Consider the following 54773-nt stretch of genomic DNA (forward strand, 5'->3'; position numbering starts at 1 on the left):
TGACTCGTTGGTCCTTGAGTAGGTCACACCGGGGGGGCGGGGGCCCCCCCCCGCCGCGCCCCCTCTCGGTGTGGGGACGGATTAGGCGGCGGCTTCCTCACACCCGGACAACCACGCGTCCAGGTCCGAACGGCGCACGCGAAGCTGTCCGTTGGGGAGCTTGATCAGACGGGGGCCCTGAGCGCGGGCGCGCATCCGGTAGAAGGCGGCTCGACTCATGCCGAGTTCGGTCAGCACCTCGGGGAGCTTGAGCATCTGCGGGCGTGCCATGGCGGTGCACTCCTTGAGTGAAGTGGCTTGGGGCCTCTTGGCCCCCTTCTGGAGAGTCCGCTACATCCGCTACGCCGCTACATCGCAGGTCAGCGGCGGGTTTTGTGTAGCGGGAAGGTTGGGTGTAGCGGCTACGGCCCGCTCGCGGTGGCCCCGGGTGGGACTTCCGGGGCGTGGCGGCGTAGCCGCTACACCGGGAGGTGCCGCTACGGGAAGAGGGGGTCTGAGCTGGGCTGTAGCGGCGTAGCGGATGTAGCGCCGTCCTGGGGCGGGGCCTGGGGCGGGCAGTAGCGCGTCCACGCGTCGTGGAGGTCGTCGGCGAAGAAGCCCTTGAGGATGCCGCCGGCCGTGCGGATGTTGCGGGAGACGATGCGGGTGTTGTCGCCGGTCATGTACTCGCCAAGCATCTTGGACAGGCGCCGGTTGTCCAGCGGCTTGCCGTGAAGGTCCGCCCACGGGGCGTCTTCGAGGGCGTTGAGCCGGTCGAGGATGGCGACGGTGGGGAGCTTGTCCACGCCGATCAGGACGTGGTCCCGCAGGTCGGTGAGCAGCCGGATGCCGAGCGAGCCCTTGTCGTCGGTCTGCGACGCCTTGACCAGTTCCGCGCAGGCGGCGCGGGCGCGCTCGGGCCAGTCGCCCCCGGCGGCGTCGGCGATGGCGAGCAGGGGTTCCCACACGTCGGCCGGCCGGTCGGTGACCCCGTCGGGCATGACCGGGCGGGCGCCGCCGACGCGGTCGCGGACCTGGTCGGCCCACTTGGCGAGCCGGTCGCGGATGGCGTGGCCCTGCTTCTCGTGGTCGCCGATCCGGTAGGGCTCGACCTTCTCGTTCCTGGCCCGGCGGCGCATCCGGATGATGACGGAGCGGGTCAGGATCGTGTCCGGGAGTGAGCCGAGACCGGCGACGGCGACGGCGCAGTACGAGGGGAAGCCGACCACGGTCTGGTTGGAGCCGTCCCCCACGCACCGGTACATGAGCCGTCCCCGGCGGTGTCCGGCGTTCAGGAAGCCCCGGAGCTGCTCGTTGTCCCCGGCCTTCGGCCCGAACACGGTGTCGATCTCATCGAAGATGATCGTGGGCCGCTCTCCGTCCACCCCGGACACGGCCCGGAACAGGGCGGAGGGTGAGGCGTCGACGGCGGCCATGCTGTTGGGCACCAGGGTCTCGATGACCTCCAGCGCGCGGGACTTGCCCGAGCCGGGTTCCGGGGAGAGGAACGCGATGCGGGGCGTGGAGTCGAACGCGTCGATCAGGTGGGCGTGCGCGTCCCACAGGGCGACGGCGACATACCCGGCCTCGCGGGGGAAGACGTTGAACCGGCGGTGGAACTGCTCGACTTCGGCGAGCAGGGCGGCGCCGTCGATGGGCTGCACGCTCATGCGGCAGTCCTCCCTTCGGTGAGCGGGACCACGGCCCCGTTGCAGGCGGTCTTGTGGGCGGTGTACTCGGGGACCAGAGCCGCCACGGAGTTCGCCCCGGTGGCGGTGCCGGTCTGGCCGCAGGCGCAGGCGTACGCGGCCGTGGGGGTGCCGTCGGTGCGGGTGGACCAGCGGGCGCCGTCGTAGTGCGAGCGGTAGACCGGAGCCGCGTGGATGCGGATGCCGGGCTGGTCCGGTGTCGGGTCGCTGGGGTTCGGGAGAAGGGCAGAAGGGACGCCTTCGGCGACGACCTTCGAGGCGCCCACGGCCCGCAGGTGCCGGGGCTGCTCGGCGACGGCGGGGCGGTCGGTGGTCGGGGTGTTGCTTTTCAGAGGGGGGTTGGGGTGGTCGCTCATGCCGTCTCCCGGGGTCGGGCGTTACGGATGGACCAGTTCAGAGCGCTGCGCAGGGTCGAGCGGCACTCGTAGGGCTTCAGGCCGGCCGCCTCTCCAGCGCTCTGAAAAGCGTCCTCAACCGTGTGCCGGTCGAGGTCGCCCCATGCGACGAAGCGCCCGACGGCGCGGGCGGCCCGGAACAACTCGGCCTCCCTGCCGCCCTCCACGGCCGTGGCGACGGCGGCGGTCTCGCGCTCCAGCACCACGTCGGCGTACCGGCTCGTCCGGCTCGGCATGGACAGCAGTACCGGCCGTGCGGGCTTCTGAGGGGGCGTCAGAGCCTCCAGGAGCCACGCGGGCAGCTCAGCAACCGGGAGAGCGTCCACGACGTCGTACGAGCCGCTGGGGACGATGGAGCCGGGGGCGACGACGTAGCCGCCCCACGCCCGGGTGTCGACCTTCCGGGCGAGCGTGCCCGCCGTCGACCGCAGCCGAACACCGTCCGGGGCGGTGAAGTACAGGTGCCCTCCCCCGCTCGCGGTCCGCACCCGGTAGGTCGCCGGGACGGCCTGCCCGGCGCGCTCGCAGAGCGCCTGCAAGGAAGTCACGCCGTCAGGCGTTCCTTTCACGTCCTTCGGCTTGAGCGTGTCGAGGTCCACCACGAGCAGCCCGGCAGGGCCGGTCGCGACGCCGACGTTGTACGGCCGCATCGTCCACGCGGCGCGGATCAGGTCAGGGTCGAGGGTGGCGCGCTGCTCGGGCACGAGGTGCCCGCCCGCGCACCGCCCGGTGCCGGGGCAGGACGCCTCGGGGTGTCCGGCGGGCCGCTTGTCGCCGGGGCGTAACGGGAACACGGGCCAGCCGCGTTCGGCGGCGTCCAGTGCTGCGCGGAGCAGCGCGGGACGGTGGTCATGCGTCATGCTGGTGTTCTCCAGTCCTCTCGAAGTGGTGCTGGATAGCGAGAGCGGCCCCGGTCTTGGCGGACTTGCGGGGGCCGCTCTCGGCGTTCATGGCGACCGCAACCGGAATAACTGGTTGCGGTCGGTCAGGGAGGCGCGGGTACCCCCTGCCGGATGCCTTGTGGAGGGGGTTTTCGCAGGTGGAGGCGGGGTGCCTCCCTGCCTCCCTGAGAGATCGTTTGTGCAGGTCAGGGCCAGGGATGCGGGTCAGGGAGGGGTTCAGGGAGTTCTCCCTGCCTCCCTGAGGGTTCGGGGGTTGGTTCCCTGTCACATCTGGGCGGAAGTGGAACCGTCGGTGGGGCGGTTGGCGAGGGCGCGGGCGACACGTTCGCGGCCCACGACCATGCGGCCGTCCGACTTGTACGGCTCCGCGCCAGCGTCCTCCAACACCCGCTTGAGGTCCCCGGGCGTCCACGTGCCGTAAGCCTTGTCGCTGAGCGCGGAGAGCCGCTTGAGGACGTCGGCCGTCAGCACCCGGGAGGTGTCGCCGAGGACGCTGTAGATGTCGGCGAGCGCGTCGCGCTCCTCGCCCGGGTCGACGATGTGCAGGGTGGTGACCCCGTCGCGCAGGGCCTTGGCCCGCTCGGCGATGACGCCGGCGGTGTCGGTGTCGATGTAGTGGGTGCGGACCGTGATGGAGGCCTGTCCGGCGGGGATCTTGATGCCGTCCGAGGCGACCACGACGGTGCCTTTGTCGAGCCCGGGGCGGAGCAGGTTCGGCGCGGCGCCGCCGTCGACGGCCTTGTCTCCCAGTGCCATGCGGGCCTGGGAGTCGGTGCCGAGCGCGAGGGACGCGCGGGTGTGGGCGCCCTCGCGGACCAGCTTGGGAAGGTTCTGGTCGGTCGGGTCCTGCGTCCCCTGCCACAGAGTCACGTTCACCGCCCGGCCCTGGTTGTGAATCTTCCGGGCGGCCATGAAGTACCGGGACGTGGCCTTGGACCCGCCGTACTGGCGCTTCTCGCCGTCGACGGCCGGGCACATGAACGCGACCTGCGCCTCATCCACCAGCACGACCAGCGGCGGGAACGTCGTTCCGGGCGGGGCCTGAAGACGACGCTCCATCTCCGTGACCCCACCTTCGAGCATCTCGGTGGCCTCGATGACATGCTCGTCGGTCGGGCCCTGGATCAGGACCGTGGCGAGCCCGTCGAACATGGCCCAGTCCCCGGCGCCCTTCAGGTCCGCCACCCGGAACTCCACCATGCGGTCCAGCGCCAGCCACAACGCCAGCGCACGCAGCGCGGCGGTCTTGCCCTGGTTCGACAGGCCGGTGATGAGCAGGTGGCGCTGATACAGGCTCAGGGTCGCCGCGTCGCCGCGCAGGTCCTGGCCCCACGGGGCGCGGCCCTTGGTGTAGTCGGCGGTCATCGTCTCGTCCGTGACCAACGGCGACGGGCCGATGGGCTCGTCCAGCGCCCCGGAGTCCGCGATCCACAGGCGGACGGTGCGGGCGGCGGTCGGCAGGGTGATGAACACCTCGTGCTCGTGCCGCGCGAGGTTCTCCGCGAGCTTCCGGCGGCGGCCCTGCACTTCCGCCGTCGACACTCCGGACGGGAGCGTGACGTCGACCTCGACACCGCATCCCGCGATCCGGATCGGCCCGAGCATCGCAGCACCCGCGTCGCCCATCTCCTTGATGGCGTTCCGCAACGGCGCCACCCCCAGGTCTCGCAGCGCGGTCACGACGATGGACGGGGTGATCGGCGCCCCCGCGTCATCCGCGCGGGCGCTCGTGGGGAGGGCCCACTGCGGTGCGGCGCCCCGGTGCCGACCGACCGCCCACACCCCCGCCAGCGCCAGCCACGGACCGACCGCGACCAGCGGCCCCCACAGGATCGTCACGAGGGTGACAAGCAGCCGGATCAGTTCCACCAGCGCCATGAGCGGGGTGAAGACGTCGCCCGCGTCCTTGTTCGCTATGGCCAGCGCGACCCCGATCGCGATCAGCGCGCCGAGTCCGCCGCCGACACCGTAGGCGGCGCCCTTCACGAGCTTCTCCGGGGCCATGAGGAGATCCATGCGCCGCCGGTGGCGCTGCTCGCGGAAGCGGCTCAGCCGCTCCTCCCAGTCGCCCGCGGCTTCGTAGTTGCCCGCCGCTTCGGCCGCGCGGAGCAGCCGTTCGTAGCGGGCACCCGTGCGGCCGTCCCACGCCCGGCGGGTGACGATCCTCGTCCCGCCGACGACGTACGAGCCGTGCCGGACCACGGCCCGGCCGGTGCCCTTGGTGCGGTCGTGGGTCGCCACGCGGACGACTGCGCGGCCGGTGCGCTTCCACACCCGGACCGGCTTCACCGGTACGGGCATCACCGCGACGGGCGCGGCCGGGGTGGTGGTCGGGGTGGTGGGGTCTTCGGTCTGGGGGTCTTTGAACAGGGGGATGACGTTCTCGGTCATGCTGGTCTTCTCCTGCTGCTCGAATGGGTGGCGGTGCAGGGCCCGGGGCGGCCCGATTCCTTGGCCGGGACGGCCGCCCCGGGACACAGCTACTTCTTGCGCTTGTCCTCTTCGCGCTCGGCGCGCTTGCGGGCCCGGTCGAGGATCCGGTCGACCTTGCGTTCCAGGTCGCTGCGGTCGACGGTCTCGCTCGCGAGGCAGCGCTTCGCCATCCGGGCGACCAGGAGCGCGACCCGGGCGTGCTCGCCTGCGGTGAGCTTGGGGTAGTTGGGGTCGGGCGCCGCCATCAGTTGGCCTCGTCGTTCCGCTCGGTGGCCTCGATGATCGCGGCGTGGTCGAACGCGAGCGGCGGCAGGTCGCACAGGGGCCACCACTCGGCGCGGGTCGCGTCGTCGCCGGCCTCGACGATCGTTCCGGGGATGACGGTCAGGTGGTAGGCGACGGTGATGTACCGGCCGCGCGGGTCACGGCCGGGTTCGTCGAACACGCCGACCTGGGTCAGCTCCTGCGGCGCCGCGTACACGCCGGCCTCTTCGGCGAGCTCACGGGCAGCGGCGGCCCGGCTCGTCTCGCCGGGGTCGACGTGGCCACCGGGCAGCGCCCACTGCCCCTTGAAGGGGTCCCAGCCACGCTCGATCAGCAGGACGTACCCGTCGGTCCTGGTGACGACGACATCTGCGGTGTAGCGAATGGTCTCGAACGTCTCGGTCATGTTCTCTGTCCTTCGTTGGATGGGGGACGCCAGAGGCGCATTCAGCTCGGCGGCCTCGACGATCGCGGCGGCGGTGGCGAGCTGCGCCCACACGGCCGCCTGCTCGACGACGGTGGGGTCGAGGTCGAGCGGGTGCTGACTGGTCAGGAGGTGTTCGGCGCGGGCGCGGTAGTCGTTGCTGGTCACAGCGGCGGGGTCCCTTCCGGGCCGGTCTGTCCGGCTCCCCTCACCGCCCGAGCCGGTCGGGCGGATCGGGCAGCCGTCAGGCGGGCCGCAGTTCGTGGCTGTGGCACAGGACCGGGGCGATCCAGGGGCTGATCCGGTCGACGGTCCACCGCCCGTCCGTGAGTGGCCCCGGGGGCACCTCGTCGAGGATGCGGCCGGTCTTGCCGACCGCGCGCGGGTCGTCCTCACAGGCGACGATCAGAACGGTCTGTCCAGCGCGGAACATGGTCACCGCCCCTTCCGGCGGGCCTTGCGCACCGTCTCGGCCGCAGCCTTGCCATCCGGGCCACCGACCGACTTCACGACGGTGACGACGCCCCAGGCGAGGCAGACGGCAAGGAACGCGAGGATCGCGAGGTTGGCCGCGATGGCTGTCAGCGCACCGACGAGCAGCGGGCCGAAGTAGACCCCGGCCGCGACCGCGCCGGCACCCACCCCGGAACCCAGCGCGATCCGCTGGACGGTCCGGTCGGGCGGCGCGTGGTGAATGTGCTGGTGGACCACCTGGGGTGCGGCGGTCGGCTTGTGGATGGCGGGCAGTTGGTCGGCGTAGGCGTAGGTGCCGTCCGCCAGCCGCACCAAGGGTGCGGGCTCGGGCAGGTTGCTCACGGCTGTGTCCTCTCTGACTGCGGCTCGGGGTAGGCGCAAGGGGTGCACATGCCGAGCGAGACCGGGATGCGGTACCCGGCATCCCGGCGGCAGTTCGGGCAGATGCGGCGGGCCGCGTTCGCCCTCGCCAGCGCGGCTCGCTTCGGTTCGGTCATGGGGCGTACGGGCTTGGCCTGGTCGATCCGGTACAGGTAGGCGACCAGCGGGCCGCGCCGGCGGCGGGGGCGTTCGAGCTGTGCCACGACCGGCTGACCCCCGGGGCGGAGGCCACGGGCCCGAAGTTGCCGGAACGTGGCCAACCCCACGGGGGCGAGGCGCCACGGGTACACGGGGAGGGTGCCCATCAGCCGACCGCGACCGGCTCAGGCGCCGGTACGGCGGTCCGCTCGGCCCGCAGGGTCTCGCGCAGCATCCGCGCCTTGTCCGGGGACGTACGCAGAGCCTTGCGGATACCCTCGGCCGTCAACTGCTCGACCGACCACGACTCCGTCAACTGCCGCGCCTCAGCCAGCAGTTCATCGACCGTGCGGCGCGGGCGGGTCGATCGCGCGACGTCCGGAACCCGACCGGTCGCCCGACGCGGAACCGACTGCTCAGCCGCGACCGCACGAACACCGACCCGATCGGTCGACTCCCCATCGAGCGGAGAATCGACCTCCTCGTGCCCGTCGACGGGGACCGGTCCGGCCAGCGCGGGTACCGGCTCCGGGGCGGGTTCGGCCAGGCCAGAGGTAGACCGTTCCGTGTCGATCTGAGTCGATTTCTCCGTATTCGCGGGGTCGATCGGTCGATGGTGCAGGACCTTGGCGACCAGATCGGAGCCGAAGTAGATCGACCCGACCGGCAGGCTCGTGGCGAGCAGGACGAGCAGCCAGTTGACCGGGTCCCAGTCGGCCAGCCGGGTCCAGTCGACCGACTCGCCGTGGAGCTCCGGCACGAGACCGTGCACGAAGTTGAGGACGAGCGAGGCGGCGGTGTAGGCGGCCAGGACCCGCAGCGCGAACCGCTTGTCCGCCCGATCGGTCAGGACCAGGGTGGCGACCAGGGCCAGGGCCATCAGGCCGTCGACCACGAACGGGTAGAGCCTCGCGCCCGTCTCGTCCGCGCCGACCGCAGTGGCCACGTCCCGCAGCGCGTTCCAAGAGACGCGGAACGCCATACCGACCACGGCGACCAGAGCGAGGACTAGCAGCGTCTTACCGGCCCGGTTCACGCCGCCTCACCCGAACCGAGGCGGTTCGTGAGGTCACGGCGAGCCGCCATGACCCGGTTACGGGCCCGGCGGATACGCCGCTCGTCCAGCACGGTGGCCGGCCGGTCGATCGTCATGATCTCCGCGTCGAGCAGGTCGACCTCCGCCCGGATCAGCGGCATCTCCTGCTCGATCGCGTCCAACTCCGCGTCCGACGGCTCACCGTCGAACGGGGTGGCCGTAACAACGGCCTGAAGTGCAGCGATGGACTTCATTGGGTGTGTTCCTCTCAGACAGGAACGGCCCGGAACGACCCCCCGGTGCTCCAACACCGGGGGGTCTCGCCGTTGGAACCATCCGGCTCCCCTCGGCCCCGCCCGTACGAGACGGGCGGAGGAGGCAACCGGCCGCAGCGATGCACTGCGAGTAGTTGGGTGCGCGGACCTGTGCCGCGCCGGCCGCCTTGTTGTGCCTAAGGACAGGCGGCGAACCCTCATCACGCTGTTCAGTTCTCAAGGAACGACCGCTTCCTTCAAAGCCGTTTCACGGACTCCTCCAGGCGGCACATGCCCTGACCTGCGTCGATGAGGACGCAGCTCACCCGTTCAGCCTGACTTACTTGGCTAGCCCGGTGGGCACGAGAACAACGTAGCCAGCTTGGCTAGTCACGTCAACACTTGGCTATCCAAGCTGTCCAGATAGTCAGGTTGGCCGTAGCATCGAGGCATGAACTTCGTGCTTGAGCCTCTGGACCCGGACGACGACCGACCGCCGTACGAGCAGGTGGCCCGCAGCCTGGGCGCGGCAATCCGCACCAGGAAGTTGGGGCCCGGGGAGAAGCTGCCGTCGCACGCGAAGCTGACGGAGCACTACGGATTCGCCCGCGCCACGATTCAGCGCGCGATCCGCGACCTGGAGGACGAAGGGCTCGTCGTCTCACGCAAGGGCAGCGGCGTCTTCGTTCGGAATCGGACAGAGCGGCCGGCGGGCCTCCGGCCCTACGTCGAGCAGGCATTCGCCAGTCGACACGTGACGATCGACTTCGCCGGGTTCTCCAGCGAGACCCTTCACGGGGCTCTGCAAGAGCCGCTCGACAAGATTCGTGTCGGACGGCTCACCCCCACGAGTATCCGAATCCGGATCCTCGTACCTGACATGGCCGTCCCTCAGGCAGCGCCTGTACGTCGAGAGGACTGCGCCGATGACCCGCGTCTACGAGCGCGAATGCACGACATCATGGCCAGCTACACCCGCAGCATCTCGGACTCGATAAGCGAGCTTGAACACCTGGGCCTTGTCCAGGAGAGCAGCGTCAGCGTCCGGGTCCACAGCGGCACGCAGTTCTTCAAGCTCTACGTGATCAACAAGGAAGACGCGTTTTTCGGCTACTACCCGATCCGGCCGAACAAGGTGGTCGCGCAAGGTGAAGTCATCGAGATTTTCGACCTCGTGGGCAAGGACACGATCCTGTTCCACCACTCCGTCAACGAGGGCGACTCGTCTAGCGGGGCGCAGCAGGTAGAGCAGGCACAGATGTGGTTCGACAGTGTGTGGGAGACGATCGGAAGGGACCGCAAGCCGGATGCGCTCTGACTCTCTGACGGGCCTGCTCGAACGATGCGATGCCGTGTTGTTCGACTTTGACGGTCCCATCTGCAACGTATTCCGGGGGGTCCCGGCCCCGGGCGTCGCCCGAGAGCTTTCGGACCTCCTCGCCGAACTCGCCCCGGGGTTTGAGCGTCAGGCGCGCGCCACGGACGATCCGATGGAAGTCCACCAGCTCTCGGCGCAGGCAGGGAAGAGCGTCCTGGCGGCCGTCGAGGCTGCGCTCACTGCGGCAGAGGTGAGGGCTGTTGCTGTCGCCGGGCTACCCACCGAGGGTGCCGTCGAAGCGATGAAGGCCGCAGGCGAGTCGGGAAGGCGCGTGGCGGTCGTGAGCAACAACTCGGCTGAGTGCGTGCGCGCCTACCTCGCGTCGAACGGCCTCCTTGGCGTCGTTGACGAGGTGGTCGGCCGCCCAGTCCTGAGGCCGGACCTCATGAAGCCGTCGCCTCATCCCCTGCTCGAAGCCGCCGCGCTCCTCGGCTCCACCCCAGAGCGGACCGTCCTCATCGGAGACTCCGTGTCCGATATCGAGGCGGCCCGAGCAGCGGCGGCGACGAGTATCGGCTTCGCCAACAAACCGGCGAAGGAGGCGGCTCTCGACGAGGCCGGCGCGGACGCGATTGTTCTCGACATGAGCGCCGTCGCGCGGGCACTCGCCGAACCGAGGCCCTGATGCCCTATGGGCCATGTGTGGGCCAGGAGCGGCGTGCGGCGCCACGGATTTAAGGAAGGCCCAGGTCAGAAGGGGAGTTGTCGCTGCACGCCAGTCGGTCTTGAAAACCGTCGTGGCAGCGATGTCACCGTGGGTTCAAATCCCACACCCACCGCATGTGAACGGCCCCTGACCAGGTAAATCGGTCAGGGGCCGTTCTCGTGCTCGCTGCCCGTACATCACCGCGGTTCCCTGCCGGTTCCCGCTAGATCGGGCACGGGAGGGGCACGGTCACCTTCTGATCCGTAGCTCTAGCGGGATCGGTCAGTGAGGCTCATACCGGCCGCGTCGAAGCCCCGGACGGACGCTATCGGGCGGGGTCGGTTGCTGTGGTCGCGGTACGCCGCTGCTGTACGCGATAGCCGAGAACCGCTGTCGCCAACGCGATGACGTTCGTCCAGACCGTGACCAGATCAACGGGCATGAACACGGAGATCACGACAATCACAAGCACCGTGACACCCCAGGGCAGGGGGGTGCGGTTTGACAGGCCCCGAGGGGCAAGGGTGAAACTCATAGTTGAGCCTCCAAGGTTCAGCGCCCACCCCTACCGCCAGGCCGGCAAGCTGCAGCGGTTCGGGTGGGCTTCTTTTTCGGCTGGGCACCGCCAAGGTGCCCTGCCCGCCACGGCGTGGCAGTGGCACTACTTCGTTACCGTCCGTAGTGCTGGGCAGATGGTTGCACGCGCCGTGACAGCATCCAAGCTGACTTTCCACAGCCCCTGTGCATAAGTGCCCATAAACCTGTGGGTAGTTGTCGGATTCCTGTGTACGAATCAGGGGACGCGACTGTGGACTCGTCAGCGACTGCGGCCGTTGACCTGCGACGACGCTTTTCACGTTCTGTGGATTAGAAAAAGATCTGTGGATGAACCAAGATCAGAACAATCAGCGCGGCCAGAGATCCCGGTTCGCGCTCTGCTCTGGCGGCCTGGTAGCCCTCAGTTGGCCACGAAAGGCCGAATGCGCCCCTTCCATCCATGGCCAGAACTGCCCTCTGCTGAGGGATGGAGGAGGTTTCGCGTAGAGCGGGTCCACTCGACGATGCGTGGGGCATGAGGCACGACAGCCCATGTGTCGCCGCCGAAGCTACTCCGACTGGGCCGTACCCCGACGCGACACGACCTTGTGAAACCGATCAAGGGGGTTGATCACGTGGCCTCGACGGCGTCGAATGCATCGCCGGCGAGTCTCCTGGGCGTCCTGGGTGCCGCGAGCCTCGTATTCGTCCTCGTCAAGGTTCGGGGTCAGCTCGGCGCTCTTCACGAACTCCGCCATCCTTACGTACTGATCCTCCAGCGTCAGGGATCGCTCCTGGGTCGGCCACCGGCCGAATCGCTTCTGAACCGCCGTCCTGCCAACACCGAATGCCGCTGCGATGCGACCCCACGAATAGCGCTGCGTGCGGGCCTCGGCTACCACGTCGCCAGCTACCCGCTTGGCCGCACCTTCTACGAGGGCCGCTGCCTCACACACGTTCATGCCCTCGGTTGAAACGCTGAGCAACCGGATCGCGAAGCGAACTGCTGCATCAGCAAGATCCTCGTGATCCATCACATCCCAAGGCTCGTGATGCCAAGCGGGATCTTCATAGGACACCCACGGCCATGGCCGAGTGGGGTCGAAGGTGGTGTTGGGCGGATTTCTGACCGATGGATTTTCCCCAGCTTCTGGGCTCATGCGTCCACTCTACGTGGACGCTTCATAGACAGAAAGCGCTTACCTGTCGGTGTGGTACGTCAACATGGAAACCGACGGCGGAGCTGGCCTCAACGAGTGACGGCTCCCTGCGCCAACAGGAAGCCGTCGATGGTGAAGAGCTTCAGACCAAGGAGGTCCTATGCCCGTACCCAGCATACGGCGGTGGTGCGCCGGGCTGCTTGATCGTCCCGCACGCCTCGCTCGACGCAATGCCAGGCATCTGCCAATGGCGGGCGTTGCTGTGGTGATCTTTGTTCTCGTACTTCTCTGGCCGACGATGGGCACACCTGCCGCCCTTGCATTGACGGTGATCACGCTTCGGCGTCGCGTCTAGGGCCTCGCCTCAACCCCTACCTTCCCCAACTCCCATCCCGTCTGCCGTCGACCCACACGTCAGTGGAGCGGGCGCGGTGCCGGGCGTCCAGGTGGAGCGCGCCACTGTACGAACGACCTGGACGCCCGGTGCCGTGTCTGCTCGGCTTGTCCTGGGTCGATGGCAGACGGGATGGGAGTTCCCCGCCTCAGCACCTCACCGGCCGGCACCTGCGTACGGTGCCCCCGCCATCCCGGAGCCTGAGGCCCCCGCCGGAGGCATGTCGGTGACCTTGGAATCGGCGGCCGTTGGGGCTCGACTCATGCCCTTGGGCCTATCCCGTCTTGCAGGGGCGGGCGTCGGCGCAGCGGGGGCGGAGCGGGCCGAAGGCAGGAGCGTCGCCCCGAGCGGAGCCGGGAAGCCCGCCCGGCGGAGCGGCAGCGCAGCCGGGTGCTTGATGAGGTAGAGAAACCTGTAACAGCTCCCCTATGGGCGGATGTACGCGATCGACGCGTCGTCGTGCTGCTTGCTTCGGGGCCATCGGCTGAGATCGGGGTCGGATCGCTCCGCTTCGCGGACTCGCCGGATCACGTCGTCGGGGCCGCTGCGGGTGAGTTGATCCAGACAGCCCCGCCAGTCCGTCGCGTGGAACGTGGCCACGAGTCGCGCCGCGCCGTCGGTCAGCAGTGCTGCGGCCTGGACATCGGATGAGCTCTCGACGCCGGTGAGAGCCTGGCTTGCTGCTGCCGGGTCGGCCGCTGCCACCCAGTACCCGCCGGGAGTGTTGCGCAGACTGCGTTCCTCACTGACGAGGGCCTGATGTGCCGCTCTCTGCGCTGCTGATCCAGGAGCCGTGGCTGCGAGAGCTTCGCGGGCTTGCGATGCCACGAGGGCAAGACGGTTGTCTGTCGCGGCCGTGACGATGCCGTTGCTGTCCACCAGGATCGTGCAGTCTCCCAGGACCAGCCATTCGAAGAGATCACGTCGCACCCGTGCCACGGCTACCGTCGCGGATGGCGAGAGTGGATCATCGACAGCGCAGGTGTCGCGGTGCAGATCAGCCGTGGACTCGATGGCATGGGAAAGGCAGTCCACGAGTGGAGCCTCCTGTCGGGCAGCCTCGGTGTGGAGGCGGGTGCCCAGCTCCTGTACGTACCAAGCGACTCCGTGCTTGCACCCGGACTCCATGCCCGGCGCCATGCCGGCACCGTCCACGACCACCATGGCGGCGGGGCTGGACAGGACGAAGTCCTCGTTAGCCCCATGGGGTCGCGCGCAACTGGCCTGGCGTACGAGCACGTTAGGTCGATTCGTGGATCAGGACATCGCTCAGGGCCCGGCTGCCGGTGATCGCCTTGGTGCCCGGCTCGTAGTCGGCGGCGACCACCATGGAGAACGGGGCGGTACCCGCCTCCTTGTAGACGCTGGCGATGTTCTCGGTCAGGAAGTGGGCAACACCCAACGAGCCCACGGCGTGAACGCCCGCGATCAGGAGGAATGTCCCCTGCCCGTCGGGCTTCGGCAGCCGACCGAGATAGGCGATGTCCGTCGGCGTCGGGTCTTCTGGGCTGTCGGTGGGCGAGGTGTGGACGGTGCCGCTGGCCCGCTCGATCAGAGCCCAACGCCCGTCCGGCAGAGTCTCGAAAGCCAAGTGCGGATCGTTGCCGAGGGCTTCAGCGGTGACAGGAGACGTCTTGGGTCCGCAGACGACGATGAGGTCGTCGCGGTTGAGGTCGATCTCGCCTGAGGTTGGGATGTAGCCCAGGTCTCCTTCGAGCTGGAGCTGATGTGCCAGTGCGAGCAGCTTCTGACCCGTGGAGCTGTCTTCGAGCGCCACGTAGTCCCGCTCTCCCGGACGCATCGGGACGAGTACCTGTACGTCCTGCGTGCCGAGGAACGCTCGCTCCGGCGGCGGGCCGGCGTCTCGGAGCTGGGCCACGCGTGCGCGGCTGACGCCCATCAGCTTCGCCACGTCCGCCATCGAGTGCCCGTGATCGCGAAGCCAAGCGATGCTCTCCTTGCGCATGCGTGAGGTCTCGACAACGGCGGCCTGGAGTTCCCCCATCAGGTCCACGGCGGCCTTCACGCGAAGCGCGTGATCTTGCATGGCGGCGACGCGTCGCACTTCGTCAATCACGGCGCACACCTCGCGGATACGGACGGGGAACTGTCTTCATACCCAACATGCTAAGGGGGGCTTGACACCTCGCACCAGTCGCGTGCATCTTAGGTGGTAACCCCCCCTTAGCGGAGCGGGGGTTCGACGCTCGGGCTGTTAAGCCCCCCTTACCGGGAGAGTGGAAATGCCGTCCTTCAAGATCGACCTTTCGACCGCCGTGGTGTTCGTCGCGACCGCCCCGACTCCGAAGCTCGTGAGCAAGCAGACCGGTGAGCGTGCCGTCGACCGGGAGACCGGTGCGGGTCTGTCCACGGTGGGCCTGCTGATCTCGGACGAGGGGGAGGGCAACCTCTACCAGGTCACGGTTCCGGAGACCGGTCTCCCGGCGGGCCTGACGCCCGGCATGCCGGTGTCGGTGATCGGCCTCAAGGCCCGGGACTGGGAGAACACGTTCAACGGCCAGGCCCGTCACGGCATCTCGTTCCGTGCGGTCGCCCTGACGGCCGGGGTCTGACCATGGTGGATGTGTCGACGTTATGGGAGGTCGGTCTCCCTCTGGCTGGTGCTGCCGGTGGACTCGGTTACGCGAAGGCTCGTGCGCCGCGTGTGTTCTGGTCGCTGGTCGGACTGCCGGTCGCGCAGGTGCGGTTCACGATGACGTATCACTCCACGATGGATGTGTGCGGGCTGACGGTTCAGCCGTCTCGCCTGCGGGCGTTCATGGTCCGCAGCGTTGCCCGCCGCAGTGACGTGCAGCCGGTTCCGCCGAAGGTCCGGCGGGTGCGGGGTTCGTCGACCGGGATGCGGGTCACGCTCCGCCTCCCTGCCGGTCTTGAGCCCGCCGACGTGGTCGCGGCCTCCGAGCGGCTGCGGCACGCCTGGGGTGTCCACTCGGTCAACGTGGTGGAGACCAAGCCGGGGTTCGTCGAGCTGCGGATGACCGGCTACGACGTTCTGCGGCGGGTGAAGATGCCGCGCCGCATTCCGTCGGGCCCGATGACGGTTCCGGTCGCGCTGCGGGAGGACGGCACTGCATTCGTACGGGACTACCTGAAGGTCCCGCACGCGCTGACGCTCGGCGCGAACCAGTCGGGGAAGTCCATGTACCAGCGCAATCTGATCGCCGGGCTCGCCCGGCTGCCGGTCGCTCTGGTCGGGATCGACTGCAAGCGTGGTGTTGAGCAGCGCGGATACGCGCCCCGGCTGTCGGCCTTCGCGACCACACCCGAGGAAGCCTCAGGGCTCCTGGATGCGCTGGTCGGCGAGATGGAGGCCCGCTTCGACCTGCTCAGCGAGTTCGGCGTCGCCGATGTGTGGGCTCTGCCCGAGCAGGTGCGGCCCGCGCCGGTCGTGCTCCTGGTGGACGAGGTCGCGGAGCTGTTCCTCATCGCAGCGAAGAAGGACGAGGACCGCCGGGACCGGATGGTGACGCAGATGATCCGTCTCGGGCAGCTGGCCCGTGTGGCCGGCATCTTCCTGGAGGTCTGCGGGCAGCGGTTCGGCTCCGACCTCGGCAAGGGCGCCACCACGCTTCGCGCGCAGCTCACCGGCCGCGTGGTCCACCGGGTCAACGACAAGCAGACCGCTGAAATGGGCCTGGCCGACATCGCCCCGGACGCTGTGGTGGCGGTGACGGCGATCCCTCCGGACCGGCCCGGTGTCGCGGTGGCCGGTGACTCCTCCGGCGGCTGGTCCCGCATCCGTACACCTGAGTTGAGCGCGGCCGACGCTGCCGCGACCTGTGCCCAGTACGCGCACCTGACGCCGGACCTTCCGGCCCTCGCCGCGTACCGGCCGTTGGCCCCCGCCCCCGCCGAGTCCGTCGAGCCGCCCGTGCCGCTCGTGAAGCCGATTCCGGCGACGGACTGACACCCCTTTCCCTCCCGGTCGGCGTGACCGTCTCGCGCCAGGTCCCTACCCCACCCATGCCTGAAACCGGAAAGGAGCACGCCCTGTGCAACGCGCCAATCAGGCGGCGATCCGCAAGGTCCAGCGAGCCGTTGATGCCGGCGACTTCACGAAGGCGCTCAGCATCGCTCGCGCCGCCTACCGCGCAGCACCGGATGACGCCGCACGTGAGGAACTTCTGCTCTTCCTCGGCCCCCGCGCCGCCAGCACGCCCGATGACCAATGACCGCCCGGAGGTGAAGACCATGGCGCGCTCTATCCGCCTCGACGCCGTGCTCATCCAGGCCGTCATCGCCGGGGCCCTGTCCTTCTCCCACCTGCACGACCTGGCACAGGCCGCCGGACAGGACGGCTGGAAGGCGTGGGCCTACCCGGTCAGTGTCGACCTGCTGCTGGTCGCCGCCTGGCGCCGGATGCGTACGGACGGGGGCAACCGCGATGCCTGGCTCTGGTTCGCCATCGCCCTCGTCGCTTCACTCGGCGCCAACGTCGCCACCGCCGGAATGCTCGACATGAACGACGTTCCCCCGTGGCTGCGCATCCTCGTCGCCGGGTGGCCCGCGCTCGCGTTCCTCGGCGGCACGCTCCTCGCCCACGCACACGCCCCCGTGCCAATGCGGGAACCGGAGCCCGTGGAGGAATCCGCGCCGGATCTGAGCGTGGGGCGCGCTCCGGAACCGGCGCCCGAGCTGCCGCCGGCCGATCCGTCCCCGCAGGAAGTAGGCCCGGATCCTGCCCCGTTGGCGCCCGCCGTCCCGGTTCCGCCCGCGCTGCTCGACCACGCCCGGAAGATCGCGGACGCCCACCACGCCCAGACCGGCGCTCCGATCGACGCGGCAACCCTCCGCGCCCGCCTCGGCCTGTCCGCCGCGCTGGCGGACTCGATCGCCCTCCAACTCGCCTGACACGAAAGGAGAAAGACCCATGCGCCCGAACCGCTTCCACAACGTGATCCGCATCGGCCCGGTGCAGGTCGGCACCCACCACGACGGCCGGGGCCGAACCAAGCACACCGCCGTGTGCACCGCCCCCGGCTGCGACTTCTCGGCCGACTACAACACCCGCGCCTCCGCCGAGCTCGCCGCCCGCACCCACCGCTGCAACCCGCGCTGACCCAAGGAGACCCTCTCGTGGACGTCCCGCTCTGGCTCGCCCTGATCGTCGTCGGCGCCCTCGGTATCAAGCTCATCCGCCCGCCCTGGTGGCTCGTCGTCGTGATCCTCCTCGGCGGCTTCCTCCTCGCCGACAGCTTCCTCGCCCCCGCCATCGACACCGCGATCACCAAGTAGGGAGACCCGCCATGTTCCGACCGCACGTCCCGGTCAACCCGCTCCCGACCGGCCTCGTCACCCCGCTCCCGACCGGCCTCGTCACCCCGCTCATCCAGCCCACCGCCCCCGCGACCGCCGTCGAGCCACTGGCCTGCCACCACGACCACACCCCGGCCCCGGTGCCGGTCGCCCAGGCCCGCTCCACGGTCCAGCTCACCCCCGGTAGCGCGGTCGCCCTCGCCGCCGGCGGTGGCGCGGTGGTCCTGGTCGTCGGCGCCGTCCTCGTCTCGATGCTCCTCGCGGTCGCCATCACCGCCGTCTCGGTCGCCGTGTGCGCCGTCGTCCTCAAGTCCCTGCTCAACCAGGAAAGGAACCGCTGACATGGGCTTCTTCAGTCGCAAGTCCGAGAGCACGCCGTCGAACCCGCAGATGGCCGAGCTGGGCCGCCAGTACGCCATCGCCAAGCGCCACGGAGACCGCAAGGCCATCGGCCGCATCAACCGCCAGCTCGGCACCAGCGGCATGAGCGATAGCGACCGGGCCTCCTTCGACCAGGGGCGCAACGCCTACGACGCCATCCCGCCCATCAAGCCGGTCCGCAACCGGCGCCGGGGCCGGTGACTGGCATGGACACCTACACGATCGCCGCCGCCGGGTTACCGGCCCTCGGCTGGGCCCTGCACGGCAGCATGCTCGCCCGCCGCCTGGCCACCGCCCGCCGAGACCCCCTGACCGGCCTGCACACCCGCGCCGGATGGACCGCCCGCGCCGAGCACCTCATGACCCGGCACGCCAACGCGCTCGTGGTCCTGGTCGACCTGGACGACTTCAAGGCCATCAACGACACCCACGGCCACGCCGCCGGGGACACCGTGCTCACCGAGACGGCAGACCGCCTCGCCGCCTGGTGCGGACGCCACGGCATCGCCGCCCGGCTCGGTGGGGACGAGTTCGCCGCCATCGTCACCGACCCCGACCACACCGCCGGCCTCGGTGCCCTCCAGGCCGTTCTGGATGAACCGGTCACTCGCCAGGGCCACACTCTGCGCGTCTCGGCCTCGGTCGGGCACTGCCACCGCGAACACCTGCCGGTCCCGGTCCTCACCGACGCCCTCTCGGCCGCCGACGCGTCGATGTACGCGGCCAAGGGCCACGGCAGGCGCAACACACGCTAAGCGGCCCCCGGAGCGGCCTCGGTCGCCAAACTTCCGCCGCCCCGGGCGCCTCAACCCCCTCCAGATCCAACGGACCCGAAAGGGAAAACCATGATGCCCCAGGCCCCGACCCCGCGCGTCTGCTCCCACTGCGACGGCTTCCCCGTCGTCCACATCACCACCGGCACCACCACCCCGGGCGGGAGCCGCCGCACGCTTCCCGCCAACTGCCCGGTCTGCAAGGGCACCGGCATCCGCACCACGTCGGCCGCGCTCGTGTCGGCAGGGCGGTGACCGGCATGAACCATCTGTCTATCTCTGGACACCTGACGCCGGAGACCCGCTGCCGTGTCACCCGCTTCCCCGACAGCTCCCGCCCCTTCGTCAGCCTCCGGGTCGAGGGCGAAGCGATCGAAGTCGCATTCCTCGCCTCTCCGGGCTCTGCCGAGTCCCTGCGTGCACTCGCAGCTGCCGCGACCGAAGCCGCCGTTGCTCTCGACACTCTCACCACGCACGGGAAGTGACCACGTTGACCGACGCCGCCACCGTGGCGGGCCTGGACCCGGCCACCCTGAGCGATCTGCTCCGGGTGGCCGGGTCTCCCGGCTTCGACCGCCTCACGGACCAACTCCGCCGCACCGGGGGATGCGCCGCACCCATCCGCCTCTCCGGTGGTACCAAGCTCCTCGACCCCGCCACGAAGACCGTGCTCCACGCGTACACCACCGACACCGAACCTGGCGGGGTCCTGCGGGTCGCCTGCGGCAACCGGCGTGCCTCCCGCTGCCCCGCCTGCGCCTGGACCTACGCAGGTGACACCTACCACCTGATCCGTGCCGGACTCGTCGGCAACCCCGACAAGGGCACCCCCGACACCATCCGCGACCACCCCCGCGTCTTCGCCACGCTGACCGCCCCGTCGTTCGGTCCGGTCCACAACCGGCCCGGCACGCGCCCGTGCCGCTGCGGGACGCACCACCAGGAGGACGCGCCCGAACTCGGAACCCCGCTCGACCCCGAGTCGTACGACTACGCGGGCGCGGTGCTGTGGAACAACCACGCCTCCGAGCTGTGGCGGTACTTCACGATCTACCTCCGCCGCGAGATCGCTCGTCGCGCCGGCCTCACGCAGAAGGCTGCTCGCGAGCAGTCCCGCGTCTCCTTCGGCAAGGTCGCCGAGTACCAGAAGCGCGGCGCCGTCCACTTTCACGCCGTCATTCGCTTCGACGGCCCCGACGGCCCCGACACCCCGCCCCCGGCCTGGGCCACCCTCGACCTCCTCACCGATGCCATCGGGGCCGCTGCCGCCCGCGTCCAAGTCACCGTGCCCGCCGCCCCCGAGTACGGCGTGGACCAGGACGTGGAGTTGGCATGGGGGAGTCAGCTCGATGTCCAGCCCATCGGTGCCTTCGGCCAGGGCGAGGAACTGACCGAGCAGGCCGTTGCCGCGTACGTCGCCAAGTACGCCACGAAGTCCGCCGAGACCACCGGGTCCGTCGACCACCGGGTGGGCAACAAGGAGGCCCTGATTCTTCTCGGCGTCCCGGACCACCCCCGGCGCCTCATGGAAGCCTGCATGGACCTCGATGCGGCGTACCCCGGCCGGCGCCTTCGAGCCTGGGCTCACATGCTCGGCTTCCGCGGCCACTTCTCCACCAAGTCCCGCCGTTACTCCACCACTCTCGGCGCCTTACGCCAGGTCCGTGCCGACTACCGCGCCACCCAGCAACGCGCATCCCTCGGCCTGCCCGACCCCGACGACAACCCCGAAGCCACCGTCCTCGTCGTCGCCCACTGGACCTACGCCGGCCACGGCTCCACCCCGGGTGAGTCCTGGCTCGCCGCCAACATCCGCCGCGACATCCAGCACCAACGCGAGCACGCCCGCGAGATCCGGGCCGAAATCGAAGCCAACGACATTCCGGGGGAGTGGTGACCATGGACCGACTGCTGAGCGTTAACCAAGTGGCCGAACTCCTTGGTACCACCGCCCGGTTCCCCCGGCGGCTCATCGAAGAGCGCCGGATCACCTTCGTCAAGGTCGGCCGACACGTCCGCATCCCTGAGAGCGCCGTCACGGCCTTCGTCATGGCCAACACCGTGGAGCCGATGACGCTTAGGCCTCTCGCCTTGAGGAGGGCTGCGTAGTGGCTCGTAAGCGGAAGGCCCGCCGTAGCTTCGGGCGCGTGCGCAAGCTGCCCTCGGGGCGCTACCAGGCTCGCTACCCCGGGCCGGACGGGCTCCTGAGGCCTGCTGACCGGACTTTCGCCACCTCGACCGACGCGGATCTGTGGCTCGCGAAGAAGCGCGTGGAGATCGAAGACGGCCGATGGATCGACCCGGCAGAGGGGGCGACCACTGTTCGGGACTGGTCGGCTCGTTGGCTTGCCGCTGTCGCTCCTCAGCTCAAGCACAAGACCCAGGCGACGTACCGGTCACTGATCAACTCCCGGATCAACCCGGCGCTCGGCGACCGGGAGCTGTCCAGCCTGCGGCCGATCACTGTGACTGAGTGGGTCGCGGACATGAAGGGCGCTGGACTCAGTTCCTCACGCATCCGGCAGGCGTACCGGGTGCTGTCGCAGGTCATGGCCTCGGCGGTCGACAACGACCTGATCGCGCAGACCCCCTGCCGTGGTGTGCGCCTTCCCCGGATGCCGCAGACCGAGCCGCACATCCTCACGCAGGTGGAGGCGTCGAGGATCGTCCGCTCGGCCGAGAAGCCGCATGACCTCCTGATCGCCCTTCTCGCGTTCGCGGGGCTCCGAGTCGGGGAGGCGTTCGCGCTCCGGCGCATGGACGTCGACGTCGCCGCCCGCCTCCTGGTCGTGGACGAGAACCTCGCGGAGGCGAACGGCACCTTGGTCTTCGACACCCCCAAGTCCCATCAGAAGCGTGTCCTGACGCTGGCACCCTCGCTCGCGAAGCGGCTCGGCGTCTACCTCGATGTGCTCCCGGGCGGTGACGAAGCGCTGCTGTTCACGAACCGGTCCGGCCGGCCACTGCGCTACAACCAGTGGCGCAAGGCGCACTTCGACCCTGCGGTCACTGCGGCTGGTCTGACCGACGTGACTCCGCATGACCTTCGGGCCTCGCACGGGACGTGGGTCGCTGATCGGTACGGCGTCATGACTGCCGCGCACCGCCTCGGCCACTCGAACGCCAGCGTGACCACCCGGCACTACGCCCGTCCTGTCGCCGGACGGGACGCCGAAGTGGCAACCGCCTCCGATGCCTGGTTGGAGGGGCACACGGATGCCGATAGGGCACGTAGAGGGCACGACGACGATGACGACGGCTCCGCTAGCGTCCCTGCACGCGTCTGACCTGCGACGGAGCGCTGACCGGCCTTGATCGCCGAAAGGTCTTGAAAACCGTCGTGGCGCGAGTCACCGTGGGTTCAAATCCCACACCCACCGCATGTGAACGGCCCCTGACCAGGATCGATGGTCGGGGGCCGTCGGCTTGTCCGGGCGGTCGGGGACCTAGGTTGTGGGCCGTGGTTCGGTCAGGCCGTCTTCTTGGCGGCCCGCTTGGTGGTCCTGGTCTTGGCGGTGCCGGTGCTCCGCGCCGACTTGGCGGGCGTGCTCCTCGGCTTTCGGGCGGCCGTCTTCTTCGTGGGGGCGCTCTTGGGTGTCCTGGCCGCCTCGGCCTTGGCGGGCGCCCCCTGCGACCGGGACCGGGCGGTCGACCACTTGAGTTCGATCTCCAGCTCGATCTCCCCGTCCTCGACCTCGATCTCCACCTCGCTCCGGAGGTCGTCGGGGATCCGCAGGCTCAGGCTCCCGAAGCCGAGTTCCAGTTCGGCCTCCCCGCCCTTCCGCAGCGCGTCCGCGAGCGCGGTGAGCTGGTCAGCCGCTTCGAGGCGCGACAGTGAGCGCTTCTGCTCCAGCTTGAGGTCCGTCATGGTGACTCCGGTCGGCAGAAACAGTGGGTCGAACCAAGTCTGCTGCCAGACATCGAGGCGGACATCTCGGCGGGCCCGTCCGATGCGCCATCCGAAGGGCCGGAAGGGACGACGGCCGCCCCGCGAAGGAGCGGCCGGTTCCGTGTCGGTGGGCCGGTTCCGTCGGCCTTGGGTCGGTGGTCGAAACCGGGGCCTCGCGCCGGTGGGTCGGTTCCGTCGGCCCGGGTCAGCGGCCGGGATCCGTCGGCCCGGGTCAGCGGCCGGTTCCGTCCGCCTCGGGTCAGTGGGCCGTCAGGCGGGCCGCCGACATGATCGTGGCTCGGGCCTCGCGTTCGGTCAGGCCCGTGCGGATCGCCGCCGTGGTGAGTTCGTCCGTGAGCGCGTCGCCGAGGCCGTTCTCGTATGCCCGGCAGGCCGCCCAGAACAGGCGCGTGTTGCGCTGGCCCTCGTGGGCCGTCAGGACGAAGTGGACCAGGCCCCGGCCGTGGCGGGGGCCGGTGGGGTCGTGGTGGTGGGGGCGTGGAGGTGGAGTGGGGGGTGCGATCAGGCTCAGGAGGGCGCGGGGGCAGGGGGCCGGGTCGAGGTTCTCGCTGCCGGGGGCGAGTCGGTAGGCGCCCTTGGCCGTCACCGAGCCCGGTCCCACGAGGTAGCCGCCGGCGCCGCGGATGTCGATGCCGGGTGCGAGGCGGCTCGCCGAGTTGGGGACCACGACGCCCGGCGGGCCGGTCAGCCACAGGTGGCGGCCGCCGCTCGGGGTGAGCACCGTGACCGTGGGCGGAAGGGTGAACAGGTGCTGGAGTGCCAGGTGACGCAGCTCGGCCGTGGCGTCCGCGGGGGCGTCCGAGTGGGTCACGTCGAGGTCGACGCCGATGAGGTGGTGCGGCGGGCGGCCGCATGCGATGCCGTAGCCGGTCGCCCAGGGCGCCGCGGCGAACAGCGCCCGTACGGCGGCGGGGTCGGTGGTCGCGTCGTGCACTCCGTGCCCCGGCCGGCCGCATTCCCCGTGGCAGGAGACCGGGTGCGGGTCGTCCCGGTGCGGTGAGCGCAGGGCTGGGAGCTTCGTGGCGGACAAGGGGATGACGGGGAGCCCGCGCTCTGCCGCAGACAGGGCGTGGGCCAGGGCCAGGGTGGCGGAGCGCCGGTCGGAGGTGGCCATGGACTCAGTTTCGTACAAGCGTTCGAAGAAGGGAAGAGGGGAGGATTGGCTGAAAATCTGCCGGAACGCTTCCTCTCTGCCGTGGCGCGGTTCCCGGTGGCGTGACCTCGCCATAACGGCGGTGAGCTGCGCTTTTGAGCGCGCGAAGGGGGTTTATCGACTTGTCCTCACGCTTGAGGGGGAATCAGCCGCTGAAGGGTGGTTCGCCGGGGATTGCGTGGGCAACTCTGGAGTCGCGACGTCGAGCACAACGACCGAGGCGGTCGGCCAACTGCCTTGGAGCAAGCCGTATTTGAGTGCTTCTGCACTTCAGGATTTCAGCCGCAGTTCCGTTTCTGGAGGAATCACATGGCAAGCATCCGTACCGCCCGCGTTCTCGCCGCTGCTGCCGCCCTGCCCCTCGCCGCCGCGCTCTTCGGCGGCGTGGCGCATGCCGACAACGGCGGCTTCGCGGACGACGGATCGAACACGAGCGTCGCCACCATCATCGGCAGCGGCGTGGGTGGCGACAACTTCGGCAATTCGACCACCACGCAGCAGGTGGCCACCGGCTCCGGTGCCTCCAACCAGAACAACACCGCGAGTGTGAACGGCTCCGGGTTCACCTCCATCGGCCAGTCGAATGCGACCGTCAACTTCCACCCCTGGTGGTACTAGCCGGCACCCCGGCAGCTGGGGTCCGGCCCGACGGGGGGCATGACTGAGGGGTGAACGGCGGCCTGCGCGGCGGTACTTCGGTGCCTCGCGCGGGCCGCTTCCGTGTGTGCCGACCGTTTCGGCTGGGACGGCCCGTTCGTGCCCGCTGTCCTCGACCTGCACTCGTACCGCTCGGCGCAGAACCTCGCCGACGGCACGATCCTCGGCTCCGCCGTCCCTGTGCTTCAGCAGCCTCTCCGCGACCTTGACACGACTACGTGATCTGACGGACAGTCAGAAACCATAATCGTTCCCCCGGGAGGCCGTCGTCGTGCACCTCGCCCCGACCGAGCGGCAGCTACGGCTGCGCGCCGAACTCCGCGCGTACTTCCGTGACGTGATGCCCGACGGCCCGCCCTCCCCCACCGACACCGCGGGCCAGCGCCGACTCCTCCGCCGGATCGGCGGCGACGGCCGTCTCGGGCTCGGCTGGCCGGAGGAGTACGGAGGGCAGGGGCGCGGCCCCGACGAGCAGTTCGTCTTCTTCGACGAGGCGTACCGGGCCGGCGCGCCCGTCTCCATGGTCACGCTCAACACCGTCGGCCCGACCCTGATGCGGTACGGCACCGAGGAGCAGAAGGCGTACTTCCTGCCCCGGATCCTGCGCGGCGAGACCGTCTTCGCCATCGGGTACAGCGAGCCCGAGGCCGGCACCGACCTGGCCTCGCTCCGTACGAAGGCGGTGCGGGACGGGGACTCCTGGCGGATCGACGGGCAGAAGATCTTCACCTCGAACGCCCAGAACGCCGACTGGGTCTGGCTCGCCTGCCGGACCGACCCCGAGGCCCCCAAGCACCGCGGTATCTCCATCATCCTCGTCCCGACGGACGCCCCGGGCTTCTCCTGGACGCCGATCGAGACCGTCGGCGGACTGACGACGACGGCGACGTACTACGACGGGATCCGTGTCCCGGCCACGAACCTGGTCGGGGAGGAGAACGGCGGCTGGGGGCTGATCACCAACCAGCTCAACCACGAGCGGGTCGCGCTCGCCGCGATCGGGATGCAGGCCGAGGACTTCTACCGGGCGGTGCTCCGCCGGGCCGCCCTACCCGATCCGGTGACGGGCCGGCGTCGCATTGACGAGCCGTGGATACGGATTCGGGCGGCCGAGGCACATGCCCGGCTCGCGGCGACACGCCTGCTCAACTGGCGTTTGGTGGGGGATGTGGGGGCCGGTCGGCTGGCCCCCGGAGACGCCAGCGGGGTGAAGTTCGCGGGAACCGAATCGGCGGTGGAGGTGTACCGAATATGTCAGGAGATCGCGGGCGGGGCGGGGACGGTGCGGGCGGGGTCGCCGGGGGAGGTCGACGGCGGTGAGCTCGAGCGGATGAACCGCGCCGCGCAGATCAACACCTTCGGGGGAGGGGTGAGCGAGGTGCAGCGCGAGATCGTCGCGACGATGCGGCTCGGCATGAGCGGTACGAAGAGGGAAGGGGGGCGGCGGTGAAGGACACGCACGACGGCGTGAGAGACATCCACGACGGGCTGAAGGCGTACGAGGGGCGGGTGGCCGCCACCGCGGGCGTCGGCAAGGACCTGGTCAACGAGCCGATGATCAGGCACTGGTGCGAGGCCATGGGCGACACCAACCCGGCGTACGCGGGACCGGAGGCGGTCGCCCCGCCGACCATGCTCCAGGCGTGGACGATGGGCGGACTCTCCGGGCACACCGGCCGCTCCGAGGCGTACGACGAGCTGCTCGCGCTCCTCGACGGCGCCGGGTACACCTCCGTGGTCGCCACCGACTGCGAGCAGGAGTATCTGCGGCCGCTGCGGCCCGGCGACGCGATCACCTTCGACGCGGTGATCGAGTTGGTGTCGGAGCGCAAGACCACCAAGCTGGGGACGGGGCACTTCGTCACGACCCGGATGGACGTCCGGGCGGACGGCGAGCTCGCGGGCACCCACCGCTTCCGCATCCTCAAGTACGCGCCGGCGGCAGCCAAGCCGAAGGGAAGCGGCGAGCCCGCGGCCAAGCGGCCCCGCCCGGTGGTCAACCGGGACAACGCCGGATTCTGGGAGGGCGTCGCCGCCCACCGTCTGCTCGTCCAGCGCTGCGGGGACTGCGCGACGCTCCGCTTCCCCTGGCTGCCGGGGTGCAACACCTGCGGCTCGCGGGAGTGGGACACCGTCGAGGCGAGCGGCGCGGGGACCGTCTTCTCGTACGTGGTGATGCACCACCCGCCGTTCCCCGCCTTCGCCCCTCCTTACGCGGTCGGACTGATCGAACTGGCCGAGGGAGTCCGGATCGTCAGCAACGTGATCGGGGTGCCGTACGACAAGGTCCGGATCGGGATGCCGGTCCGGCTGGAGTTCCTCCGCGTGGACGAGGAGCTGGAGCTGCCGGTGTTCCGGGCGCAGGACGGGGGTGAGGGCTGAGATGGACTTCACGCCCACGGAGGAGCAGACCGCCGCCCAGGAGCTGGCGGCGCGGATCTTCGGCGATCTCGCCACGCACGAGCGGCTCACGGCGGCCGGCGCGGACACGGACGCCGAGCTGTGGAAGGCCCTGTGCGCGGCCGGACTGCCGGGTGCGATCGAGGAGACCGGGCTTCTCGGCCTGGTGCTGATCGCCGAGGAGCAGGGGCGGACGACGGCGCAGGTGCCGTTCACGGCGAGCTGTGTGTACGGCATCCTCGCCGTCGCCCGGCACGGCACGGACGAGCAGCGCGAGCGGCTGCTCCCCGGGCTCCGGGACGGTACGACGGTGGTGACCGGCGCGTTCCCGCCCGCCGGGCACGTCCGGGCCGCGGGGGACGGCTCGCTCACGGGGGCCGTGGAGTGGGTGCCCTGGCTCAGGGACGCCACGCACGTCCTCGTGGCGGACGAGGACGGTGCCCTTCGGCTCCTCCCGACGGCCGAGGTCGCTGTGGCACCCGTCGAGCTCACCGCGCCCTGGGCCGCCGGGCGGCTCGTCCTCGACGGCGCCCGCGGCGAGCGCATCGGCGGCGCCGGGGCCCGCGCGGACATGCTGACGGCGGCCCGGATCGCGTTCGCCGGGCTCCAGGCCGGAGTCTGCGCCGGGTCGCTGGCCCGGGCCGTCGCGTACACCGCCGTACGGGAGCAGTTCGGGCGCCCGCTCGCCACCCGCCAGGCCGTCCAACTCCGCGCAGCCGACGCCTATATGGACACCGAGGCGATCCGGGTCACCTCCTATGAGGCGGCCTGGCGGTACGACCAGCGCCTGCCCGCGGCCGAACACGCGCTGACCGCCGCCTGGTGGGCCTCCGAGGCGGGCAAGCGGGTCGTCCACGCGGGACAGCATCTGCACGGCGGCATGGGCGCCGATCTGGACCACCCCGTCCACCGGCACTTCCTGTGGGGCAGGCAGCTCGACGCGTATCTCGGCTGCGGCACCGAACTCCTCGCCGAACTCGGCGACCTGATCGCGAACGGAGACCTGTCGTGAAGGCCGGGGACGCGCTGCCGCCGTTGACCATCCCGATCACCCGCACTCTGATCGTCGCCGGGGCGGTCGCCTCGCGGGACTACCAGGACGTGCACCACGACGCGGAGCTGGCGAGGGAGAAGGGCTCCCCGGACATCTTCATGAACATCCTGACGACCAACGGCCTGGTGGGGCGTTACATCACCGACCACTTCGGCCCCGGCGCCGTGCTCCGGAAGGTGGCGATACGGCTCGGGGCGCCCAACTACCCGGGAGACACGATGACGTTGACGGGGACGGTGACGGAGGTCGACGGGGCCACGGCCCAGGTGCGGGTGATCGGCGCGAACGGCCTCGGTCACCACGTCACGGGCTTGGTGACGCTCGACCTGCCGCCGGCGTCGTCACCGTCGCCGTTCGGGTCGGGGTCCGAGTCGCGGCCGGACGGAGCGGGCGTATGAGCATCCGCAGCGCCGACCGTCTCGGCGGCCGCGCCGCCATCGTCGGCATCGGGGCGACCGAGTTCTCCAAGGACTCCGGCCGCAGCGAGCTCACGCTCGCCGTCGAGGCCGTGCAGGCGGCCCTCGACGACGCCGGGCTCACCCCCGCCGACGTCGACGGCGTGGTCACCTTCACCATGGACACCAGCCCCGAGATCACCGTCGCCCAGGCGGCCGGGATCGGCGAGCTGTCCTTCTTCTCCCGCATCCACTACGGAGGCGGGGCAGCCTGCGCCACCGTCCAGCAGGCCGCCCTCGCCGTCGCCGCCGGGGTCGCCGACGTCGTCGTCTGCTACCGGGCGTTCAACGAACGCTCGGGGCGCCGCTTCGGCTCCGGGGTCCAGCAGCGCGAGCCCTCCGCGGAAGGCGCCGCGCTCGGCTGGCAGCTTCCCTTCGGGCTGCTCACCCCGGCCTCCTGGGTCGCCATGATCGCCCAGCGCTACCTCCACACGTACGGGCTGACCCCGGACGCCTTCGGGCACGTCGCCGTCACCGACCGCCGGCACGCGGCCCGCAACCCCGCCGCGTACTTCTACGGCAAACCGATCACCCTCGCCGACCACGCCGCCTCGCGCTGGATCGTCGAGCCGCTCCGGCTCCTCGACTGCTGCCAGGAGACCGACGGAGGCCAGGCGATCGTCGTCACCTCCGCCGAGCGCGCCCGCGACCTGCGCCGGCCGCCCGCGGTGATCGTCGCCGCCGCCCAGGGAGCCGGCCGCAACCAGGAGGCGATGACCAGCTTCTACCGCGACGAGCTGACCGGCCTCCCGGAGATGGGGGTCGTGGCGGGGCAGCTGTGGCGGACGGCGGGGCTCGCGCCCGCCGACATCGATGTGGCCATCCTCTACGACCACTTCACCCCGTTCGTCCTCATGCAGCTGGAGGAGTTCGGCTTCTGCGGACCGGGGGAGGCGGCCGACTTCGTGGCGGCGGACGCGCTGCCGCTGAACACGCACGGAGGCCAGCTGGGGGAGGCGTATCTGCACGGGATGAACGGCATCGCGGAGGCCGTGCGCCAGGTGCGGGGCACGTCCGTGAACCAGATACCCGGCGCGTCCAGGACGCTGGTCACGGCGGGCACGGGCGTCCCCACCTCGGGCCTGATCCTGGGCGCCGACGCCTGAGCCCAGGGCGCCGTGCCCGGCGCCGCGGGCACCCGGGCCCGAGAAGGCAGCCACCCACAGGCGCGCCCGCGCCTGACGGCTACCCGCCCGGACGCCCCGCCTGGGCGGGCGGCACCAGCCGCGCATGCGCGCCGTGCCCGACGCCGTGGCCAGCCGCGCCCGAGAAGGCAGCCACCCACAGGCGCGCCCGCGCCTGACGGCTGCCCGCCCGGACGCCGCGCCCGGGCGGGCGGCGCCAGCCGCGCATGCGCGCCGTGCCCGGCGCCGTGGCCAGCCGCGCATGCGGCCGCGCCCGACGAGGCGGCCCGAGCGGGTTCCCGTGCCCGACGCCTGGCCACCCGCCCGGGCGCCGGCCGCCCGACGCCGTGCCCGCCCGCGCACTCCGCACCCGCGCCCGCCCGCCCCCGGCACCCGCCCCCGGCGCCGTGTCCGGTCGGCTCGACCCTGAGGTCGTCGTACCGCCCTCTCCACCTTCAGGAGGTCCAGCCGTCCCCACCCCTACAACCTGAGGCGGAGTGCGGGTCGGGACCTGGGGCCGATCCCCGGGGGAGTCGCCGCTCCTAGCGTGGAGTCATGACTCCGCCACCCTCTGGCCCCGTCTGCGCCGGCGCCTCCACGGCCGTCCTCGGGACCGCCGTGACGACCGCCGGCTACCCGTCGTTCTCCTCGTACGTCCGGGCCCGCGGGCCCGTCCTGCTGCGCACGGCGCGCTCCCTCACCGCCAACCCCTGCGACGCCGAGGACCTGCTGCAGACCGCCCTCACCAAGACGTTCGTCGCCTGGGAGCGGATCGAGGACCACCGTGCCCTGGACGGCTACGTCCGCCGGGCCCTGCTGAACACCCGGACGTCCCAGTGGCGCAAGCGCAAGGTCGACGAGTTCGCCTGCGAGGAGCTGCCGGAGCCCGCCGGGCTGCCAGAGCCGGACCCGGCCGAGCAGCAGGTGCTGCACGACGCCATGTGGCGCGCGGTCATGAAGCTCCCCGACCGCCAGCGGGCGATGGTCGTCCTGCGGTACTACGAGGACCTCAGCGAGGCACAGACGGCGGAGGTCCTCGGCGTCTCGATCGGCACGGTCAAGAGCGCCGTCTCCCGCGCCCTCGGCAAGCTCCGCGAGGACCCGGAACTGACCCCCGTACGGTGACCGCGCGCGGCGGACACGACATCCGCCAGTAATCACTGGCAATTTCCCTACTCCCGGGTAGTGACATACCGAGCGGTACGTGCGCAGAATCTCCACACCCTTACTGCCACGTAGCGCCCACCGGGAGGACGCCGTGCTGAGCACCATGCAGGACGTACAGCTGACCGTGACCCGCATCCTGAAGCACGGGATGACGATCCACGGGAAGTCACTGATCACCACCTGGACGGGTGAGCCCGAGCCGCAGCGCCGCACCTTCGCGGAGGCGGGAGCCCGCGCGAGCCAGCTGGCGAACGCCCTGCGCGACGAGCTCGGCGTGACCGGCGACCAGCGCGTCGCCACCCTGATGTGGAACAACGCCGAGCATGTCGAGGCGTACTTCGCGATCCCGTCCATGGGCGCGGTCCTGCACACCCTCAACCTGCGGCTTCCCCCCGAGCAGCTGGTGTTCATCGTCAACCACGCCGCCGACCGGGTCGTCCTCGTCAACGGCTCGCTGCTCCCCCTCCTCGTGCCGCTCCTCCCCCACCTCCCGACCATCGAGCACATCGTGGTCGCGGGCCCCGGCGACCGCTCCGCCCTGGACGGCGTGACGCCCCGCGTGCACGACTACGAGGAGCTGATCGCGGGCCGCCCCACCACCTTCGACTGGCCCGAGCTGGACGAGCGTTCGGCCGCCGCCATGTGCTACACCTCCGGCACCACCGGCGACCCGAAGGGCGTCGTCTACTCCCACCGCTCCATCTACCTGCACTCCATGCAGGTCAACATGGCCGAGTCGATGGGCCTGACGGGGAAGGACACGACCCTCGTCGTCGTCCCGCAGTTCCACGTCAACGCCTGGGGTCTGCCGCACGCCACGTTCATGACCGGCATCAACATGCTCATGCCGGACCGCTTCCTGCAGCCCGCCCCGCTCGCCGAGATGATCGAGCGCGAGAAGCCGAGCCACGCCGCCGCCGTCCCCACCATCTGGCAGGGCCTGCTCGCCGAGGTCACCGCCAACCCGCGCGACCTCTCCTCCATGAAGCAGGTCACCATCGGCGGCGCGGCCTGTCCGCCCTCCCTGATGGAGGCGTACGACAGGTTCGGCGTCCGCCTCTGCCACGCCTGGGGCATGACGGAGACCTCCCCGCTCGGCACCATGGCCCACCCGCCGGCCGGGCTGACCGCCGAGGAGGAGTGGCCGTACCGCATCACGCAGGGCCGCTTCCCGGCCGGCGTCGAGGCCCGCCTGGTCGGCCCCGGCGGCGAACACCTGCCCTGGGACGGCGAGTCGGCCGGTGAGCTGGAGGTGCGCGGCACCTGGATCGCGGGCTCGTACTTCGGCGGTGTCGACGGCGAGCCGATCCGCCCCGCCGACAAGTTCAGCGAGGACGGCTGGCTGAAGACCGGCGACGTCGGCGTCATCAGCCCGGACGGCTTCCTCACGCTCACCGACCGCGCCAAGGACGTCATCAAGTCCGGTGGCGAGTGGATCTCGAGCGTCGAGCTCGAGAACGCGATCATGGCGCACCCCGAGGTCGCCGAGGCCGCGGTCGTCGCCGTGCCGGACGAGAAGTGGGGCGAGCGCCCGCTCGCGACCGTCGTCCTCAAGGACGGCGCGACGGCGGACTACGAGACGCTGAAGGCCTTCCTCGCCGACGAGGGCGGCATCGCCAAGTGGCAGCTCCCGGAGCGCTGGGCGATCGTGCCCGCGGTGCCGAAGACGAGCGTCGGCAAGTTCGACAAGAAGGTCATCCGCAGGCAGTACGCGGAGGGCGAGCTGGACGTGACCCAGCTGTAGGTCCTACCAAAAGGTCCTCTGGAACGTCCCGCGAAACGGACCACGGAAGGCCCCACGAAAGGCCTCACGAAAGGCCTCACGAAAGGAGGGGGAGCGGTGTCCACCGCTCCCCCTCCTTCTCAGTTGGTGCCTATCTTCGCGAGCAGGTCCACGATCCGGGCCTGCACCTCGTTGCTGTTCGAACGCTCCGCCAGGAAGAGGACCGTCTCGCCGGACGACAGCGTCGGCAGCTCGGCCTCGTCGAGATCCGACGAGGTGTAGACGACGAGCGGCGTACGGTTCAGCTGCCCGTTCGCCCGCAGCCAGTCGATGATCCCGGCCCGGCGGCGGCGTACCTGCATCAGGTCCATCACCACCAGGTTCGGCCGGATCTGCGTGGCCAGCGTGACGGCGTCGGTGTCCGCCGCCGCCCGGGCCACCTGCATCCCGCGCCGCTCCAGGGTCGCCCCGAGCGCCTGCGCGATGTGGTCGTTCTCCTCGATGAGCAGCACGCGCGACGGGTGCTGCTCGCTGTCGCGGGGTGCCAGCGCCTTGAGGAGTACGGCCGGATCGGCGCCGTACGCCGCCTCCCGCGTCGCCTGCCCGAGCCCGGCCGCGAGCAGCACCGGCACCTCGGCGGCGACGGCCGCCTGGCGCAGGGACTGGAGCGCGGTACGGGTGATGGGCCCGGTCAGCGGGTCGACGAAGAGCGCGGCCGGGAAGGCGGCGATCTGGGCGTCGACCTCCTCCCGGGAGTGGACGATCACCGGGCGGTAGCCGCGGTCGCTCAGCGCCTGCTGTGTGGAGACGTCCGGCGCGGGCCAGACGAGCAGCCGCCGCGGGTTGTCCAGCGGCTCCGGGGGCAGCTCGTCGTCGACGGGCTGCGGCAGCGGCTTGTTGGCGACCTCGACCGCCCCGCCGGGACCGTCGAGCGGCTCCGGGCCCTCGGCGGCACCCTCGGCGGGCGCCCCTATGGCGTAGGAACGGCCTTCGGGGGCCGCCTGAGCGAGCGAGGCGAGCTTCGGCTGCGGTTGCGATGTGGCGGCGGGCTCAGCCGGGGCCGCCGGCGCGGCCACCGGGACCGGACGGTCGCCGTCGGGCGGGGTGGCGAGCTTGCGCCTCCGCCCGGAGCCGTTGCTCTGACCGTTCTGCGACGCACCGTTCTGCGACGCACCGCCCTGCGATGCACCGCCGCCCTGCGACGATCCGCCCAGCGACGCACCGCCGCCCTGCGATGCACCGGCCTGCTGCACACCGGCCTGCTGCGCGGCGATCTGCTGGGCGAAGGGCACGCCCTGCCCGAGCGTCCGCACGCTGAACGCCCGCCCGCTGTGCGTCACGTCCTTCGGAGGGGCGGGAGCGGCCCGAGCGGCGGGCGCGGGTACCTCGGGAGGCAGCGGTACGGATCCGGTGCCGGTACGCGTCTCCTCGGCGACCCCCGGCCCACGACGCCGACCGGTCGGCTCGGGCAGAGGCTGCGGGTGGGCCTGCGGAGGCGTGTGGTCGGCGTCCGGCAAGGCCCGAGCGGCCTCGTGCTGGCCCTCGTCGCTCACCTGCATCGGCTGCATCAGCGGCATCGACTGCGGGAGGGACATGGCCTGCGACTCGGATACGGCCTGCGGTACGGGCTGTGCCGCCGGCTCCGGGGCGCGGTCCGCGTCGGCCGGGGGCAGCGCGAACGGCGTACGCGGCCCGGCCTCGGCGGCGGCGGTCCGCTCCTGCGCGGCGAGCGCGCGACGAGCGCGCCGGCCGGTGGGCCGCTCCTCGCCCGCCTGATCGCCGCTCACGACGGCGGGCAGCGCCGCCCGGGCGAGGGCAGGGGCTTCGGCGGGAACGCCCTGGGCGGGTACGGGAACACCCTGCGGGGGCACGGCGTCCCCGAGCGCGGCGCGTCCCTGCGCGCCCTCGGCGGCGGTCACGACGGAGCCCTCGGCGGGCCGGCCGCGACGGCGCCCGGTCGGCTCGACGGCAGGGGCGCCGCCCGCGCTCTGGGCGGGGATCAGCTCGGCGGGGGCGGCCGGCGCCTCCTCCGTACGCCCGCGGCGTCGCCCGGTCGGCTCGACGGCGCCGGCGCCCTCCGGGGCCACCGGGCTCTCCAGGAAGGCATCGGTGGACGCCCGCCGGGCGCGCCGACGTCCGCCGCCCTGGGTGTCCGAGGCCTGTGCGGGCAGCGCGAGCTGCCCACCGGCCGGAGCGACCTGGGCCTCGGCCTTCGGGCCCGTCGCCGTCTCCGTGTCCGCGGCCGGCGGGGCGGGCGGCGCGGTGACCGTGCCCTTGCCGGCGCCCAGCGGCACCTCCAGGACGTACGCGCCGCCGCTCGTCCCCGGCACCTCGTGCGTCTGCACCACACCGCCGTGCGCGGCCACGATCCCGCGCACGATCGGCTGGTGGACCGGGTCGCCGCCGGCGTACGGCCCGCGCACCTCGATCCGTACGACATCGCCGCGCTGCGCCGCGGCCACCACGATCGTCGAGTCGGCGTATCCCGCCCCCGGGACGACCCGGGCCTTGCCGGTGGAGTCGACGCCGGCCACGTCCGCGACGAGATGCGCGAGAGCGGTCGCGAGCCGTCCCGCGTCCACCTCCGCCTCGATCGGCGGCGCGTGGACGGCGAACTGCGCACGGCCCGGCCCGATGAGCTCCACGGCCCCGTCGACGCCCGCGGTCACGACCCCGTCGAGCAGGACGACGGACGTGCCGAGGGTCTCCGCCCCGGCGTCCAGCCGCTGATAGCCGAGGACGTTGTCCACGAGGGTCGTCATCCGGGCGTACCCGGCGGCCAGGTGGTGCAGGAGCTGGTTGGCCTCGGGCCACAGCTGGCCCGCGTCGTCGGCGGCGAGCGTGGAGAGCTCCGTACGCAGCTCCTCCAGCGGCCCGCGCAGCGACTCGCCGAGGACGGCCGTCAGCTGCTCGTGCCGGCCCGCCAGGGCCTCGTACCGCTCCTTGTCCGCCTTCGCCCGTTCCTCGTGGCTCTTCTTGAGCTCGGCGAGTTCGGCGGCGTGCTTCTCGGCGAGGCCGGCGCGCTCGGACTCCTGCTCCTTGGCGAGCTGCTCGTACGGCCGGCGGTCGGTGAACGTCATCACCGCGCCGACGAGCTGGTCCCCGTCCCGTACCGGAGCGGTCGTCAGGTCGACCGGCACCTGCGAACCGTTCTTCGCCCACAGCACCTGCCCGCGCACGCGGTGCTTGCGCCCCGACTTGAGCGTGTCGGCGAGCGGCGACTCGTCGTACGCGAACGGCTCGCCGTCCGCCCGCGAGTGCAGGATCAGCGGGTGCAGCTCCTTGCCGCCGAGATCGCTGGCGCGGAAGCCGAGGATCTGCGCGGCGGCGGGGTTGACCAGGACGACGCGCCCGTCGGTGTCCGTGCCGACGACGCCCTCGGCGGCGGCGCGCAGGATCATCTCGGTCTGGCGCTGCGAGCGGGCGAGTTCGGCCTCGGTGTCGAGGGTGCCGGTGAGGTCGCGGACGACGAGCATGAGCAGCTCGTCGCCGGTGTAGGCGCTGTAGGAGTCGTAGGCCTCGCGCCCGTCCTCCAGATTGGCGCTGGTGACCTCGACGGCGAACTCGCTGCCGTCCGTCCGTCGGGCGATCATCCGGGTCGGCTTCGTACGGCCGCTCTCGTCGGTTCCCTCGGGGCGCCGCATGGAGCCGGGGATCAGCCGCGAGTCGAATCCGGGCAGCAGATCGAGCAGCCCGCGCCCGACGAGCGCGGTGCCGGGGGTCTCGAACATGCCGAGGGCGATGGTGTTGGCGTTGACGACCGTGCCGTTGCAGTTGACGAGCACGAGGCCGTCGGGGAGGGCGTCAAGTATGGCTGCGAGGCGAGCAGCGCCTCGGGATGGCCTGCTGCTCACGACGACGCTTCCTCCCTGACCCACTGCACCTTGCCCGGCTGGCCGGCCCCATCTTGCCCCTCGGGCCGCAGCCTGTCACTGCGAGGAGTCTAAAGGCAGCCTCGGCGGTCGCGGGGAGAGGTCTCATGCCCCCGGCAACATCCGAACGTCATCCTCACCTCATCCCCGCACGCGGGGCAGTACGGGCTCCAGGTTCTCCCACCGGTCGATCTCGCATCCGTTGGCACGGGAGAAGCGGGCGTCGACGGAGCGTCCCCGCCAGTCGCCGGTGATGCGGGCGACGACGGGCCCGCCGTGCTGCTGCCCGCAGAGCGCGTCCTTGGTGACCGGCTCGAAGGGGTCCTGCCCCTCCTTCGCGAGCGTGTCGAGCCGAGCGCAGGCGTGGACGGCCGCGGGGTGGTCGCCGCCGGCCTTGCCGTCGCAGTCGAGCCGGAACGTGCCGTCCGCCTTCGGGTGCCCGCTCTTGCTGATCGTCACGGTGAGCACGTCGGGCGACGACAGCAGCGACAACGGCGGCACGGGCCCGAGCCCGGTGGCGCCCGCGGCGGTGGTGGCGAGGGTGGCGAGTACGAGGCGGCGCAGCATGCGAACTCCTGGGAGGCGGGTGGGGGCCATGGGCTCGGGCCCGTCTCCTCTAACGCTCCGTACTGCCGTTCGTTGCGCAACCGGGATGGGCCGAGGGGCTTTGCTCTCGGCCCCGGAGGGCTAGTACGGTGAGAAGCGATTGGTGACACCCGGCTCGCCTGTGTCATCATCTGCACGCACCACTCGCGCCCGCGTGAGGTGCATGGAGGCGTCGCCTAGTCCGGTCTATGGCGCCGCACTGCTAATGCGGTTTGGGCCTTAAAGCCCATCGAGGGTTCAAATCCCTCCGCCTCCGCCCCACCCCGAAGCCCCGGCCCACACGGCCGGGGCTTCGGCCGTTCCGGCCCCCTTGCGGGCCCACGAGGGTCACCCACGTGGCGGAGGGGATGGATCCGGGATGGCGCCCCCAGACGGCATTTCCGCAGGTCAGAGGGGGTCTGGCTAATGGATTTCGCGCTACGGCGCAGGTCATGTAATGTTGTCCACGCAACGCCGACCGGCAAGAAAAAAGCCGAGAAGCACAAGCACTCGTAGCTTAACGGATAGAGCATCTGACTACGGATCAGAAGGTTGCAGGTTCGAATCCTGCCGAGTGCACACAGGTAAGAGGCCCCGGACGATGAGTCCGGGGCCTCTTGCGTTGTGCCGCACAGCGGCGAAGCACAGCAACCGGATGAGCGGGAGGGGCAGCCGTGGCCGAGGGTGGAGAACTGCTGGAGCTGATCGGCCTGGACAGCGGGACACAGAGCGTCGCGGTTCGCCTGCTGTCGACCAGCCCGTCGTTCACCGGCGTGTCAGGCCGCTACTTCGATGCGGAGATCCAGATCCGAAGCGACTTCGTGAACGCCTCGGTGCGGACAGGGATCTTCGACGAGGACATCGAGGAGTGGGGCCTTCTCCTGGATGCCCTCGAAGAAGCCATGGGCGACGCCGCCGAGGACGACGAGGTGTTCGCCGGTGACTGGCCCAGAGAGGGCCGCACGGCGTACTTGCGGTTCGTGGCCGAGGATCCGCTCGTCATCGAGGTCCGCGACGCACCCGGCACCGGTATCTGTGTCCAGGTGCCGCTCGCCTTGGACGACGACTGGATAGCGGAGGCCGGAGTCCGGCTCAGGGCAGTCCGCGAAGCGCTCGGAGCCTAGAGGCGGGATCACCCGCGCCCCCTGGGCGTCGGACGGCTTGCCCTGCAAGGCGGGATGCCAAGGGGCAGCTGACCGGCCCCAGCCTCATGGCCCTATCTTGCGTTGGGGTTGTAGCGCGGCGACAGCTCGTCGATCGCGGCGAGCGCGCTTGCGGGACCGTTCGAGGGGGGCGTCGCATGGAGCGGCAAGGGGCCATCGCGTTGGAGCGGATGGATGGATCGGGCGCGGTGCGGGCCGAGGGCGCGTTCAGGCTGATCTATGCCGACGCGTTCGCCGAGCCTCCTTACGACGAGACCGAGGACGACGTCGCCGCCGCGTTCCGCCGCTTCCCCGTGCAGACGCGCAACCCCGCCTTTCGCGCTGCCCTGGCCCGTACCGAGGACGGCGAGCCGGTCGGTATGGCGTACGGCCACCCGCTCAGGCCCGACACGAGGTGGTGGGACGAGCTGACCGAGCCCGTGCCCGACGACATGCGGCGCGAGGACGGGCACCGCACCTTCGGGCTCATGGAACTCGCCGTGCGCGGACCGTGGCGCGGACAGGGTGTCGCGCGGCGTCTGCACGAGACGCTGCTCGACGGCGTCGGAGCCGAGCGGGTGCTGTTGAACGTCCACCCGGCGAGCGAAGCGGCGTCGGCCGCCTACCGGGCGTGGGGATACCGCAAGGTCGGCGAGGCGCGGCCCTGGGGCGACGGCGCGGACCTCCATGACGTGATGCTGCTCGATCTGCGCCGACGGCGGTCCGTGAACTCGTAGAGCGAAGCGCGGGCTGGTGCGCCGGTCCTCACATCAGGGGGACGCACCTGAGTGCGTGGTCCGAGCGGCGGTGCGGTGGCGAGAGCAGGTGGACCACTTCGTACCCTCCGCCGGGGCAGCCGCCGTTGAGGAGCGCGGTGTCGATCAGCACGCGGTTGACCGTGTGCCCGTCCCGTTCCATGAGGTCTCTCACGAAGCCTTCGGGATCCGCCTTGAGCGCGGTCTGTTCATCCTCGGACAGTTCAAGTCTGAAGACCTCGACGGCAGATGCTTCGATTTCCGTCGGGCGGTGAACGGTAGCCATGGTCCAGCCTTTCGGAGAGGCGTCATCTCCAGGATGCGCTGATCGGCGCCCTGCGCAACCGCCGGCACCGTCCGCGCGGCCGGTTCGTCGGTTCGTCGGGATAAGGTCGGAAGATCGTTCTTTCTTCTGATCGTGGGGGTTGGGTATGGCACTGTTCGGGAACGCGCACAAGATCGATCCGGCGCAGGCGCAGCAGGAGTACGCGCGGCTGCTGGGGCAGGGGGAGCAGATCCATGCCGCGTATCTGCTGATCCGCGACACCATCTTCTTCACCGACCGGCGGCTGGTGCTCGTCGACAAGCAGGGCATCACCGGCAAGAAGGTCGAGTACCACTCGATCCCGTACAAGAGCATCACGCACTTCGCCGTGGAGACGGCCGGCACGTTCGACCTCGACGCCGAGCTGAAGATCTGGATCTCCGGCAACTCCGTCCCCGTCCAGAAGACCTTCACCAAGGGCGTGGACATCTACGAAGTGCAGGCGATCCTGACGCAGTTCGTCGCGCGGTAGTTCGCCGTGGACGTGTGAGGCCCCCGGGACGGGTTCCGGGGGCCTCTGCCGTCTCGCTGTCAGTCCCTCGGAGGAGACTGGTCCCGTGACGTGGCGGTGTACGGGAATGCGGTGGAGCGGGGGTGCGCCCGGGCTCCGTTGGGAGGGCGGGCGGGTGTCCGTGCTCACGTACGGGCAGCAGGTCGCCTTCCGGGCCGTCGGGCAGCGGCTGTGCCCGGGAGCCCGTGGGAATCCCTGCCCGCTCGGAGCGACCGTGCCGGCGCGTGCCACCGGCGGGCAGTGTCCCGAGTGCGCGCGGCTCGACCGGGTCCACTCGGTCGCCGCCGACACCATCGCCGACGATCCTCGGACGTACCGCGTCTACCTCGCCTGGTTCGGGCCCGGGATGACCAAGGTCGGGATCACCGGCGAGGAGCGGGGTGACGCCCGGCTCCTGGAGCAGGGGGCCGTCGCCTTCAGCTGGCTCGGGCGGGGGCCGCTCATGGCCGCCCGGCGGACCGAGGAGCTGCTGCGGCACGCGCTGAAGGTGCCCGACCGGATCCCGTACGAGCGGAAGCGCGCCGTACGGCACGAGCTGCCCGCCCCGGACGCGCGCCGCCACGAGATCGAGGAGCTGTACCGCTCGGCCGTCGCCCTGCCCGCCTGGGGCGACACCCTGGAGACGCTTCCCTGCGAGGTACGCGACCACGCCGGGGCGTTCCGGCTCGACGGGCTCCCCGGACTCGCCGGGACCGTCACCGAGCTCTGCGACGACGGCGTCGTCGCCGGCCGCCTCCTCGCCGCCGCCGGGCCCGACCTGCACCTTCTCGACTCCGAGGGCCGGGTGCTCGCCCTCGACACCCGTATCGTCCGCGGCTGGGCACTCGTCGCCGTCGATCCCGGCCATCGCGTCACCGTGCCCGTGCGGAAGGCGAACACCGACGTCCAGGACGGGCTGTTCCCGACGTGACGACGGGGACCCTCGCGGGCCTCCGTATGGACATGATCGGCCCGTTCGGTGGAGGGTGATCGGCATGATCCGCCTGATCCAAGGACGCCGAAGCCGACCGGAGTCCCGGCCGTGAGCGCCGCCGAGACCCATGCCGCCGAGACCCGCGCCATCGTCCGTCGGCTCGGCCTGCCCGGCCTGATCGACGTCCACACCCACTTCATGCCCCGCAACGTCCTCGACAAGGTCTGGGCGTACTTCGACTCAGTCGGCCCCCTGACCGGCATGGAGTGGCCCATCACCTACCGCGAGGAGGAGGACCGCAGGGTCGCCCTCCTCCGCGAGTTCGGGGTCCTCGCCTTCACCTCGATGCTCTATCCGCACAAGGCCGGCATGGCCCCCTGGCTCAACGGCTGGGCCGCCGACTTCGCCGCCCGTACGCCCGACTGCCTCCACACCGCCACCCTCTACCCCGAGCCGGACGCGACCGCATACGTCGGCAAGGCGATCGACGACGGCGCACGCGTCTTCAAGGTCCACCTCCAGGTCGGCGGGTTCGATCCCAACGATCCGCTCCTCGACGAGAGTTGGGCGACGCTCGCGGACACGCGCATGCCCGTCGTCATCCACTGCGGCTCCGGGCCCGCCCCCGGGAAGTTCACCGGCCCCGGACCCATGGGACAGCTGCTGGCCCGCCACCCCGGGCTGCGGCTGATCGTCGCGCACATGGGGATGCCCGAGTACGCCGACTTCCTCGACCTCGCCGAGCGGTACGAAGGCGTCCACCTCGACACCACCATGGCCTTCACCGACTTCAGCGAACGCCTCGCGCCCTTCCCCGCCGCCGAACTCCCCCGCCTGCGCGCCCTGCAGGACAAGATCCTCCTCGGCTCCGACTTCCCGAACATCCCCTATCCGTACGCCCACCAGCTGCAGGCCCTCGAACGGCTCGGTCTCGGGGACGACTGGATGCGCCGGGTCCTCTACGGCAACGGCGCCGCGCTCTTCCCTCGGCTTTCTCAGGGAATTCACAGGTAAGGGAAAGGGAGATCTCAGTACGTCCGGACAGCGTGGCCGTATGACTGCCACCAAGCCCCGCGGGCGTACCGACATGACCCGGCCCGACGGCTCGGCCGTCCGCGTTCTCGTCGTGGACGACGAGGCGTCGCTCGCCGAGCTCCTCTCCATGGCCCTGCGGTACGAGGGCTGGCAGGTGCACAGCGCCGGTGACGGGGCGGGGGCCCTGCGCGCGGCGCGGGAGTTCCGGCCCGACGCGGTCATCCTCGACGTGATGCTGCCCGACATGGACGGGCTCTCCGTCCTCGGCCGGCTGCGGCGCGAGCAGCCGGACGTGCCGGTGCTGTTCCTGACCGCCAAGGACGCCGTCGAGGACCGGATCGCCGGTCTCACGGCGGGCGGCGACGACTACGTCACCAAGCCGTTCAGCCTGGAGGAGGTCGTGGCCCGGCTGCGCGGGCTGATCCGGCGTTCCGGCGCGGCGCAGGCCCGCAGCGAGTCGCTGCTCGCCGTCGGCGACCTGACGCTGGACGAGGACAGCCACGAGGTCACCCGCGGCGGCGAGTCGATCCATCTCACGGCCACCGAGTTCGAGCTGCTGCGCTACCTCATGCGCAATCCGCGCCGGGTGCTCAGCAAGGCGCAGATCCTGGACCGGGTGTGGTCCTACGACTTCGGCGGCCAGGCCAACGTCGTCGAGCTGTACATCTCCTACCTGCGGCGGAAGATCGACGCGGGGCGCGCCCCCATGATCCACACGCGGCGCGGGGCGGGCTATCTGATCAAGCCCGGGGAGTAGGACGACCCATGCGAGGCCCCCGCTCCTGGTCGCTCCGCACGCGACTCGTCGTCTCCGCCGTCACCCTGATCGCGATCGTCGCCACGGTGATCGGGACGGTGACGACGATCGCGTTCCGGTCCTATCTGTACGACCAGGCCGACGGCCAGCTGCAGGGCGTCGCCAACCGGGCCGCAGGGCCGCCGCAGAACATGCCGGGACCCACCCCTGGCGGCACCCCTGAGGTGCTCGGATTCGTCACCGGCCCCGGCGCCCCGCTCGGCACGGTCGGCGCGTCCGTCGTGGACGGCGAGCTGAGGGACGCCGCCGTCTCCGAGGAGGAGGAGCAGGGGACGTACGGTCCGAAGTACCGCGACCAGGCCCTGGACGAGGCCCAGCGCGCCGCCCTCGCCGCCGTTCCGCGCGACGGCTCGCCCCACACCGTCGAGCTGCCGGGGATGGACGACTACCGGGTCGAGTACGCGTCCGGGAGCCGCGGGGACTTTCTCGTCGGCATCCCGCTCTCCGACGTCCAGGACACCCTCTCCACCCTGATCCTCGTCGAGGTGAGCGTCACCGGCGCCGGTCTCGTCGCCGCCTCGCTGGCCGGCGGCGCGCTGGTCGGGATCGCGCTGCGGCCGCTGCGGCGGGTCGCCGCCACCGCCACCCAGGTCTCCGAACTGCCGCTGCACAGCGGCGAGCCGGCCCTCCACCACCGTGTCGCGGAGGCGGATCCGCGCACCGAGGTCGGGCAGGTCGGCGCCGCCATCAACAGGATGCTCGACCATGTCCATTCCGCGCTCCACTCCCGTCAGCAGAGCGAGACCCGGGTACGGCAGTTCGTCGCCGACGCGAGCCATGAGCTGCGTACGCCGCTCGCCTCGATCCGGGGGTACGCGGAGCTGACGCGGCGCGGCCGGGAGGAGTGCGGCCCCGACACCCGGCATGCGCTCGGGCGGATCGAGTCCGAGGCGACGCGGATGACGGGGCTCGTCGAAGACCTGCTGCTGCTCGCCCGACTGGACGCCGGACGCCCGCTCTCGTACGAGAGCACCGATCTCGCACCGCTCGTCGTGGACGCGCTCTCCGACGCCCGCGCGGCGGGAGCCGAGCACCACTGGCGGCTCGAACTGCCCCGGTCCGCCGTGTCGGTACGGGCGGACGGCGCCCGCCTCCACCAGGTCCTCGTCAACCTGCTCGCCAACGCCCGTACCCACACCCCGCCCGGCACGATCGTCACCGCGCGCGTACGGACGGAGGGCGGCCGCGCGCTCGTCGAGATCGAGGACGACGGGCCCGGCATCCCGCCCGAGCTCCTCCCCGTCGTCTTCGAGCGGTTCGCCCGTGGCGACGCCTCCCGCACCCGTCAGGCCGGCGGCAGCAGCACCGGGCTCGGGCTCGCCATCGTGCGGGCGGTGACGGTCGCCCACGGCGGGGAGGTGACCGTGCGGAGCCGGCCGGGAGAGACCGTCTTCGCCGTGGCGCTCCCCCTGGAGCACCAGCCCGCCCCGCACGACTCACAGCCAGGGCACAGGCTCATCACACAGCCGTGACAGCGGCCCCGGCGAGGGTCTGTGCCATGCGAACCCAAACGATCGCGGGCACCCTCCCCGCCCGGGAGCATCTGCCCGTGGGCATGGCCGGGCGGCCCGTCCTCGATGTGGTGATTCCCGTCTACAACGAGGAGAAGGACCTGGAGCCGTGCGTCCTGCGGCTCCACGACCACCTCTCCCGCACCTTCCCGTACGGCTTCCGCATCACGGTCGCCGACAACGCCTCCACCGACCGGACCCCCGAGGTCGCCGCCACTCTCGCGGCGATGCTGCCCGAGGTGCGTTCGGTACGGCTGGAGCAGAAGGGGCGGGGGCGGGCGCTGCGTACCGTCTGGTCGCACTCGGACGCGCCCGTCCTCGCCTACATGGACGTCGATCTCTCCACCGATCTGAACGCCCTGCTGCCGCTCGTGGCGCCGCTCATCTCCGGCCACTCCGACCTGGCGATCGGCTCCCGGCTCGCCCGCTCCTCGCGGGTCGTGCGGGGGCCGAAGCGGGAGTTCATCTCGCGGGCCTACAACCTGATCCTGCGCGGTTCGCTCGCCGCCCGGTTCTCCGACGCGCAGTGCGGGTTCAAGGCGATACGCGGTGATGTCGCCGCCCGCCTGCTGCCGATGGTCGAGGACACGGGCTGGTTCTTCGACACCGAGATGCTCGTCCTCGCCGAGCGCGCCGGACTGCGCATCCACGAGGTGCCCGTCGACTGGGTCGACGACCCCGACTCCACGGTCCACATCGTGCGGACGGCCACCGACGACCTGAAGGGCGTCTGGCGGGTGGGCCGGGCGCTCGCCACCGGCTCGCTGCCGCTCGACCGGCTCGCCCGGCCCTTCGGTGACGACCCCCGGGACCGTGAACTCGCGGGCGTCCCGCGAGGGTTGGCCCGGCAGCTGGTCGGCTTCTGTGTCGTGGGGGCGCTGTCGACGCTCTTCTACGTGGCGCTGTACTCGCTCTTCCGGCTCGGTATCGGACCCCAACTCGCCAACGCGGGCGCACTGTTGGTGTCGGCCGTCGCCAACACCGCCGCCAACCGTCGTCTCACCTTCGGCGTACGGGGCAGGGACCGGGCCGTCCGCCACCAGGCGCAGGGGCTCGTCGTCTTCGGTATCGGCCTCGCGCTGACCAGCGGTTCACTCGCCGCGCTCGGCGCGGCCACCGGCGACCCCGCCCATTCCACCGAACTCGCCGTGCTGATCGTGGCCAACCTCGCCGCGACGGTCGTGCGCTTCCTCCTCTTCCGGCTCTGGGTCTTCCCGGACACCTCGCTCTCAAGGAACACCCGATGACCACCACGTACGACACGCCTTCCGGGCCGGCCGAGCCTTCAGGGCCGCCCGCCGTCCGTGCGGCGCATGCCGCGCCGTCCACCCGGACGGGCCGCATCGGCCGTCTCCGGCGCGGGCGGGCCGAGGACGCCCCGTGGGTGCGCCCCGCGTTCCTCGTCCTCCTCCTCGCGACCACCCTGCTCTACCTGTGGAACCTGAGCGCCTCCGGTTACGCCAACTCCTTCTACTCCGCCGCCGTCCAGGCCGGCAGCGAGAGCTGGAAGGCCTTCTTCTTCGGCTCGCTCGACGCGGCGAACGCCATCACCGTCGACAAGCCGCCGGCCGCGCTCTGGCCGATGGCGCTGTCCGTGCGCCTCTTCGGGCTCGGGTCCTGGCAGATCCTGCTGCCCGAGGTGCTGATGGGGGTGGCGACCGTCGCCGTCCTCTACGCGGCGGTACGGCGCCGGTTCGGCGCGGGAGCCGGGCTGCTCGCGGGCGCGGTGCTCGCGCTCACCCCGGTCGCCGCGCTGATGTTCCGCTTCAACAACCCGGACGCGCTGCTGGCCCTGCTGATGACGGTCGCCGTGTACTGCGTGCTGCGGGCCCTTGAGGACGCGAAGAGCGGTACGAAGTGGCTGGTGTGGGCGGGGGTCGCCTTCGGCCTCGCCTTCCTCGCCAAGACGCTCCAGGCCTTCCTGATCCTTCCGCCGCTGGCGCTCGTGTACGCGGTGTGCGCCCCGGTCGGCTTCGGCCGCAGGATCGGCCGGCTGGCCCTCGCCGGGCTGGCGATGATCGCCTCCGCCGGCTGGTGGGTGGCCCTGGTCGAGCTGTGGCCGGCGTCCTCCCGCCCGTACATCGGCGGCTCGCAGAACAACAGCTTCCTGGAGCTCACGTTCGGCTACAACGGCCTGGGCCGGATCAACGGCAACGAGACCGGCAGCGTCGGCGGCGGAGGCCGCGGCGGCGGTGGCGGCGGCCAGGGCGGCGGCTGGGGCGAGACGGGCATCGGGCGGATGTTCAACGACGCGGTCGGCGGTCAGATCTCCTGGCTGCTGCCCGCCGCGCTGATCCTGCTCGTGGCCGGGCTCGTCATCACCTGGCGTGCGCCGCGGACGGACACCGCCAGGTCCGCCTTCCTGGTCTGGGGCGGCTCGCTGCTGATGACCCTGGGCGTGTTCAGCTTCATGGCCGGCATCTTCCACGAGTACTACACGGTGGCCCTGGCCCCGTACATCGCGGCGCTCGTCGGCATGGGCGCGAGCGTCCTGTGGGAGGAGCGCACCAGGTTCCTCGCCTCGGCGACCCTGGCCGTGACGGTCGCGGGGACGGCGGTGTGGGGGTACGTCCTGCTCGGCCGGACGCCCGACTGGATGCCGTGGCTGCGCTGGGCGGTCCTGATCGCGGGCTCGGTCGCCGCGCTCGGGCTGCTGCTCGCCGGACGCCTCGACCGGCGGATCGGGCTCGGTCTCGCCGGGCTCGGTCTGGCGGCGGTTCTCGCGGGCCCGGTCGCGTACACCCTCTCCACGCTGAGCACCGGCCACCAGGGGTCGATCGTGACGGCGGGCCCGTCGGGCGGCGCGATGGGCGGCCCCGGCGGAGGCCGCGGCGGGCCGCGCGCGATGTACGGGATGTTCGACGGGGGCGGCGGCCAGGCGGGCGCGGGCCAGGCGGGCGGCGGCCCCGGTGGGCAGATGCCCGGCGGCCAGGGGGGCGGGCAGGCGCCCGGTGGGCAGGGTGGGCAGATGCCCGGCGGCCAGGGCGGGCAGATGCCCGGTGGTACGCCTCCTCAGGGCAACGGCCAGGGCAATGCCCGGGGCAACGGCGGCACGGGCATGGAGCGCGGTGGCCCCGGTGGCGGTGGCATGGGCGGTCTGCTCAACGGCGCGACCGTCGGCTCCAAGGCCAAGGCCACCCTCCTCGACGGAGCCGACGACTACACCTGGGTCGCGGCGGCCATCGGTGCGCAGAACGCGGCCAGCTACCAGCTCGCCACCGGAAAGCCGGTGATGGCGATCGGCGGCTTCAACGGCAGCGACCCGTCGCCGACCCTCGCCCAGTTCAAGCAGTACGTGGCCCAGGGGAAGATCCACTACTTCGTCGGTAGCGGCACCGGCGGTGGTGGTGGTGGTGGCGGGATGGGTGGCGGGATGGGTGGCGGGATGGGTGGCAACTCCGAGATCTCGACGTGGGTCACCGCCACCTTCGAGCAGGTCACCGTCGACGGCGCCACGTTCTACGACCTGACGCAGAAGAAGTAATCGCTATACAGCGTAAGAGAGACCCTTGTACGGTGTACGAGACCTAGTCCCGTACACCGTACAAGGAGTGCTGTCCCATGACGGCGACGACCGCCGCGAACGAACCCACCGCCGGGAAGGCCACCCCCGGCGGGCATCCGCAGCGCTGGCTGATCCTCGGCGTCATCTGCCTCGCCCAGCTCACCGTGCTGCTCGACAACACCGTCCTGAGCGTCGCGATCCCCTCGCTGACCTCCGAACTCCACGCGACGACCACCGACATCCAGTGGATGATCAACGCGTACTCGCTCGTCCAGTCCGGCCTCCTGCTGACGGCGGGCAACGCCGCCGACCGCTACGGCCGCAAGAAGCTCCTCGCCGTCGGTCTCGCGCTCTTCGGCCTCGGCTCGCTCGCCGCCGGACTCGCCGACTCCACCGCGCAGCTGATCGCCGCCCGGGCCGGCATGGGCGTCGGTGGCGCACTCCTGATGACCACCACCCTCGCCGTCGTCATGCAGATCTTCGACGACTCCGAGCGGGTCAAGGCGATCGCGCTCTGGTCCACCGTCAGCTCGCTCGGCTTCGCCGCCGGCCCGCTCATCGGCGGCGTGATCCTGAACCACTTCTGGTGGGGAATGATCTTCCTCGTCAACATCCCGGTCGCGGCCGTCGGCCTGGTCGCCGTCCTCAAGCTCGTACCGGAGTCGAAGAACCCGCAGGGCGAGCGCCCCGACCTGCTCGGCGCGCTGCTCTCCACGATCGGCATGACCGCCGTCGTGTACGCGATCATCACGGGCCCCGAGCACGGCTGGACCTCCGCCGAGGTGCTGGTCCCGGCCGCCATCGGTGTCCTCGTCCTCGGCGCCTTCGCGCTCTGGGAGCTGCGGACCCCGTACCCCATGCTCGACATGCACTTCTTCCGGAACCAGAAGTTCATCGGCGCCATCGGCGGCTCGCTGCTCGTCGTCTTCGGCATGGGCGGCTCGCTGTTCCTGCTCACCCAGCACCTGCAGTTCGTGCTCGGCTACGAGCCGCTGGAGGCCGGTCTCCGGATGGCGCCCCTCGCGCTGACGATCGTCGGTCTCAACCTGACCGGCATGGGCCCCAAGCTGGTGATGAGGATCGGCACCCCGTCGGCCGTCGTCCTCGGCATGACCCTGGTCGCGGGCGGTCTCACCTCGATCGCCGTGCTCGGCGGCGGTACGGACGGCAGCTACTGGGGGATGCTCCTCGGCCTGGTCCTGATGGGCGGCGGCATCGCCGTCTCCTCCCCGGCCATGGCCAACGCCATCATGAGCGCGATCCCGCCGGAGAAGGCGGGCGTGGGCGCCGGCATCAACGGCACCCTCGCCGAGTTCGGCAACGGCCTGGGCGTCGCCGTCCTCGGCGCCGTGCTCAACGCCCGCTTCGCCGCGCTCGTCGCCGTCACCGCGGCCTCGCTGCCCGCGGCCCTCGCGGCGGCCGGAAGCGACGCCGAACGGGCGGAGATCTCCGACGCGTTCGCCACCGGCCTCCAGACCAGCCAGCTGGTCGGCGCCATCGCCGTCTTCGCGGGCGGCCTGCTCGCGGCGGCGCTGCTGCGCCGGGCGGAACGGTCCGAGAAGAGGGAAGCGGCTGCATAGCATGGTGGCGGACCGCTGACAGAGTGAGCTCACGGAGGAACGCGATGGTCAAGGCCGCAGACCGGGCCAAGAACCCGGCGCGTTCCTCCGTATGGCTCGAACGGCCGACCCAGCGCGGCGGAGGCGGCCCGGCCGGCCTCGACCGCGACCGGATCGTGGCGACCTCGATCCGGATGCTCGACGAGGACGGCCTGGCCGGGCTCTCGATGCGCAAGCTGGCGACCGAACTGGGCGTCACGGCGATGTCGCTCTACTGGTACGTGGACACCAAGGACGACATCATCGAGTACGCCCTCGACGCCGTGTACGAGGGCATCGACCTGGAGGCCGTCTCCGCGGCCGAGGACTGGCGCGACCGGCTCCGGGCCCTCGCGCTCGGCTACCGCCGGATGCTGGTCCGGCACCCCTGGGTCTCCGCCTGCGTGGGCATGTACCTGAACGTCGGGCCGCGGGCGCTCGTCGTCGGGACCGCGATCCAGGACGCCGTCCGGGCCACCGGACTCCCGGTCCACGGTCAGCCGGGCACGCTCGCGGCGGTGTTCCAGTTCGTGTACGGATACGGCACGATCGAGGCCCTGTTCGCCCGGCGCTCGGCCGAGGCGGGCATGACGCAGGACGAGTTCTACACGGAGTCCGTCGCCGCGTTCCGCGACGAGCCGCAGTTCGCCGAGCCGATGGCGAAGATGGAGGAGCTCTTCGCCGAGCGCGCCTCGCACGGCAGCGTCAGCGACATGTGGGAGCGGGACTTCGCCTACGCCCTCGACATCCTGATCGCGGGCATCGAGGTCATGGCCGCGCGCGAGGGCGAGGGCTCCTGAAGACGCGGGGCCGGGCGCCACGCGAGGGCGCCCCGGCCTCCGGCGGCGCGCCTTGGCCTCCCGTGGCGCGTCTTGGCCCCGTCGGTACCGCGCCCCAGCCCGTCCGTCGCGCCCCTCAGCCCTCCCGCACCGCCTGGATGTCCAAGGTCACCCGCAGCGTCGCGCCGATCGCCGCGATGCCCGCCGACACCACCTGGTTGTAGTTCATCGCGAAGTCCTCGCGCCGCAGCTCCGCCTCCGCGCGGAACGCCGCCCGCACCCCGCCCCACGGATCCGCGCTCGTCCCCAGGTACGTGAGATCCAGCGGGACGTGCCGCGTGACGCCCCGCAGGGTCAGCTCGCCGTCGACGGTCCACCGGTCCGGGCCCGCCTCGCGCAGCGCCGAGCTGCGGTACGTGATCTCAGGGAAGCGGTCCACGTCCAGGAAGTCCTCGGACCGCAGGTGCTTGTCCCGCAGCCCGTTGCCCGTGTCGACGGACCCGGCCGCGATGACCGCCTCCACCCGCGAGGCCAGGACCTCCGGCGTGATCTCGATCCGGCCGGTGAACTCGGTGAACCGGCCGTGCACGCTGGAGATCCCCAGGTGCTGGGCCACCGCCCCCACCGAGGAGTGCGCCGCGTCCATGCTCCACGCCCCCGGCGGCGGGAGCTCCGTACCGCCCGCGCGGGCCAGGACGACCGTCCCGACATCCGCCCGCCCGGTCCCGCCCACCAGCGACGTGCGCGCGTCCGGCGCGTAGCCGAGCGCGGTCACCACCACCGTGTACGGCCCCGGGGCCAGCGAGCCCTCGGCCCGTACGACCCCGTCCCCGTCGGCCGCCGCCCGCAGGACCTGTCCGCCCGAACCGTCCGTCACGGTCACCACCGCGTGCTGGACCGGCCACCCGTCGCGGGTCCGTACCTGTGCGTGCAGTCCCATCCGTACCCTCAACCCTCACGTGGAAGAACAACGGGGCGGCAGGCCGTCCCCATGACCCCTGCCGCCCCGGACCCGGTCGCGCCTCCGCTCGAAGCGCGGCCGGGAGTCGGTCACTCGCCCGGGTGGGCGAGTTCGATGTCGTGGCCGTCGACCCCGGCACCGGTCACGGTCAGCCGTCCCGCGACCGGCGGGTAGCCGGTCGCGATGAGCGTGTACTCACCGGCGTCCAGGTCCGCGAAGGCGTACGCGCCCTCCGCGTCCGTCGTCGCCGAGGCCTTCACGTTCCCGGCGGCGTCGACCAGGGTCACCCGTGCGTCGGCCAGCGGCCGGTGGTCGAGGCCCGCGCGGACCGTCCCGTGGACGACCGCCCCGGCCGCCAGGGCCACGTCGAGCCGGGTCGCGCCCTGGCCGCCGATCTCGACGGGCAGCGCCTGCGGGCGGTAGCCGGTGGCGGTGACCGCGACCGTGACCGCGCCCGGCACCAGCTCGCCGAAGGCGAAGCCGCCGTCCGCACCGGACTTGCCGGTGGCCAGCACCTCGCCCCGTACGTCCGTGATCACGACCATGGCCCCGTCCACGGGTGCGCCGCTCTCGGCCGCGGTCACCGAGCCGTTGAGCCCGCTGGTGCCGGTCAGGAGTACGTCGTGTGCGAGCGGACCGTCGTTCACGACGACCGTGGAGGCCTGCGGCTGGAAGCCGTCGGCGGAGGCGATCAGGACGTACGAACCGGCGGCCGGGGCGTCGAAGGCGTACCGGCCCTCGCTCCCGACGACCGAGCGGCCGAGCTGCTGCCCGCCGAGCGAGATCAGCGTGAGCGTCGCGCCGGGCAGGTCGGTGCCTTCGGCGGTACGGACGGTGCCGCTGATGGTCAGGCCGGTGGTCACCGTGGCCGTGGTGGCGGCGACCGCCACGGCGGCCGTCGGCTCCTCCGGCGCGGCGGCCGGCGCCGCGGCCGCCGCGGCGTCCGTCTTGGGAGCCGAACTGCTCTTCAGCGCGACCTCCTTGATGAACAGCGTCACCAGGAAGGCGAGCAGCGCGAACGGCGCCGAGTAGAGGAAGACATCGGCGACACCGTGTCCGTACGCGTCCTCCATGACGGTACGGATCGGGGCCGGCAGCTTGTCCATGTCCGGGATGCCACCGCCCGAACCGCCGTTGGCCATGCCCGCGGCCTTCGGGCCGAGGGCGGTCATGCCGTCCTGGACGTAGTGCGTGACCCGGTTGGCCAGCACCGCGCCGAGCGCCGAGACGCCGATCGCGCCGCCGAGGGAGCGGAAGAAGGTGACGACGGACGAGGCGGAACCGAGGTCGGCCGGGGCCACCTGGTTCTGCGTGCAGAGCACCAGGTTCTGCATCATCATGCCGAGGCCCAGACCCATGACGCCCATGAAGAGCGCGATGTGCCAGTACTCCGTGTCGTAGCGGATCGTGCCGAGCAGGCCGAGTCCACCGGTCGTCAGGGCACCGCCGCTGACCAGCCAGGCCTTCCACTTGCCGGTCTTGGTGATGACCATGCCGGAGACGGTCGAGGACACGAACAGACCGGCGATCATCGGGATGGTGAGGACGCCGGACATCGTCGGCGACTCGTTGCGCGCCAGCTGGAAGTACTGGCTGAAGAAGACCGTGCCGGCGAACATCGCGACGCCGACGAAGAGCGAGGCGAGGGAGGCGAGGGTGATCGTGCGGTTGCGGAAGAGACGCAGCGGGATGATCGGCTCGTCGGCCTTGGACTCGACGAGGACGAAGAGCGCGCCGAGGACGACGGAGCCGCCGACCATGGCGGCCGTCTGCCAGGACATCCAGTCGTACTTGTCGCCCGCGAAGGTCACCCAGATCAGGAGGAGGGAGACCGCGGCGCTGATGACGAAGGCGCCGGTCCAGTCGACCTTGACCTTGCGCTTCACGACGGGGAGCTTCAGCGTCTTCTGGAGGACCAGCAGCGCGATCAGCGCGAAGGGCACGCCGACGTAGAAGCACCAGCGCCAGCCGAGCCAGTCGGTGTCGGTGATGACGCCGCCGAGCAGCGGGCCGCCGACGGTGGCGACGGCGAAGACCGCACCGAGGTAGCCGCTGTACCGGCCGCGCTCACGCGGGGCGATCATCGCGGCCAGGATGATCTGGGAGAGGGCGGTCAGACCGCCGACGCCGATGCCCTGGACGACACGGCAGGCGATGAGCATCCCGGTGTTCTGGGAGAGACCGGCGACGACCGAGCCGGCGACGTAGATGACCAGTGCTATCTGGACGAGCAGCTTCTTGGAGAAGAGGTCCGCGAGCTTGCCCCAGAGCGGGGTGGTCGCGGTCATCGACAGAAGCGCGGCCGTGACGACCCAGGTGTAGGCGGACTGGCCGCCGCCGAGGTCGGTGATGATCTGGGGGAGGGCGTTGGACACGATCGTCGACGACAGGATGGCGACGAACATGCCGAGCAGCAGCCCGGAGAGCGCCTCCATGATCTGCCGGTGCGTCATGGGCGCCGCGCCGGAGGTGTGGCCGCCCGCCTGCGTTGGCGGGGCGGGTGTGGTCGTGGCCATGAACTTCCTTTGCTGTTACGCGTGTGCTGTCGGGGTGGGGTGTGGGGGTGGCGTGCGGGGGCGCGGTGTGGGGTGCGCGGTGTTGGGGTGCGCGGTGTGGGGTGTGTGGTCCGCGGTGCGGTGCGGTGCGGGGTGCGGGCTGCGGGGTGTGTGGTCCGCGGTGTGGTTGCGGGTTGCGGGGTGTGTGGTCCGCGGTGTGGGGTGTGCGGTGCGGGTTGCGCGGGTGCTTTAGGCGTGGTGGGCCCGGCAGTCCCCGAAGGAGTCGCGTAGGCGGGCGAGCAGGTGGGTGAGCAGTTCGACGTCGTCGTCGGACCAGTCCGCGAGGTTGCGGGTGAGCATCGCGGTCAGCCGCCGGTCGAGCTCGTCGAGCTTCTCCCTGCCCTCGGCGGTGAGGTGCAGGATGCGGGAGCGCCGGTCGGCGGGGTCGGGCAGCCGCTCGACCCAGCCGCGGTCGACGGCGTGGGAGACGTGGCGGCTGCTCACCGACATGTCGACGGCCATCCGCTCCGCGATCCGGCTCATCCTCATGTCCCCGTCGTGCTTGAGCAGGGCGAGGACGATGGCGGAGCCGCTGGGGCAGTCGGCGGGCAGTGAGCGGGCCATCCCGCGCTTGACCGCGCCGATGGCGCTGACCTGTCGGGCGAGGTTCTCGTACCGGTTCGGCTTGTCCACTGTGACCCCATGACCCGATGCATCTTGTTGCTTAGGGCAACCATAGAGATGGATGGTTGCTCCAGGCAAACTAAATCGGTCAAACGGCGCTAAAGAATCGGCAAAGGGGGAGCGGGGGGAGGGGCGAGAGGAAGGGGCAGGGGGTGTGGGGGAGGAACGGGCTGGGTCGGGGGTGGGTCGCCGTGCGGGGGATCGGTGCCTGAGCAGTGTCCGACCGGTGCCGGACCGGTGCCCGGACCCGGCGGGGGCTTGGGGGCGGCAGCCGGGGTTCGCTAGGGTCCTGGCTCATGGCACACAACCCCCAAGCTCCGTACGGTCAGGGCCCCGGCCCCGAGGGCAACTACGACCCGGCCGGCAGCACGCAGATGTTCCGCGCCTTCGTCGACGAGGGCGCCCCGCAGGGCGGCGCCCGCCAGGCGGCGGCCCCCCAGTCCTCCGGCCCCCGGGTGGGCCTCATCGTCGGCGTGATCGCGGCGATCGTGGTCCTGGCTGCGGTGGCCTGGCTGGCGCTGGGCTGAGGCCGGGACCTGGGCCTGGGCTCTTCTGGGCTTCGGGTTCCGAGGGCCTTGGCCTGGACGTCCCTGTGGGCTTCTGGGTCGGCCGCCCTCGTTCCGAGTGTGGCGACCGGAGGCGGTGCGTCAAGGGCGCTCCCTGCGGTCGCGTCGGCTTCGCCGATTGCGCTGCGCTTCACCCTTGAC

59 protein-coding genes and 3 tRNA genes are annotated in these 54773 nt (G+C 71.1%); 39 read left to right on the forward strand and 23 right to left on the reverse strand.

Annotated features, from left to right (window positions below; genetic code table 11):
• Positions 1–81: 81 nt before the first annotated feature.
• The 12 genes from ACFVZW_RS16085 to ACFVZW_RS16140 all read right to left on the reverse strand — a co-directional run bounded on the left by ACFVZW_RS16085 (position 82) and on the right by ACFVZW_RS16140 (position 8389).
• Entirely contained in the window at positions 82–270 is a 189-nt protein-coding gene (locus ACFVZW_RS16085) for a helix-turn-helix transcriptional regulator (RefSeq protein WP_384521501.1), read from the reverse strand.
• A gap of 206 nt (positions 271–476) precedes the next feature.
• Entirely contained in the window at positions 477–1649 is a 1173-nt protein-coding gene (locus tag ACFVZW_RS16090; RefSeq protein ID WP_384521503.1) for a DUF3631 domain-containing protein, read from the reverse strand.
• Positions 1646–2044: a hypothetical protein gene (locus ACFVZW_RS16095; protein WP_384521506.1), complete on the reverse strand. Its 399-nt coding sequence runs from the start codon at positions 2042–2044 to the stop codon at positions 1646–1648. Before ACFVZW_RS16095 ends, ACFVZW_RS16090 begins: the two co-directional genes overlap by 4 nt.
• Complete coding sequence (locus tag ACFVZW_RS16100; protein ID WP_384521508.1) at positions 2041–2943, reverse strand: bifunctional DNA primase/polymerase; 903 nt, start codon at positions 2941–2943, stop codon at positions 2041–2043. Before ACFVZW_RS16100 ends, ACFVZW_RS16095 begins: the two co-directional genes overlap by 4 nt.
• 306 nt (positions 2944–3249) lie before the next feature.
• A complete protein-coding gene (locus ACFVZW_RS16105; protein ID WP_384521511.1) occupies positions 3250–5376 on the reverse strand; it encodes an ATP-binding protein in 2127 nt (708 codons plus the stop codon).
• 89 nt (positions 5377–5465) lie between these two features.
• Positions 5466–5663: a DUF6257 family protein gene (locus ACFVZW_RS16110; RefSeq protein ID WP_384521514.1), complete on the reverse strand. Its 198-nt coding sequence runs from the start codon at positions 5661–5663 to the stop codon at positions 5466–5468.
• Positions 5663–6088, reverse strand: a complete 426-nt coding sequence (locus tag ACFVZW_RS16115) for an NUDIX domain-containing protein (RefSeq protein ID WP_384521655.1) — start codon at positions 6086–6088, stop codon at positions 5663–5665. The genes ACFVZW_RS16110 and ACFVZW_RS16115 overlap by 1 nt, the downstream gene beginning before the upstream one ends.
• Before the next feature lie 262 nt (positions 6089–6350).
• Entirely contained in the window at positions 6351–6539 is a 189-nt protein-coding gene (locus ACFVZW_RS16120; protein WP_384521516.1) for a hypothetical protein, read from the reverse strand.
• A gap of 2 nt (positions 6540–6541) precedes the next feature.
• Positions 6542–6922 (reverse strand): DUF6251 family protein, encoded by a 381-nt coding sequence (locus ACFVZW_RS16125; protein WP_384521519.1) that lies wholly within the window; start codon positions 6920–6922, stop codon positions 6542–6544.
• On the reverse strand, positions 6919–7266 hold the full coding sequence (locus tag ACFVZW_RS16130; RefSeq protein WP_384521522.1) for an RRQRL motif-containing zinc-binding protein: 348 nt from the start codon (positions 7264–7266) through the stop codon (positions 6919–6921). Before ACFVZW_RS16130 ends, ACFVZW_RS16125 begins: the two co-directional genes overlap by 4 nt.
• Entirely contained in the window at positions 7266–8135 is an 870-nt protein-coding gene (locus tag ACFVZW_RS16135) for a DUF2637 domain-containing protein (protein WP_384521524.1), read from the reverse strand. The genes ACFVZW_RS16130 and ACFVZW_RS16135 overlap by 1 nt, the downstream gene beginning before the upstream one ends.
• Positions 8132–8389, reverse strand: coding sequence for a DUF6284 family protein (locus ACFVZW_RS16140; protein WP_384521527.1), 258 nt, complete (start codon positions 8387–8389; stop codon positions 8132–8134). Before ACFVZW_RS16140 ends, ACFVZW_RS16135 begins: the two co-directional genes overlap by 4 nt.
• A gap of 451 nt (positions 8390–8840) precedes the next feature.
• On the opposite strand from ACFVZW_RS16140, the gene ACFVZW_RS16145 reads away from it, so the two are divergent.
• The 3 genes from ACFVZW_RS16145 (at position 8841) to ACFVZW_RS16155 (ending at position 10543) form a co-directional block, all read left to right on the forward strand.
• On the forward strand, positions 8841–9707 hold the full coding sequence (locus ACFVZW_RS16145) for a GntR family transcriptional regulator (RefSeq protein WP_384521530.1): 867 nt from the start codon (positions 8841–8843) through the stop codon (positions 9705–9707).
• A 34-nt stretch (positions 9708–9741) separates the two neighbouring features.
• Positions 9742–10392, forward strand: a complete 651-nt coding sequence (locus tag ACFVZW_RS16150; RefSeq protein ID WP_384521532.1) for an HAD family hydrolase — start codon at positions 9742–9744, stop codon at positions 10390–10392.
• 72 nt (positions 10393–10464) lie between these two features.
• Positions 10465–10543 (forward strand) — tRNA-OTHER (locus ACFVZW_RS16155).
• Positions 10544–11519: 976 nt separating this feature from the next.
• On the opposite strand, the gene ACFVZW_RS16160 is transcribed toward ACFVZW_RS16155, so the two are convergent.
• The 3 genes from ACFVZW_RS16160 to ACFVZW_RS16170 form a co-directional block, all read right to left on the reverse strand.
• Positions 11520–12110 (reverse strand): hypothetical protein, encoded by a 591-nt coding sequence (locus ACFVZW_RS16160; protein WP_384521534.1) that lies wholly within the window; start codon positions 12108–12110, stop codon positions 11520–11522.
• Positions 12111–12930: 820 nt separating this feature from the next.
• Positions 12931–13668, reverse strand: coding sequence for a protein phosphatase 2C domain-containing protein (locus tag ACFVZW_RS16165; RefSeq protein WP_384521537.1), 738 nt, complete (start codon positions 13666–13668; stop codon positions 12931–12933).
• Positions 13669–13744: 76 nt separating this feature from the next.
• Positions 13745–14581, reverse strand: a complete 837-nt coding sequence (locus ACFVZW_RS16170; RefSeq protein ID WP_384521539.1) for a sigma-70 family RNA polymerase sigma factor — start codon at positions 14579–14581, stop codon at positions 13745–13747.
• Between the two features lie 166 nt (positions 14582–14747).
• Between ACFVZW_RS16170 and ACFVZW_RS16175 the strand changes: the two genes are divergently transcribed.
• The 13 genes from ACFVZW_RS16175 (at position 14748) to ACFVZW_RS16235 (ending at position 22222) form a co-directional block, all read left to right on the forward strand.
• A complete protein-coding gene (locus tag ACFVZW_RS16175) occupies positions 14748–15077 on the forward strand; it encodes a hypothetical protein (protein WP_384521542.1) in 330 nt (109 codons plus the stop codon).
• A gap of 2 nt (positions 15078–15079) precedes the next feature.
• Positions 15080–16432, forward strand: coding sequence for an FtsK/SpoIIIE domain-containing protein (locus ACFVZW_RS16180; RefSeq protein WP_384521545.1), 1353 nt, complete (start codon positions 15080–15082; stop codon positions 16430–16432).
• Between the two features lie 85 nt (positions 16433–16517).
• Positions 16518–16697 (forward strand): hypothetical protein, encoded by a 180-nt coding sequence (locus ACFVZW_RS16185; RefSeq protein ID WP_384521547.1) that lies wholly within the window; start codon positions 16518–16520, stop codon positions 16695–16697.
• A 19-nt stretch (positions 16698–16716) separates the two neighbouring features.
• On the forward strand, positions 16717–17376 hold the full coding sequence (locus tag ACFVZW_RS16190) for a DUF2637 domain-containing protein (protein WP_384521550.1): 660 nt from the start codon (positions 16717–16719) through the stop codon (positions 17374–17376).
• 19 nt (positions 17377–17395) lie between these two features.
• Positions 17396–17584 carry a mobile element transfer protein gene (locus ACFVZW_RS16195; protein ID WP_384521553.1) on the forward strand — a complete coding sequence of 63 codons (189 nt, stop codon included), beginning with the start codon at positions 17396–17398 and terminating at the stop codon, positions 17582–17584.
• Between the two features lie 17 nt (positions 17585–17601).
• Entirely contained in the window at positions 17602–17760 is a 159-nt protein-coding gene (locus tag ACFVZW_RS16200; protein ID WP_384521556.1) for a hypothetical protein, read from the forward strand.
• An 11-nt stretch (positions 17761–17771) separates the two neighbouring features.
• A complete protein-coding gene (locus ACFVZW_RS16205) occupies positions 17772–18122 on the forward strand; it encodes a SpdD-like protein (RefSeq protein WP_384521560.1) in 351 nt (116 codons plus the stop codon).
• A 1-nt stretch (position 18123) separates the two neighbouring features.
• A complete protein-coding gene (locus tag ACFVZW_RS16210; RefSeq protein ID WP_384521563.1) occupies positions 18124–18363 on the forward strand; it encodes a hypothetical protein in 240 nt (79 codons plus the stop codon).
• Between the two features lie 5 nt (positions 18364–18368).
• On the forward strand, positions 18369–18917 hold the full coding sequence (locus ACFVZW_RS16215; protein ID WP_384521566.1) for a GGDEF domain-containing protein: 549 nt from the start codon (positions 18369–18371) through the stop codon (positions 18915–18917).
• A 90-nt stretch (positions 18918–19007) separates the two neighbouring features.
• A complete protein-coding gene (locus ACFVZW_RS16220; RefSeq protein WP_384521569.1) occupies positions 19008–19190 on the forward strand; it encodes a hypothetical protein in 183 nt (60 codons plus the stop codon).
• A gap of 235 nt (positions 19191–19425) precedes the next feature.
• Positions 19426–20832, forward strand: coding sequence for a replication initiator protein RepSA (gene repSA, locus ACFVZW_RS16225; RefSeq protein ID WP_384521657.1), 1407 nt, complete (start codon positions 19426–19428; stop codon positions 20830–20832).
• A gap of 2 nt (positions 20833–20834) precedes the next feature.
• On the forward strand, positions 20835–21044 hold the full coding sequence (locus tag ACFVZW_RS16230) for an excisionase family DNA-binding protein (protein WP_384521572.1): 210 nt from the start codon (positions 20835–20837) through the stop codon (positions 21042–21044).
• Positions 21044–22222, forward strand: coding sequence for a tyrosine-type recombinase/integrase (locus ACFVZW_RS16235; RefSeq protein ID WP_384521575.1), 1179 nt, complete (start codon positions 21044–21046; stop codon positions 22220–22222). The genes ACFVZW_RS16230 and ACFVZW_RS16235 overlap by 1 nt, the downstream gene beginning before the upstream one ends.
• Before the next feature lie 182 nt (positions 22223–22404).
• On the opposite strand, the gene ACFVZW_RS16240 is transcribed toward ACFVZW_RS16235, so the two are convergent.
• Both ACFVZW_RS16240 and ACFVZW_RS16245 read right to left on the reverse strand, forming a co-directional pair.
• Positions 22405–22803: an amphi-Trp domain-containing protein gene (locus ACFVZW_RS16240; protein WP_384521577.1), complete on the reverse strand. Its 399-nt coding sequence runs from the start codon at positions 22801–22803 to the stop codon at positions 22405–22407.
• A 280-nt stretch (positions 22804–23083) separates the two neighbouring features.
• Entirely contained in the window at positions 23084–23959 is an 876-nt protein-coding gene (locus ACFVZW_RS16245; RefSeq protein ID WP_384521580.1) for a bifunctional DNA primase/polymerase, read from the reverse strand.
• A 348-nt stretch (positions 23960–24307) separates the two neighbouring features.
• Between ACFVZW_RS16245 and ACFVZW_RS16250 the strand changes: the two genes are divergently transcribed.
• From ACFVZW_RS16250 to ACFVZW_RS16290, 9 genes are all read left to right on the forward strand, one after another.
• Positions 24308–24616 carry a hypothetical protein gene (locus ACFVZW_RS16250; RefSeq protein ID WP_384521582.1) on the forward strand — a complete coding sequence of 103 codons (309 nt, stop codon included), beginning with the start codon at positions 24308–24310 and terminating at the stop codon, positions 24614–24616.
• Between the two features lie 102 nt (positions 24617–24718).
• On the forward strand, positions 24719–24877 hold the full coding sequence (locus ACFVZW_RS16255; protein WP_384521584.1) for a hypothetical protein: 159 nt from the start codon (positions 24719–24721) through the stop codon (positions 24875–24877).
• A gap of 49 nt (positions 24878–24926) precedes the next feature.
• On the forward strand, positions 24927–26105 hold the full coding sequence (locus tag ACFVZW_RS16260) for an acyl-CoA dehydrogenase family protein (protein WP_384521587.1): 1179 nt from the start codon (positions 24927–24929) through the stop codon (positions 26103–26105).
• Complete coding sequence (locus tag ACFVZW_RS16265) at positions 26102–27037, forward strand: bifunctional MaoC family dehydratase N-terminal/OB-fold nucleic acid binding domain-containing protein (protein ID WP_384521590.1); 936 nt, start codon at positions 26102–26104, stop codon at positions 27035–27037. The genes ACFVZW_RS16260 and ACFVZW_RS16265 overlap by 4 nt, the downstream gene beginning before the upstream one ends.
• A gap of 1 nt (position 27038) precedes the next feature.
• Complete coding sequence (locus tag ACFVZW_RS16270; protein WP_384521592.1) at positions 27039–28067, forward strand: acyl-CoA dehydrogenase family protein; 1029 nt, start codon at positions 27039–27041, stop codon at positions 28065–28067.
• Positions 28064–28507 (forward strand): MaoC family dehydratase, encoded by a 444-nt coding sequence (locus ACFVZW_RS16275; RefSeq protein WP_384521595.1) that lies wholly within the window; start codon positions 28064–28066, stop codon positions 28505–28507. The genes ACFVZW_RS16270 and ACFVZW_RS16275 overlap by 4 nt, the downstream gene beginning before the upstream one ends.
• Positions 28504–29670: a lipid-transfer protein gene (locus ACFVZW_RS16280; RefSeq protein ID WP_384521597.1), complete on the forward strand. Its 1167-nt coding sequence runs from the start codon at positions 28504–28506 to the stop codon at positions 29668–29670. The genes ACFVZW_RS16275 and ACFVZW_RS16280 overlap by 4 nt, the downstream gene beginning before the upstream one ends.
• A gap of 573 nt (positions 29671–30243) precedes the next feature.
• On the forward strand, positions 30244–30813 hold the full coding sequence (locus tag ACFVZW_RS16285; RefSeq protein WP_384521600.1) for a SigE family RNA polymerase sigma factor: 570 nt from the start codon (positions 30244–30246) through the stop codon (positions 30811–30813).
• A 133-nt stretch (positions 30814–30946) separates the two neighbouring features.
• On the forward strand, positions 30947–32599 hold the full coding sequence (locus ACFVZW_RS16290; RefSeq protein ID WP_384521602.1) for a long-chain fatty acid--CoA ligase: 1653 nt from the start codon (positions 30947–30949) through the stop codon (positions 32597–32599).
• Between the two features lie 119 nt (positions 32600–32718).
• Here the strand turns inward: ACFVZW_RS16290 and ACFVZW_RS16295 are convergent, their stop codons facing one another.
• A complete protein-coding gene (locus ACFVZW_RS16295; protein ID WP_384521604.1) occupies positions 32719–36432 on the reverse strand; it encodes a PAS domain-containing protein in 3714 nt (1237 codons plus the stop codon).
• A gap of 159 nt (positions 36433–36591) precedes the next feature.
• Positions 36592–37017: an SSI family serine proteinase inhibitor gene (locus tag ACFVZW_RS16300; protein WP_384521606.1), complete on the reverse strand. Its 426-nt coding sequence runs from the start codon at positions 37015–37017 to the stop codon at positions 36592–36594.
• Between the two features lie 204 nt (positions 37018–37221).
• On the opposite strand from ACFVZW_RS16300, the gene ACFVZW_RS16305 reads away from it, so the two are divergent.
• From ACFVZW_RS16305 to ACFVZW_RS16320, 4 genes are all read left to right on the forward strand, one after another.
• Positions 37222–37312 (forward strand) — tRNA-Ser (locus tag ACFVZW_RS16305).
• Between the two features lie 229 nt (positions 37313–37541).
• Positions 37542–37614: transfer RNA gene (locus ACFVZW_RS16310), tRNA-Arg, on the forward strand.
• 95 nt (positions 37615–37709) lie between these two features.
• The gene (locus ACFVZW_RS16315) at positions 37710–38159 is read left to right on the forward strand and encodes a DUF5959 family protein (RefSeq protein WP_384521610.1); all 450 of its coding nucleotides are present in this window, start codon (positions 37710–37712) and stop codon (positions 38157–38159) included.
• Between the two features lie 176 nt (positions 38160–38335).
• Positions 38336–38914, forward strand: a complete 579-nt coding sequence (locus ACFVZW_RS16320) for a GNAT family N-acetyltransferase (RefSeq protein WP_384521612.1) — start codon at positions 38336–38338, stop codon at positions 38912–38914.
• Positions 38915–38942: 28 nt separating this feature from the next.
• On the opposite strand, the gene ACFVZW_RS16325 is transcribed toward ACFVZW_RS16320, so the two are convergent.
• The gene (locus tag ACFVZW_RS16325; protein ID WP_384521615.1) at positions 38943–39218 is read right to left on the reverse strand and encodes a hypothetical protein; all 276 of its coding nucleotides are present in this window, start codon (positions 39216–39218) and stop codon (positions 38943–38945) included.
• A gap of 145 nt (positions 39219–39363) precedes the next feature.
• Between ACFVZW_RS16325 and ACFVZW_RS16330 the strand changes: the two genes are divergently transcribed.
• The 9 genes from ACFVZW_RS16330 (at position 39364) to ACFVZW_RS16370 (ending at position 49947) form a co-directional block, all read left to right on the forward strand.
• Entirely contained in the window at positions 39364–39729 is a 366-nt protein-coding gene (locus ACFVZW_RS16330; protein WP_362360184.1) for a PH domain-containing protein, read from the forward strand.
• Positions 39730–39835: 106 nt separating this feature from the next.
• Entirely contained in the window at positions 39836–40678 is an 843-nt protein-coding gene (locus tag ACFVZW_RS16335) for a DUF2797 domain-containing protein (RefSeq protein ID WP_384521660.1), read from the forward strand.
• Positions 40679–40789: 111 nt separating this feature from the next.
• Positions 40790–41695 carry an amidohydrolase family protein gene (locus ACFVZW_RS16340; RefSeq protein WP_384521618.1) on the forward strand — a complete coding sequence of 302 codons (906 nt, stop codon included), beginning with the start codon at positions 40790–40792 and terminating at the stop codon, positions 41693–41695.
• A 40-nt stretch (positions 41696–41735) separates the two neighbouring features.
• The gene (locus ACFVZW_RS16345; RefSeq protein WP_383557437.1) at positions 41736–42473 is read left to right on the forward strand and encodes a response regulator transcription factor; all 738 of its coding nucleotides are present in this window, start codon (positions 41736–41738) and stop codon (positions 42471–42473) included.
• A gap of 8 nt (positions 42474–42481) precedes the next feature.
• The gene (locus ACFVZW_RS16350; protein WP_384521620.1) at positions 42482–44005 is read left to right on the forward strand and encodes a sensor histidine kinase; all 1524 of its coding nucleotides are present in this window, start codon (positions 42482–42484) and stop codon (positions 44003–44005) included.
• A 26-nt stretch (positions 44006–44031) separates the two neighbouring features.
• Positions 44032–45291: a glycosyltransferase gene (locus ACFVZW_RS16355; RefSeq protein WP_384521622.1), complete on the forward strand. Its 1260-nt coding sequence runs from the start codon at positions 44032–44034 to the stop codon at positions 45289–45291.
• Complete coding sequence (locus tag ACFVZW_RS16360) at positions 45288–47528, forward strand: ArnT family glycosyltransferase (protein ID WP_384521625.1); 2241 nt, start codon at positions 45288–45290, stop codon at positions 47526–47528. Before ACFVZW_RS16355 ends, ACFVZW_RS16360 begins: the two co-directional genes overlap by 4 nt.
• A 77-nt stretch (positions 47529–47605) precedes the next feature.
• Entirely contained in the window at positions 47606–49129 is a 1524-nt protein-coding gene (locus tag ACFVZW_RS16365; protein ID WP_384521628.1) for an MFS transporter, read from the forward strand.
• A 44-nt stretch (positions 49130–49173) separates the two neighbouring features.
• Complete coding sequence (locus ACFVZW_RS16370; RefSeq protein ID WP_384521631.1) at positions 49174–49947, forward strand: TetR/AcrR family transcriptional regulator; 774 nt, start codon at positions 49174–49176, stop codon at positions 49945–49947.
• A 115-nt stretch (positions 49948–50062) separates the two neighbouring features.
• Here ACFVZW_RS16370 and ACFVZW_RS16375 read toward each other — a convergent pair whose 3' ends face one another.
• The 3 genes from ACFVZW_RS16375 to ACFVZW_RS16385 form a co-directional block, all read right to left on the reverse strand.
• Complete coding sequence (locus tag ACFVZW_RS16375; protein WP_384521634.1) at positions 50063–50866, reverse strand: YceI family protein; 804 nt, start codon at positions 50864–50866, stop codon at positions 50063–50065.
• A 110-nt stretch (positions 50867–50976) separates the two neighbouring features.
• A complete protein-coding gene (locus ACFVZW_RS16380; RefSeq protein WP_384521637.1) occupies positions 50977–53403 on the reverse strand; it encodes an MFS transporter in 2427 nt (808 codons plus the stop codon).
• A 228-nt stretch (positions 53404–53631) separates the two neighbouring features.
• Positions 53632–54075: a MarR family winged helix-turn-helix transcriptional regulator gene (locus tag ACFVZW_RS16385; protein ID WP_383557457.1), complete on the reverse strand. Its 444-nt coding sequence runs from the start codon at positions 54073–54075 to the stop codon at positions 53632–53634.
• Positions 54076–54362: 287 nt separating this feature from the next.
• Here ACFVZW_RS16385 and ACFVZW_RS16390 point away from each other — a divergent pair, with 287 nt between their 5' ends.
• Entirely contained in the window at positions 54363–54593 is a 231-nt protein-coding gene (locus tag ACFVZW_RS16390; protein ID WP_384521639.1) for a hypothetical protein, read from the forward strand.
• Positions 54594–54773 lie beyond the last annotated feature (180 nt).

The organism is Streptomyces sp. NPDC059567 (genome assembly GCF_042735655.1).
In the GTDB taxonomy this organism is placed as follows: domain Bacteria; phylum Actinomycetota; class Actinomycetes; order Streptomycetales; family Streptomycetaceae; genus Streptomyces.

Excerpts from the sequence above, each read along its gene's own strand:
- ACFVZW_RS16140 (WP_384521527.1), bottom strand. The coding sequence starts at position 8,389 with ATGAAGTCCATCGCTGCACTTCAGGCCGTTGTTACGGCCACCCCGTTC.
- ACFVZW_RS16375 (WP_384521634.1), bottom strand. The coding sequence starts at position 50,866 with ATGGGACTGCACGCACAGGTACGGACCCGCGACGGGTGGCCGGTCCAG.
- ACFVZW_RS16160 (WP_384521534.1), bottom strand. The coding sequence starts at position 12,110 with ATGAGCCCAGAAGCTGGGGAAAATCCATCGGTCAGAAATCCGCCCAAC.
- ACFVZW_RS16165 (WP_384521537.1), bottom strand. The coding sequence starts at position 13,668 with ATGGTGGTCGTGGACGGTGCCGGCATGGCGCCGGGCATGGAGTCCGGG.
- ACFVZW_RS16215 (WP_384521566.1), top strand. The coding sequence starts at position 18,369 with ATGGACACCTACACGATCGCCGCCGCCGGGTTACCGGCCCTCGGCTGG.
- ACFVZW_RS16120 (WP_384521516.1), bottom strand. The coding sequence starts at position 6,539 with ATGTTCCGCGCTGGACAGACCGTTCTGATCGTCGCCTGTGAGGACGAC.
- ACFVZW_RS16090 (WP_384521503.1), bottom strand. The coding sequence starts at position 1,649 with ATGAGCGTGCAGCCCATCGACGGCGCCGCCCTGCTCGCCGAAGTCGAG.
- ACFVZW_RS16245 (WP_384521580.1), bottom strand. The coding sequence starts at position 23,959 with ATGGCCACCTCCGACCGGCGCTCCGCCACCCTGGCCCTGGCCCACGCC.
- ACFVZW_RS16095 (WP_384521506.1), bottom strand. The coding sequence starts at position 2,044 with ATGAGCGACCACCCCAACCCCCCTCTGAAAAGCAACACCCCGACCACC.
- ACFVZW_RS16320 (WP_384521612.1), top strand. The coding sequence starts at position 38,336 with ATGGAGCGGCAAGGGGCCATCGCGTTGGAGCGGATGGATGGATCGGGC.
- ACFVZW_RS16210 (WP_384521563.1), top strand. The coding sequence starts at position 18,124 with ATGGGCTTCTTCAGTCGCAAGTCCGAGAGCACGCCGTCGAACCCGCAG.
- ACFVZW_RS16335 (WP_384521660.1), top strand. The coding sequence starts at position 39,836 with ATGCGGTGGAGCGGGGGTGCGCCCGGGCTCCGTTGGGAGGGCGGGCGG.
- ACFVZW_RS16370 (WP_384521631.1), top strand. The coding sequence starts at position 49,174 with ATGGTCAAGGCCGCAGACCGGGCCAAGAACCCGGCGCGTTCCTCCGTA.
- ACFVZW_RS16190 (WP_384521550.1), top strand. The coding sequence starts at position 16,717 with ATGGCGCGCTCTATCCGCCTCGACGCCGTGCTCATCCAGGCCGTCATC.
- ACFVZW_RS16110 (WP_384521514.1), bottom strand. The coding sequence starts at position 5,663 with ATGGCGGCGCCCGACCCCAACTACCCCAAGCTCACCGCAGGCGAGCAC.
- ACFVZW_RS16130 (WP_384521522.1), bottom strand. The coding sequence starts at position 7,266 with ATGGGCACCCTCCCCGTGTACCCGTGGCGCCTCGCCCCCGTGGGGTTG.
- ACFVZW_RS16345 (WP_383557437.1), top strand. The coding sequence starts at position 41,736 with ATGACTGCCACCAAGCCCCGCGGGCGTACCGACATGACCCGGCCCGAC.
- ACFVZW_RS16325 (WP_384521615.1), bottom strand. The coding sequence starts at position 39,218 with ATGGCTACCGTTCACCGCCCGACGGAAATCGAAGCATCTGCCGTCGAG.
- ACFVZW_RS16175 (WP_384521542.1), top strand. The coding sequence starts at position 14,748 with ATGCCGTCCTTCAAGATCGACCTTTCGACCGCCGTGGTGTTCGTCGCG.
- ACFVZW_RS16145 (WP_384521530.1), top strand. The coding sequence starts at position 8,841 with ATGAACTTCGTGCTTGAGCCTCTGGACCCGGACGACGACCGACCGCCG.
- ACFVZW_RS16380 (WP_384521637.1), bottom strand. The coding sequence starts at position 53,403 with ATGGCCACGACCACACCCGCCCCGCCAACGCAGGCGGGCGGCCACACC.
- ACFVZW_RS16280 (WP_384521597.1), top strand. The coding sequence starts at position 28,504 with ATGAGCATCCGCAGCGCCGACCGTCTCGGCGGCCGCGCCGCCATCGTC.
- ACFVZW_RS16105 (WP_384521511.1), bottom strand. The coding sequence starts at position 5,376 with ATGACCGAGAACGTCATCCCCCTGTTCAAAGACCCCCAGACCGAAGAC.
- ACFVZW_RS16350 (WP_384521620.1), top strand. The coding sequence starts at position 42,482 with ATGCGAGGCCCCCGCTCCTGGTCGCTCCGCACGCGACTCGTCGTCTCC.
- ACFVZW_RS16285 (WP_384521600.1), top strand. The coding sequence starts at position 30,244 with ATGACTCCGCCACCCTCTGGCCCCGTCTGCGCCGGCGCCTCCACGGCC.
- ACFVZW_RS16355 (WP_384521622.1), top strand. The coding sequence starts at position 44,032 with ATGCGAACCCAAACGATCGCGGGCACCCTCCCCGCCCGGGAGCATCTG.
- ACFVZW_RS16085 (WP_384521501.1), bottom strand. The coding sequence starts at position 270 with ATGGCACGCCCGCAGATGCTCAAGCTCCCCGAGGTGCTGACCGAACTC.
- ACFVZW_RS16240 (WP_384521577.1), bottom strand. The coding sequence starts at position 22,803 with ATGACGGACCTCAAGCTGGAGCAGAAGCGCTCACTGTCGCGCCTCGAA.
- ACFVZW_RS16220 (WP_384521569.1), top strand. The coding sequence starts at position 19,008 with ATGATGCCCCAGGCCCCGACCCCGCGCGTCTGCTCCCACTGCGACGGC.
- ACFVZW_RS16180 (WP_384521545.1), top strand. The coding sequence starts at position 15,080 with ATGGTGGATGTGTCGACGTTATGGGAGGTCGGTCTCCCTCTGGCTGGT.
- ACFVZW_RS16115 (WP_384521655.1), bottom strand. The coding sequence starts at position 6,088 with ATGACCGAGACGTTCGAGACCATTCGCTACACCGCAGATGTCGTCGTC.
- ACFVZW_RS16100 (WP_384521508.1), bottom strand. The coding sequence starts at position 2,943 with ATGACGCATGACCACCGTCCCGCGCTGCTCCGCGCAGCACTGGACGCC.
- ACFVZW_RS16250 (WP_384521582.1), top strand. The coding sequence starts at position 24,308 with ATGGCAAGCATCCGTACCGCCCGCGTTCTCGCCGCTGCTGCCGCCCTG.
- ACFVZW_RS16365 (WP_384521628.1), top strand. The coding sequence starts at position 47,606 with ATGACGGCGACGACCGCCGCGAACGAACCCACCGCCGGGAAGGCCACC.
- ACFVZW_RS16390 (WP_384521639.1), top strand. The coding sequence starts at position 54,363 with ATGGCACACAACCCCCAAGCTCCGTACGGTCAGGGCCCCGGCCCCGAG.
- ACFVZW_RS16195 (WP_384521553.1), top strand. The coding sequence starts at position 17,396 with ATGCGCCCGAACCGCTTCCACAACGTGATCCGCATCGGCCCGGTGCAG.
- ACFVZW_RS16330 (WP_362360184.1), top strand. The coding sequence starts at position 39,364 with ATGGCACTGTTCGGGAACGCGCACAAGATCGATCCGGCGCAGGCGCAG.
- ACFVZW_RS16300 (WP_384521606.1), bottom strand. The coding sequence starts at position 37,017 with ATGCTGCGCCGCCTCGTACTCGCCACCCTCGCCACCACCGCCGCGGGC.
- ACFVZW_RS16360 (WP_384521625.1), top strand. The coding sequence starts at position 45,288 with ATGACCACCACGTACGACACGCCTTCCGGGCCGGCCGAGCCTTCAGGG.
- ACFVZW_RS16230 (WP_384521572.1), top strand. The coding sequence starts at position 20,835 with ATGGACCGACTGCTGAGCGTTAACCAAGTGGCCGAACTCCTTGGTACC.
- ACFVZW_RS16270 (WP_384521592.1), top strand. The coding sequence starts at position 27,039 with ATGGACTTCACGCCCACGGAGGAGCAGACCGCCGCCCAGGAGCTGGCG.
- ACFVZW_RS16205 (WP_384521560.1), top strand. The coding sequence starts at position 17,772 with ATGTTCCGACCGCACGTCCCGGTCAACCCGCTCCCGACCGGCCTCGTC.